This window comes from Tsukamurella strandjordii, from assembly GCF_039525985.1.
Taxonomy (GTDB): Bacteria; Actinomycetota; Actinomycetes; order Mycobacteriales; family Mycobacteriaceae; genus Tsukamurella; species Tsukamurella strandjordii.
Genome location: NZ_BAAAII010000003.1, coordinates 56,774 through 97,962, shown reverse-complemented (window position 1 = coordinate 97,962; position 41,189 = coordinate 56,774). Strand labels below are relative to the sequence as shown.

Annotated in this window: 39 protein-coding genes and 3 pseudogenes; 26 read left to right on the top strand and 16 right to left on the bottom strand. The window is 69.6% G+C overall.

What is annotated here, in order from left to right; genetic code table 11:
- Nucleotides 1-155 precede the first annotated feature (155 nt).
- Nucleotides 156-614, bottom strand: coding sequence for a hypothetical protein (locus ABD108_RS05925; RefSeq protein ID WP_343929772.1), 459 nt, complete (start codon nucleotides 612-614; stop codon nucleotides 156-158).
- 445 nt (nucleotides 615-1,059) lie between these two features.
- Complete coding sequence (locus ABD108_RS05920; protein WP_343929771.1) at nucleotides 1,060-1,338, bottom strand: hypothetical protein; 279 nt, start codon at nucleotides 1,336-1,338, stop codon at nucleotides 1,060-1,062.
- A gap of 881 nt (nucleotides 1,339-2,219) precedes the next feature.
- On the opposite strand from ABD108_RS05920, the gene ABD108_RS05915 reads away from it, so the two are divergent.
- The 4 genes from ABD108_RS05915 (at nucleotide 2,220) to ABD108_RS05900 (ending at nucleotide 5,944) form a co-directional block, all read left to right on the top strand.
- Complete coding sequence (locus ABD108_RS05915; RefSeq protein ID WP_343929774.1) at nucleotides 2,220-3,017, top strand: ParA family protein; 798 nt, start codon at nucleotides 2,220-2,222, stop codon at nucleotides 3,015-3,017.
- Between the two features lie 11 nt (nucleotides 3,018-3,028).
- Complete coding sequence (locus ABD108_RS05910) at nucleotides 3,029-3,376, top strand: hypothetical protein (protein ID WP_343929770.1); 348 nt, start codon at nucleotides 3,029-3,031, stop codon at nucleotides 3,374-3,376.
- An 879-nt stretch (nucleotides 3,377-4,255) separates the two neighbouring features.
- Nucleotides 4,256-5,557 carry a DUF1173 family protein gene (locus ABD108_RS05905; RefSeq protein WP_343929769.1) on the top strand — a complete coding sequence of 434 codons (1,302 nt, stop codon included), beginning with the start codon at nucleotides 4,256-4,258 and terminating at the stop codon, nucleotides 5,555-5,557.
- The gene (locus ABD108_RS05900; RefSeq protein ID WP_343929768.1) at nucleotides 5,558-5,944 is read left to right on the top strand and encodes a hypothetical protein; all 387 of its coding nucleotides are present in this window, start codon (nucleotides 5,558-5,560) and stop codon (nucleotides 5,942-5,944) included.
- A 299-nt stretch (nucleotides 5,945-6,243) separates the two neighbouring features.
- Here ABD108_RS05900 and ABD108_RS05895 read toward each other — a convergent pair whose 3' ends face one another.
- Nucleotides 6,244-6,648, bottom strand: a complete 405-nt coding sequence (locus ABD108_RS05895; protein WP_343929767.1) for a hypothetical protein — start codon at nucleotides 6,646-6,648, stop codon at nucleotides 6,244-6,246.
- Nucleotides 6,649-6,767: 119 nt separating this feature from the next.
- Here ABD108_RS05895 and ABD108_RS05890 point away from each other — a divergent pair, with 119 nt between their 5' ends.
- The 6 genes from ABD108_RS05890 to ABD108_RS05865 all read left to right on the top strand — a co-directional run bounded on the left by ABD108_RS05890 (nucleotide 6,768) and on the right by ABD108_RS05865 (nucleotide 11,801).
- Complete coding sequence (locus tag ABD108_RS05890) at nucleotides 6,768-7,628, top strand: hypothetical protein (protein WP_343929766.1); 861 nt, start codon at nucleotides 6,768-6,770, stop codon at nucleotides 7,626-7,628.
- Nucleotides 7,629-7,728: 100 nt separating this feature from the next.
- Complete coding sequence (locus ABD108_RS05885) at nucleotides 7,729-8,544, top strand: hypothetical protein (RefSeq protein WP_343929765.1); 816 nt, start codon at nucleotides 7,729-7,731, stop codon at nucleotides 8,542-8,544.
- 348 nt (nucleotides 8,545-8,892) lie between these two features.
- On the top strand, nucleotides 8,893-9,090 hold the full coding sequence (locus ABD108_RS05880) for a hypothetical protein (RefSeq protein WP_114514613.1): 198 nt from the start codon (nucleotides 8,893-8,895) through the stop codon (nucleotides 9,088-9,090).
- Nucleotides 9,087-10,262 carry a tyrosine-type recombinase/integrase gene (locus ABD108_RS05875; protein ID WP_231706774.1) on the top strand — a complete coding sequence of 392 codons (1,176 nt, stop codon included), beginning with the start codon at nucleotides 9,087-9,089 and terminating at the stop codon, nucleotides 10,260-10,262. Before ABD108_RS05880 ends, ABD108_RS05875 begins: the two co-directional genes overlap by 4 nt.
- A complete protein-coding gene (locus tag ABD108_RS05870; RefSeq protein ID WP_114514612.1) occupies nucleotides 10,259-11,275 on the top strand; it encodes a recombinase in 1,017 nt (338 codons plus the stop codon). The genes ABD108_RS05875 and ABD108_RS05870 overlap by 4 nt, the downstream gene beginning before the upstream one ends.
- A gap of 340 nt (nucleotides 11,276-11,615) precedes the next feature.
- Nucleotides 11,616-11,801: a hypothetical protein gene (locus tag ABD108_RS05865; protein WP_146489357.1), complete on the top strand. Its 186-nt coding sequence runs from the start codon at nucleotides 11,616-11,618 to the stop codon at nucleotides 11,799-11,801.
- Between the two features lie 15 nt (nucleotides 11,802-11,816).
- On the opposite strand, the pseudogene istB (ABD108_RS05860) reads toward ABD108_RS05865, so the two are convergent.
- Nucleotides 11,817-12,302: pseudogene (gene istB, locus ABD108_RS05860) on the bottom strand (IS21-like element helper ATPase IstB); the annotation flags it as partial.
- 134 nt (nucleotides 12,303-12,436) lie between these two features.
- On the opposite strand from istB (ABD108_RS05860), the gene istA reads away from it, so the two are divergent.
- The 3 genes and pseudogenes from istA to ABD108_RS05845 form a co-directional block, all read left to right on the top strand.
- Nucleotides 12,437-13,978 (top strand): IS21 family transposase, encoded by a 1,542-nt coding sequence (istA, locus tag ABD108_RS05855; RefSeq protein WP_343929773.1) that lies wholly within the window; start codon nucleotides 12,437-12,439, stop codon nucleotides 13,976-13,978.
- Nucleotides 13,978-14,769 (top strand): IS21-like element IS1415 family helper ATPase IstB, encoded by a 792-nt coding sequence (istB, locus tag ABD108_RS05850; protein WP_343929764.1) that lies wholly within the window; start codon nucleotides 13,978-13,980, stop codon nucleotides 14,767-14,769. Before istA ends, istB (ABD108_RS05850) begins: the two co-directional genes overlap by 1 nt.
- A 267-nt stretch (nucleotides 14,770-15,036) precedes the next feature.
- Nucleotides 15,037-15,759, top strand: a pseudogene (locus ABD108_RS05845) (IS3 family transposase); the annotation flags it as partial.
- 322 nt (nucleotides 15,760-16,081) lie between these two features.
- Here the strand turns inward: ABD108_RS05845 and ABD108_RS05840 are convergent.
- The 3 genes from ABD108_RS05840 to ABD108_RS05830 all read right to left on the bottom strand — a co-directional run bounded on the left by ABD108_RS05840 (nucleotide 16,082) and on the right by ABD108_RS05830 (nucleotide 19,384).
- Complete coding sequence (locus ABD108_RS05840) at nucleotides 16,082-17,149, bottom strand: GGDEF domain-containing protein (protein WP_343929762.1); 1,068 nt, start codon at nucleotides 17,147-17,149, stop codon at nucleotides 16,082-16,084.
- A gap of 208 nt (nucleotides 17,150-17,357) precedes the next feature.
- On the bottom strand, nucleotides 17,358-18,101 hold the full coding sequence (locus ABD108_RS05835) for a hypothetical protein (protein WP_114515100.1): 744 nt from the start codon (nucleotides 18,099-18,101) through the stop codon (nucleotides 17,358-17,360).
- Between the two features lie 239 nt (nucleotides 18,102-18,340).
- Entirely contained in the window at nucleotides 18,341-19,384 is a 1,044-nt protein-coding gene (locus tag ABD108_RS05830; RefSeq protein ID WP_146489216.1) for a ThiF family adenylyltransferase, read from the bottom strand.
- Nucleotides 19,385-19,512: 128 nt separating this feature from the next.
- Here ABD108_RS05830 and ABD108_RS05825 point away from each other — a divergent pair, with 128 nt between their 5' ends.
- Both ABD108_RS05825 and ABD108_RS05820 read left to right on the top strand, forming a co-directional pair.
- On the top strand, nucleotides 19,513-19,902 hold the full coding sequence (locus ABD108_RS05825) for a hypothetical protein (protein WP_331456366.1): 390 nt from the start codon (nucleotides 19,513-19,515) through the stop codon (nucleotides 19,900-19,902).
- Nucleotides 19,899-20,027, top strand: a complete 129-nt coding sequence (locus tag ABD108_RS05820; RefSeq protein ID WP_331456365.1) for a hypothetical protein — start codon at nucleotides 19,899-19,901, stop codon at nucleotides 20,025-20,027. The genes ABD108_RS05825 and ABD108_RS05820 overlap by 4 nt, the downstream gene beginning before the upstream one ends.
- A 91-nt stretch (nucleotides 20,028-20,118) precedes the next feature.
- On the opposite strand, the gene ABD108_RS05815 is transcribed toward ABD108_RS05820, so the two are convergent.
- Nucleotides 20,119-20,313, bottom strand: a complete 195-nt coding sequence (locus ABD108_RS05815; protein WP_146489215.1) for a hypothetical protein — start codon at nucleotides 20,311-20,313, stop codon at nucleotides 20,119-20,121.
- 28 nt (nucleotides 20,314-20,341) lie between these two features.
- On the bottom strand, nucleotides 20,342-21,805 hold the full coding sequence (locus ABD108_RS05810; RefSeq protein ID WP_343929761.1) for a sugar transferase: 1,464 nt from the start codon (nucleotides 21,803-21,805) through the stop codon (nucleotides 20,342-20,344).
- Nucleotides 21,806-22,043: 238 nt separating this feature from the next.
- Between ABD108_RS05810 and ABD108_RS05805 the strand changes: the two genes are divergently transcribed.
- From ABD108_RS05805 to ABD108_RS05790, 4 genes are read left to right on the top strand one after another with little or no spacing between them, the layout of a single operon-like run.
- Nucleotides 22,044-23,300, top strand: a complete 1,257-nt coding sequence (locus ABD108_RS05805; protein ID WP_114515097.1) for a class I SAM-dependent methyltransferase — start codon at nucleotides 22,044-22,046, stop codon at nucleotides 23,298-23,300.
- Entirely contained in the window at nucleotides 23,297-24,076 is a 780-nt protein-coding gene (locus tag ABD108_RS05800) for a glycosyltransferase family protein (RefSeq protein ID WP_114515096.1), read from the top strand. Before ABD108_RS05805 ends, ABD108_RS05800 begins: the two co-directional genes overlap by 4 nt.
- Nucleotides 24,073-24,729 (top strand): PIG-L deacetylase family protein, encoded by a 657-nt coding sequence (locus ABD108_RS05795; protein WP_114515095.1) that lies wholly within the window; start codon nucleotides 24,073-24,075, stop codon nucleotides 24,727-24,729. The genes ABD108_RS05800 and ABD108_RS05795 overlap by 4 nt, the downstream gene beginning before the upstream one ends.
- Nucleotides 24,726-25,742, top strand: coding sequence for an NAD-dependent epimerase/dehydratase family protein (locus ABD108_RS05790; RefSeq protein ID WP_114515094.1), 1,017 nt, complete (start codon nucleotides 24,726-24,728; stop codon nucleotides 25,740-25,742). The genes ABD108_RS05795 and ABD108_RS05790 overlap by 4 nt, the downstream gene beginning before the upstream one ends.
- 29 nt (nucleotides 25,743-25,771) lie before the next feature.
- Here ABD108_RS05790 and ABD108_RS05785 read toward each other — a convergent pair.
- Nucleotides 25,772-26,323: pseudogene (locus ABD108_RS05785) on the bottom strand (dTDP-4-dehydrorhamnose 3,5-epimerase family protein).
- 14 nt (nucleotides 26,324-26,337) lie between these two features.
- Between ABD108_RS05785 and ABD108_RS05780 the strand changes: the two are divergent.
- Genes ABD108_RS05780 through ABD108_RS05760 form a run of 5 tightly spaced genes read left to right on the top strand, consistent with a single transcriptional unit; the run spans nucleotide 26,338 to nucleotide 31,246 of the window.
- Complete coding sequence (locus ABD108_RS05780; protein ID WP_114515093.1) at nucleotides 26,338-27,441, top strand: transferase; 1,104 nt, start codon at nucleotides 26,338-26,340, stop codon at nucleotides 27,439-27,441.
- Nucleotides 27,438-28,787: a glutamate-1-semialdehyde 2,1-aminomutase gene (locus ABD108_RS05775; RefSeq protein ID WP_114515092.1), complete on the top strand. Its 1,350-nt coding sequence runs from the start codon at nucleotides 27,438-27,440 to the stop codon at nucleotides 28,785-28,787. Before ABD108_RS05780 ends, ABD108_RS05775 begins: the two co-directional genes overlap by 4 nt.
- Nucleotides 28,784-29,782, top strand: coding sequence for a glycosyltransferase (locus tag ABD108_RS05770; protein WP_114515091.1), 999 nt, complete (start codon nucleotides 28,784-28,786; stop codon nucleotides 29,780-29,782). Before ABD108_RS05775 ends, ABD108_RS05770 begins: the two co-directional genes overlap by 4 nt.
- A gap of 4 nt (nucleotides 29,783-29,786) precedes the next feature.
- Entirely contained in the window at nucleotides 29,787-30,662 is an 876-nt protein-coding gene (rfbA, locus tag ABD108_RS05765) for a glucose-1-phosphate thymidylyltransferase RfbA (RefSeq protein WP_114515090.1), read from the top strand.
- Between the two features lie 2 nt (nucleotides 30,663-30,664).
- Nucleotides 30,665-31,246: a dTDP-4-dehydrorhamnose 3,5-epimerase family protein gene (locus ABD108_RS05760; protein ID WP_114515089.1), complete on the top strand. Its 582-nt coding sequence runs from the start codon at nucleotides 30,665-30,667 to the stop codon at nucleotides 31,244-31,246.
- A 43-nt stretch (nucleotides 31,247-31,289) separates the two neighbouring features.
- Here ABD108_RS05760 and rfbB read toward each other — a convergent pair whose 3' ends face one another.
- Nucleotides 31,290-32,306 carry a dTDP-glucose 4,6-dehydratase gene (gene rfbB, locus ABD108_RS05755; protein ID WP_114515088.1) on the bottom strand — a complete coding sequence of 339 codons (1,017 nt, stop codon included), beginning with the start codon at nucleotides 32,304-32,306 and terminating at the stop codon, nucleotides 31,290-31,292.
- 4 nt (nucleotides 32,307-32,310) lie between these two features.
- Nucleotides 32,311-32,937, bottom strand: a complete 627-nt coding sequence (locus ABD108_RS05750; RefSeq protein ID WP_146489214.1) for a hypothetical protein — start codon at nucleotides 32,935-32,937, stop codon at nucleotides 32,311-32,313.
- A gap of 38 nt (nucleotides 32,938-32,975) precedes the next feature.
- On the opposite strand from ABD108_RS05750, the gene ABD108_RS05745 reads away from it, so the two are divergent.
- Nucleotides 32,976-34,061 carry a glycosyltransferase family 4 protein gene (locus ABD108_RS05745; protein WP_231706761.1) on the top strand — a complete coding sequence of 362 codons (1,086 nt, stop codon included), beginning with the start codon at nucleotides 32,976-32,978 and terminating at the stop codon, nucleotides 34,059-34,061.
- On the opposite strand, the gene ABD108_RS05740 is transcribed toward ABD108_RS05745, so the two are convergent.
- From ABD108_RS05740 to ABD108_RS05730, 3 genes are read right to left on the bottom strand one after another with little or no spacing between them, the layout of a single operon-like run.
- Nucleotides 34,027-35,076: a glycosyltransferase gene (locus ABD108_RS05740; protein ID WP_193560357.1), complete on the bottom strand. Its 1,050-nt coding sequence runs from the start codon at nucleotides 35,074-35,076 to the stop codon at nucleotides 34,027-34,029. The two genes, ABD108_RS05745 and ABD108_RS05740, sit on opposite strands and share 35 nt — an antisense overlap.
- On the bottom strand, nucleotides 35,073-37,055 hold the full coding sequence (locus tag ABD108_RS05735; RefSeq protein ID WP_114515418.1) for a glycosyltransferase: 1,983 nt from the start codon (nucleotides 37,053-37,055) through the stop codon (nucleotides 35,073-35,075). The genes ABD108_RS05740 and ABD108_RS05735 overlap by 4 nt, the downstream gene beginning before the upstream one ends.
- On the bottom strand, nucleotides 37,052-38,464 hold the full coding sequence (locus ABD108_RS05730; RefSeq protein WP_114515417.1) for a flippase: 1,413 nt from the start codon (nucleotides 38,462-38,464) through the stop codon (nucleotides 37,052-37,054). The genes ABD108_RS05735 and ABD108_RS05730 overlap by 4 nt, the downstream gene beginning before the upstream one ends.
- A 260-nt stretch (nucleotides 38,465-38,724) precedes the next feature.
- On the opposite strand from ABD108_RS05730, the gene ABD108_RS05725 reads away from it, so the two are divergent.
- On the top strand, nucleotides 38,725-39,666 hold the full coding sequence (locus tag ABD108_RS05725; protein WP_231706760.1) for a glycosyltransferase family 4 protein: 942 nt from the start codon (nucleotides 38,725-38,727) through the stop codon (nucleotides 39,664-39,666).
- On the opposite strand, the gene ABD108_RS05720 is transcribed toward ABD108_RS05725, so the two are convergent.
- Nucleotides 39,626-41,056, bottom strand: coding sequence for a WecB/TagA/CpsF family glycosyltransferase (locus ABD108_RS05720; protein WP_114515415.1), 1,431 nt, complete (start codon nucleotides 41,054-41,056; stop codon nucleotides 39,626-39,628). The two genes, ABD108_RS05725 and ABD108_RS05720, sit on opposite strands and share 41 nt — an antisense overlap.
- Nucleotides 41,057-41,189 lie beyond the last annotated feature (133 nt).

Below are 41,189 nucleotides of genomic sequence, written 5' to 3'. Positions count from 1 at the left end.
GGTGCGGGAGCGCAGCGACCCAGACATGGAGTGCGGCCCGCACGGGGCCGCCCCATGCACTCCCCAAGGCGTTGTTCGCGTGCGATCGGGCTCGGGGTCGGTGTTCGGGGTAGGCACGCCGACGGGGCCACCGTGGTGGGTGGCCCCGTGTCGGGTCAGGAGGCGATGAGCCATTCGGCCTCGTCGTATCCAGGCAGGTCGTTGATGAGCCTGGCGGTGAGGACGTCGAGGTAGTTCTTGGCCTCGGAGGTCTCCCAGTCGTCAGCCTCGCAGCATTGGTAGATCAGGCCGCGGATGGCCTTGAGCAGCTCCACCGCGTTCCGTGATCGGCGGGTCGGCCGGGCGTGGTCGTAGATGTAGAGCTCGTCCTCGTTGTATCGGTCGTTGACGCCGCGGGCGTTGGCGTCGACGAGCATCTGCCCGACGGCGCCGGCGCTTGCGTCGGTGAGCTGGCGGTAGATGAGGCCGTGCCATCCCGGGTGGATCCCGTTCTCGGGGCTGCCGGGGATGTTCTCGCTGTGCTGATCGGCCGGCCAGGCGAGGACGCCCATCTGGTCGAGGCCGGCCTGAACGAGGACGCGGATGTGTTCGATGTCAACGATGCAGCAGCTCATGGTGTTTCCCTTCGGTGGACCTGCCGGGGTGGCGGGTGACGCACACAGAGGGACCGGCGGGGTGGGCGCTGCAGGGCCGGAGAGTGAACCGCGGGCGCGGCGAGTTTTTCCGGGGCCCGGCAGGAAGGCGTAGCCGCCGGGCGTTGGAGGGCTCGTCGCGCTCGCGGTGAGCGTGCCTTGCGGCGGTCGGGGTCCTGTCGGTCACGCTGGGTGAGTCGCGCGCTCCCCTTCGCGACGCGCGCTCGAGGACCCGGCCGCGGTCACCAGCCGCCTTGCGGGCCCGGCCACGGTCGCCGCGCAGCCCCCTTCAGGGGGTTGGGGGTGCGGGAGCGCAGCGACCCAGACATGGAGTGCGGCCCGCACGGGGCCGCCCCATGCACGCGCCGGGCGGTCGTCGGCACCGGCGGCCCGGGTGGGCTCGTGCCGGTGCCGGGCGGCCGTGGTGCTAGCTCGGGTCGGTGAGGCTCCACCACTGCTGCATGCCCCAGGCGGTGAAGCCGGCGGTGTAGACGGTGGTGTTGTGGCCGACGAGGTCGGCGAGGGCGGGGCTGGTCTCGGCGGCTTCGAAGAGGAAGGCCGGGAACCGGGCGGCGCCGCCGGCGGGGTCGTCGGTGTGCATCTGGGTGGCGTGGGCGATGCCGTCGAGGCAGCCCTGCTTGGCTGCGCGGATAACGGGGCTGTCGTGGTCGGTGATGGTGAACTGGGCGAGGTCGATGGCGGTCATGGTGGGCCTTTCGGTAGGGCGCCCCGTCGGGGTGGGGCGCTGACGCGGCTCGGTCGACCGGCGTGAGGGTGGGCCGTCAAGCGGGAGGCGCCCGCCGGGAGGCCGATTTCAGCGAGCGCAGCGAGTGCGGGTTGAAATCGGTCGGAGACGCACGGCCAGCGGGAGCGCAGCGACCAGAGGACGGGCGGGGCGGATCAGCGCCGGAGCTTGATGGCTCGGGCCCCCACGACGGTAGGCTGAGAAGCGTTGCGCTCCCCCAACGCAATTCGCGCTCGATCACCCAGCCACGGTCACCAGCCACCCTGCGGGCCCGGCCACGGTCGCCGCGCAGCCCCCTTCAGGGGGTTGGGGGTGCGGGAGCGCAGCGACCCAGACATGGAGTGCGGCCCGCACGGGGCCGCCCCATGCACGCGCCGGGCGGTCGTCGGCACCGGGGGGCCTGAGAGGTGAAGCGTCGTTCTAGTGCATTGCACTGCAATACACTGCATTACACTGCGGTAGCGGCAGTTCACTCTATTCATGCCGCTGGAATGCGCTACTACGCATTGACGTGCATGAACACACGACGCAACGCTATCGACTACACCGCAGTGTGCTGCAGCGCACCGCCACGCATCGCTCCGCTTCGCAGTGCATTGCACCGCATCGCACTGCAATACACTGAGAAGTGTTGCACCCGACTCTATTGTGTCGTACCGTAGTGATACGGGCTGCACGGAGTGGCACTGCATTCCACTCCACCGCACTGCACCGAGTTGTTATGCGATGCGTCGTATCGCGCCGCATCGGAACGCAATGCGACACGTAGCAACACGCTGAAGTTCACTTCATCCGACTCCACTGCAATCGGATACGATGCAACTAACCTGAAAGGTAAGCATATGACCAGCTCACCTCCTGTTTACGCTGTCGCGAACCAGAAGGGTGGCGTCGGAAAGTCTGCGACCGTCCTCGGTCTGGCTGCTGCGATCTCACATGCCGGCGGGCGCGCGCTGCTCATCGACCTCGATCCACAGGCAAATATCACGACGGGACTCGGTGTCGAGGTGGGTGAAGACACGCCGACGATGGGCGATCTCCTGGCGGAATACGTCGAGGGGTCCGCTCTGGACATCAAGGTATCGACGCCGTGGCCGGGCATCGACCTGCTGCCGGCCGACCTGGGCTTGGCAAATCGCGACACCGATGGCGCACAGGACGTCCCATTCCGCCTTCGCGCCGCATTCGAGAACGTAGACCTCAGCGAGTACGACGCCGTCTTGATCGACTGCCCGCCGAGCCTTGGGCGCCTGCTGCTCAACGGTCTGTACTACGCGGACGGAATGATCCTCGCTACAGAGGCGATGATCGACAGCGTCCGAGGGATCGAGAACATCGTGAAGACGTCCCACTTCATTCAGAAGCAGGTCAATAGCAAGCTGGCGATCAAGGCCATCGTCATCACCCGGCGCGAGAAGAACGGCGAGCAGGACTTCCGCGAGAGCGAGCTCCGCGAATCGTACGGGAGCCTTCCTGACGGTGGCCTGGTTGCACGAACGGTCACACCGAAGCGCGCCGCCTGGGGCGATGCCCACGGTACCGGCCAGTCCGTCTTCAACTTCCGTGGCGACGGTGCACTCGCTCTCCAGATTGCGTTCACCGATCTGGCCAATGAACTCGACCTGATCCGCACGAAGTAGAAGGAGTTCCCGTGGCGATCGAACGCAAGAAGGTCACCAAGCACTACGACCCGCACCCCGCTGAGGCCCTGAGCAGTCCAGAACCTGCAGAGTCCTCGAGCGCCTTTGCGCCGCCGGACTTGCCGACGCCGCCTCGAGTCTCCGCTTCGGGACTCGTCAGCTCGGTGGGCCAGGCGTCGGCGTCGGACGAGCCGGCGCCCGAGCCGAAGGTTCCGTCCTCGTTCCGGCTCCCGCGAACTCTCCTGGATCGTCTCGACGCAGGCGCAATCGCGATTCCCGCGGCTCTTGGTCGGAGAGTGTCGAAGAACCAGCTCGTCGAGAACGCTATCGACGAGTACCTAACTCGGTACGGACTCTAGATTGCTGCAACGCACTGCGATGCAGTGCATTGCAGTGCTATACATCTGAATAGCGCGCGCCGCTCGTGCTCGGCGCAACAAGTGTGGCGGCAGCGACAGTGGTCGTCTGATACTTCGACCAAGTGCCGAGTTCGCTCGGCAAGGGTCGCAGCCACACCGAGGAGCACGAGCATGAAAGTCGCACGCCGATTCGTATTACCTGCACTTTTGGCGGTTCAGATGACGGTCGGCGTCACGTGGTCGCCGGCGTCGGCCGTCATGCTCGCGCCTGCGGATGGGAACGTCGAGGTGCTCTCACGATGCGTCGTGTATCCGACGAATGAGCCCTGTTCCCGGGGCATGGAACGTGAGCCCGGAGCGATCACACTTCCGCCAGTGTTCGTGCCACCTGTCGCGCCGCCGGGACCTTCCGGGTCCGGACCGAATGGAACTGTGCGCTACCCGGGCGGCCCTGGAGCTGCTGGTGACCGCTGAGCTGGGGACCGGTGTCACAGACGATCTCACTGCAAGGGATCGTCTGGCTACGTTGTTGCCGTGGGCTGTCTACGAGCGGGTCCGAACGTTGCCAGGGATCGGCAAGGACGCGTCGCCGTGGCTCGGTGTCGTCGGGCAGTCCGACGAGGGAGTGACGTTCTGGACTGATCAAGATGTCGTGGGTTGGATGCAGGATCCGATGCTCGTCCCGGGACTTGCAGCCGAAGAGTGGGATCGTTTCGAGGCGGCTTGGATTCTGCTGTCGGATCAGCCGAGTCGACGAGTTCAGGTGACGGTGCTCGGGGAGTTCGATAGCGCTCGGACGATGGTCATTGTCGGTGCGGTGGGCGCGAGGAAATGCGACCGCCGAGTCGGGCGAAGCGTATCGCTGACTCTGGGGCAGGGGTGGTTGCGCTGCTGCTCGGCGGATGGCGCCACGGATACGTGGAGGCGATCGCCATGAGCGCGATCACGCGGAGACGAGGTGTGCTCGTCGGTGGAGTCTGGCTCGACGAGGGCACAAGCGACGATGAACTGCAAGCTCGTCTGGGCGCAGCGTATTCGTTCCACGAGCGCCCGCGCTGCGGGTGCTCGAGGCAGCGCCCGGAGCTGTACATCGCTCGGGTGGGATCACGGTTCATCCTCAAGCGGATGCCTGGATCAGGGGACGGGCATGATCCGAGTTGCCAGTCCTGGTCTGCGCCGGAGGCTCTCACTGGTATCGGCCGAGTCCTCGATGCAATTCGTGTGCTCGAGGATGGAACCGTCAACGTCAAGCTGGACTTCTCGCTGTCGAGGCGACCAGGACGGGGCCGGCCGCCGGCACCGTCGACGAAGGAATCGAAAGTCGTGCACGCCGATGGTGCGAAGCTGAGCCTGCGCTCGTTGCTGTGCTGGCTGTGGGACGAGGCCGAGTTCACGTCGTGGTCGCCCGGGATGGCCGGCAAGCGCAGTTGGCGCGCGATCAGTTGGCACGTCCGCGGAGCCGCGATGGATAAGCAGACACGCAGCGGGTCGCTGGGGGACAGGGTTTGGCTTCCCGAGCCGTGGGACAGCGAGCACAAGCAGCAGATCGCGGCCCGCCGCCAGGACGCTTGGCGGTTCGCACGCGAGCAGAAGGGAAAGACGACCCAGCTGATCGTGTTGATCGGCGAGGTCAAGAAGCTCGAGATGGGCAAGTTCGGCCAGACCTTGTTGACGCTCAAGCATCTGCCGGGCGTCCCGGTCGTTCTCGACGAAGACCTGCAGCGGCGAATGGAGAGCAAGTTCGCCGACGAGCTCGAGCTGCGCGCCGCCGACGACACCGTTCACCTGGTCGCGGCGGCGACGGTCTCGATCGGCCGCACTGGTCTACCGCACGCACAGGAGTTGACCTTGTTGACGATGACGGGGGAGTGGCTGCCGTTCGAGAGCTTGCAGCAACGTGAGGTGATCGAGACCGCGGTGTCGGAAGGGCGGCGGTTCGTCGTCGGGCAGCGGTATGACCTTCCTGCGGCGGCGGATGTGCCGGCGATCGTGCTCACCGACACTGCCGGGCCGTCGCCGACCCCGGTGTACATCGGCGATCCAGACCCTGCCGCCGACGACGACCTGATCGAGACGACGGAGGCTGTCTTCCGGTGGAACGGCGATTCGCCGCTCGCGCTCCCTGCAGCAGCTTCCGGTCACGGGCCGGCCGTGCGGGCGTTCGCTACGGAGGCGGTCTAGATGGGAGAGCCGACCGCTGTTCTCGACATCGCCGAAGCGGACGAGCTCGAGGAGGCGCCTGCCGGCGCGACGGGCAGCATGGGCGATTCGCGGGCTTTCCTCCGTGCCCTCGTGGTGATTCTGCTCGCTGCCCTGGCACCACTCGGCGTCGAGGTCGCGGTGATCGCGAGTCGGTCCGCGCCAGCGCTCGTCGCTTCTGCTGCGGTGCAGCGGCCGGCGTGGCTGGCGACGTCTGTCGCTGGCCTGGCGGGCGTCGCGATGGTCGTGATGTGCATGGCTGTTCTGAGCGTGCACACCGGAAGCGTCCGGTGGGCTTCTCGTGCCGTTGATCTGCTGCGTGTCGAGTCGATCGCGGTGCTGGCTGTCCTGGCCCTCGCGCTGATCTGAGTGCGCTGCTGCAGGCAGATGCACGCATAGGTCAGCGCCGACAACCTCGCACGGAAAGCCAGCGCGGGCCGGGCTTCTCCGCACTCTCGCCCCGATGCGAACGCCAGTGCACGCGGCCGCGCACGCGGACCTGGATCCAGATCGAGAATGTGTCCGGATCGATCATCACCGCTGGCCCGATCGCCATAGCCGGAAATGTTACAGTGCGAAACAGGCGGTCAGACGTGGTGAATGCACCGTGTCCGGATCCGATCTGGCAGGGGGCACCGGCACCGCAGCCCTACCGGCGCCCCCGGGCGTCACCAGCCGAACGTGGCCGTACTGTCCAGCGGTGTGACCTTGTAGCAGGTCGGCGTGCTCTCGGCGAGCTTCAGGCGCCGCTCGCCGTACGCGGGGAGCGGATTCGCCGGGTTGGCGGCGTGGTCACGCTCCTTTGCGTCGAATGCGCCGTTCCTGTCCGCGATGTCGTCTCTGGCACGCTGGCGCCCAGCCAGCGCGTCAGCGACGCTGCCGAAGCAATGCTCACCGACGGAGGTGAGAGCGGAGAGCGGAGCGTCGACGGGGTGCAGGGTGGCACCCGCCGGCACCGAGGGTGCGGCGGAGCTCGGTGCCGCGTCGCCGGTGTTGGGGCCGTCGCATCCGGCGATCAAAGCGCCGACGAGGACAGCAGTCAGAGTGGGCAGGGTGTATTTGCGATTGGTCATGAGGGGGACCTTGGCACATTCCGCCGGTTAAGGTGGCCCGCGGCGCGTTCACTGCATCGTGGTCAAGTTTGGATGCGCGGACCCGGCGATCTCGCATCACTGAGCCGTACGATCAGGCCATGGCAGCAGAGACACCGGGGACTATCGCCGCCGTCCAGGCGCTAGGGGATGCTCGGTTCATCGAGGACGCATGGACAGCAGCGCGGCGAGATGCGGAGGCGCTGGCGATCGTGGAGTGCCGGCGGCGTTTCACCATGCCGGACGAACAGATCTCGAGCTTCCTACAGCTCGACCTCGAGCGTGTACAGGCCGTCCGTGGGATCGACATCGACGCTTGGTACGCCAACGGACCGGACCAGTTGCAGGTGCGCTTCCGCAACGAACTGCTAACCAGGTACGGGCTCGACCGGTTCATCGTCGCGGAGACGAAGCCACCTGCCGGTTCCACCATCAACCGGCTGCACGCATACGTGCACGACCACCCCGGCGTCCCATTGGCAACTGTCCTCGCACTGTTCGAAGAGGATCGCCAATTCGGCTGGGACGTAGCGGCGATGATCACTCACTCACCGGCGCTGGACGATTCAACCGGACAGCTCTACCCCGCCCTGTCGGTAGAGAAGATCCGTGAGGCGTGTCGAGATCACGAGATCTGGGTGGCCGCGCATAACGGCTGGGCACTGGTGATGGACGCGCCCCGCCTGGACTTCGCCGCGCGTCTTCAGCTGGAGGCCAAGCGCGCGAAGGTGCGACGCGATGCGGAGGAAGCACTGAAGGAGATCGAGCGGCAGATCCGGTGTATCGGCCCCGACGGGCGAACTTTCGTGCGGCCAGGGTCCGCTCCGAACGAAATGGTGACCGTATGGCTGGGCGGCAAGTCGCGCCGGTTCATCAGCAGCGACGACGGCAGCCCAGCGCGTCCGGTGCCCCCCGGGTGGGTGCGGGATGCGAATCACGGCGAACCCATCCCCGCAAGATAGCCCGCGGAGTCCGTCACGATCGCACAGCGGCATCGCGGGCGGCTTTCGCCTGCAGCGACAAGTGTGGCAGCGGCGCGGGGTGCAGTGCTGAACTTGCGAGGTGCCCACATACATCGCGCCCATCGCTGACGACGACGCATCACAGGCCGCCGGCCGCTCGTTCATGACCAAGATCCCCATCAGCCTCGCCGCTGCGGCGGCTGTCGTGATCACGCTCGCGAGCAGCGCGCACGCCGTCGCGACCCCCACCCCAGCCCCGGAGCCGAACCCTGCGGTACCTACGCTCAAGGTTCAGGAGCCCAGCGGCACAACGATCACCGACCCCGGAGTGATCAGGGTCGCTGACCTGCCGCTCGCGAAGACCGCGCAGTTCAAGCGGATCTTCGGACATGCCTACACCGCGAAGGTTCTGCACGGGATCTCGGCATGCTCTCCCAACGGTGTACCGGACGCCGGCCGGCTCGATCCGCGCGTGACCGCCGGCAGCAAGGCCTACATCGCGCCCCTGACCGCCAGCGGTGACACACGCGGCTGGGCCGCGTTCCTGTCCGTATCGACCTACCCGTCGACCGCGGCCGCCTCCTCCGCCCTGCAGGCCTACCGCGCCTACCTCGAGAACTGCCCCGCGGCCGACCCCAAGGAGCTCAGTCGCAGCGGCGGCGCCGGCGCGTCCTCGCACGATCCGACCACCACGCACACGAGCATCGCGACCAAGGACCACTGGATCGAGGCCTTCGCCGTCTCCACCAGCCGTGGCGTCGTCGAGGTCGTCTACACCAAGCCCAAGGGCACGCCGGCCGCGTTCGGCGCCGATCCCCGATCGACCTTCGCCGCGCTCAAGGCCGTGGACATCGCCACCTTCCTCGAGAACATCACCACGGACCCGCTGCCGTCGGGCATCACGTCCGAGAAGTAGCAGCACCGCGCCGCCGGGCGGATGTTTGACTGCCTGACCTGGGCCGTTCAGTAGCTTCGCACCCTCGGCGCCATACCAGGCCGCCCTGCGGATGGCGGTCCCTTCTTCGCACACGCGTCGATCGCGGCGCGCACGACTCTGACCTGCGCGCCTGCGGTATTGAGCACGGACAGGCCCGCGCCCGCAATGCCAGTTCAGTGCGACCGGGCCAGCAGCTGGAATCCAGGTTCCGTGCGTCCGCTCTCCTGGTTACCCAGTATTTTGATGCGATAGCACGCGGGAATTTCTATTCCCGCAGACAAAATAGACACTATGCAGGTCACAACCTATTTGGTAGCGTCTGTAGGCATGAACGCGCAGGTGGGCACTCGCGACGCAGCCACGGTGTGCCCGTGGTGCTCCGCCAGCGTGGCCACGACGGTGTGGCCCGGGGAGGATGAGCCGGTGTTCGTCGACCACCCGCTGCCGGCGCCGCGCGGGCGCCTGCGGTGCCCGGCGTCCGGGCTCACCCGCTCCGAGGTGGAACCCGGCGGCGGTTCTCGGTGACCGAACCGTCGAGCGACCTCGCGTCACGTGACACCCTGATCGACCACGACGGCCTGGTCGCGCTGCCGCCGGAGATCCTCGCCCGCATGGCCGAGGTCGTCGAGCACGCGCAGGCGTCGGGCACCAGCCGGGCGTACCACGCCGCGTGGACCCGGTTCGAGGACTGGTGCATGGACAGCGGCTACCGCGCGCTCCCCGCGGCGCCGGAGACGATCGCCGCATACCTCGTCGTCGCCCGGGACACCCTCACCGAGGCGGGGGAGCGGGCGTACGCGCCGTCGACGCTGAGCAAGTGGGTCAGCGCGATCGCCGATCGGCACCGCCGCGCCGGCATCACCGACCTTCCGACCCGGCACACGCTGGTACGCGCGACCCTCTCTGGGATCAAGCGCGAGTACGCCAGCGCGGGGGAACGACCGCGCGTGCCGCGCGCGCCATTGCTCACCGACGACATCATGGACCTGGTCACCACGGCGCGCGAGCAGGTCTACGGGTGGGCCGACGCGGTCGTCGAGCGCCGTGACAGTGCCCTGCTGCTCGTCGGCCTGGCGACCAGCATCCGTCGCTCCGAGCTGGTCGCGCTCACCGGAGCGGACGTGCAGCTGCACCGCGCCGACGGCCTGCACGTGACCGTGACGCGGTCGAAGACCGACCAGGAAGGCGAAGGGCGCCTGCATCCCGCGCCGCGCGCCGAAGACCCGCTCCGGTGCCCGGTGTGCGCCGCGGTGCGCTGGGCCGAGGTCGTCGCCGCCAGCGACCGCTACGGCCGCCGCGGCGTCATCCGCGTGCTCACCGCCGCACCGTCGCTGGAGGCGACTGGGCACGTGTGCAGCGACCCCGAGGCGGTCGTCGGCTGCTGGGTCGCGGCCCGCCGCCCGTTCTTCCGGTCGATCCGCCGCAACGGCCTGGTGGGCGACCAGGCCCTGGCCGCCTCGTCCGTGCACGCCATCGTGCGGCGCCGCGCGCAGCGCGCCGACGTCGACCCCGCGGTCGTCGCCCGGCTCGGCGCACACAGCCTCCGCTCTGGGCACGTCTCGCAGGCCCTGCGGAACGGCGCCACCTTCGAGGAAGTGATGGCGCAGACCGGCCACACCAACGTCGCCACCGTGATCCGCTACCGCCGCGAAAATGCGCCCCTGGTAGGCAATTCCGTCACGAAACTCGGCCTATGACTACGCCTGCGGTGGACGGATTCGGTGTGCGCGATCGAGCCACCTGGACGCTCTGGGCCGACTGGTGCGCCGCCGTCGACGAGCACTCGATTCCCGCGTCCCCCGACGTGCTCGCCCGGTTCATCGCCGCCAACCCCGCAGCACCCCGCACGCAACGGCGCCGGGTCGCCGTGATCAACGGCGCGCACCGCCGCGCCGGCCACCGTCCACCCGGCCTCGCCGAGACGGTGCGCGAGCACATCGACTCCTCCCGCGCGGCCCGCCGCCGCCAGCTCACCGCGATCGCGGCCGACATCATCACCGCGGCCGACGCCCGCGCCATCGAGGGATGGCCGGCCAACCTGTTCGTCCGCCGCGACGCCCTGCTCCTGATCCTCGCCACTAGCGGCATCCGGCCGACCGCGATCGCTCGCACCGCCGCGGGCCAGGTCCACGTCGACGACACCACCGACCAGCTGCACGTCACCACGGACGGCGAGACCTTCGCGACCGATCCCGCGCTCCGCGGCCTCGGCGTATCCCCGACCACGGTCCTCGAGGAGTGGCTGGCGCTCCGTGCGCTCCAGCACCACGTCCCCAGCCCGAGCATCGCCGCCGTGGCGCTCCGCGGCGACCCGACACCCATGGTGCCGGCCCTGCCCGACACCGCGCCCCTGTTCACGCCGCTCGACAGCTGGGGCGCGCCTCCGCTCGACACCAGCCTCCACCTCAGTGCTCCCGTCGTCTCCCACCTGCTCCGCGCCCACCTCACCGACGGGGCCGCGCCCCACCGCCGGATCGCGCAACGTCAGCACGCCCACACGGAACCGATCCCAGCGACACCGATCGTCGGACCTCCAGCACCGCTCGACCCGACCAGCTGGGAACGCGGGCTCGCTGCCCGCCGCGGCGCTCAGCTAGCCCTCGCTCACGTCGATGACGTCCTCGACGACCTCGACACCCGAGCAGGAGCACTCCTCGAGGACCTACTGCGCATCCTCGACGACGCAACCGAGAACGGAACCGATCCCTGAGCTGGTGCGTCCAATTCGTATGAACGAAGCATAACTCCGGGCCCGCGCCCTCGATGCACTCCTCGCCGCCGAAGCCGGCCGGTTCGACCCAACGGTGCGCACCAGCCCAGAGCTCGACACCCGCATCACCAACGCGATACGCCACGTACACCCGATCCCGGTGCCAACGCGACAGCGGGCATAATTCACCGAGGGCATCCCCCCATGCCCTTCAGGCGTCCCGCAGCGCCGTCGCAACCTCCCCCCGCGACCGGCGCGCGGGGCACCACCACCCTCTTTCGCTGCACCAACCTGACTGCGCCACCCGGACTTGTCGGAGTGCTGGTGTATCACCTGAGCCATGAACGCGACCGCCGATCAGGCTGCAACCAGCATGGCTCGCTATATCGCCAATTCTGGTCGCTCGCGGCTTCAAATCGAAGTCGCAGACCACCTACAGGCCACCTACGGCTCCGCGGCGGTCTACACCGACCCGATGTGTCAACGCCGGGCGAATCCTGAGCAGCAAACGACGACTGAAAACTGAGCAGCTGTCTGGTAGTTAGTCGCGATCCTTGCCGAGGAGCTCGCGGCGGGATCGAGTGCGGTAGCTGTCGCCGGAGAGGGTGAGAACCTCGGCGTGGTGCACCAGCCGGTCGATCATCGCTGCTGCGACGACGTCGTCGGAGAAGGTCTCGCCCCAGCGGCCGAACGGCAGGTTGCTCGTGACCATGATCGAGCCCTGCTCGTAACGCGTGGAGACGAGCTGGAAGAACAGGTTCGCCGCGTCCGGGTCGAAAGGGATGTAGCCCAACTCGTCGACGATGATCAGCTTGTAGCGGCGGATCTTCTTCAGGTCGGCCTCGAGGCGGCCGGCCTGATGCGCGGCGGTCAGCCGTGCGATCCAGTTCGTCGCCGTATCGAAGAGCACCGAGTAGCCGTTCTGCGCGGCCTTCACCCCGAGTCCGATGGCGAGGTGGGTCTTCCCGATTCCGGGCGGGCCGAGCAGGATCACGTTCTCGGACTTGGCGACGAAGGTGCCGGTCGCTGTCGGCGGTCATCGTAAGCTCCCCACTGGCGGCCATTTACGGCGCATTTTGTGGCCATGATTTCTCCCCGGGGACGGCCAGATAGTTCCCCACCCCTGTGATGTGAGTGCTGCCCGGCGACGACGCTGGGTGGGTGAAATCGAGCAGGGAGATCATGGAAATTTTGGAGGCGTACGACCTCACGGGTAGTTATCGGGCGGCGGCGGAGCTCGCTGGGTGTGATCACCACACGGTGGCCCGGTATGTGAAGATGCGCGCTGCTGGGCAGCCGCCGGACCGCCGTCGGCATCGGGCGCGGGCGATCGAGGACTTTCTGCCGAAGATCGAGGAGTTGGTGGTCCGCTCACAGGGCAAGGTCCGCGCCGATGTGGTTCACGAGCGGATTACCGCGCTCGGGTTCACCGGCGGTGAACGCACGACGCGCCGGACGGTGGCGGAGGCGAAAGCGCAGTTTCGGGCTGGTCGGCGGCGGGTGTATCGGCCGTGGGTGACCGAGCCGGGGTTGTGGTTGCAGTACGACTTCGGTGACGGGCCAACAATTTCCGGGCGGAAGACGACGCTGTTCTGCGCATGGTTGGCGTGGTCGCGGTTTCGGGTGGTGATCCCGATCTGGGACAAGACACTGCCCACGGTCGCGGCGTGTTTGGATGCGACGTTCCGCCGCCTGGGCGGGGTCCCGGTTTACGTGCTCACCGACAACGAGAAGAGCGTGACGATCGATCACGTCGCCTCCATCGCGGTCCGCAACCCGGAGATCGTGGAGGTGGCACGTCATTACGGGACGACGCTGCGCACGTGCTTGCCGGCTGATCCGGAGTCGAAAGGCGGGTCGGAGGCGACGGTGCGGATCGCGAAAGCTGATCTGCTGCCGAAGGAGGTGAATCTGCGCGAGCAGTATCACTCCTTCGGTGAGCTCGAGGCGGCATGCCGGCAGTTCTGCACCGATGTCAACGACCGCGTTCACAGCGCTACCCGGCGGCGGCCGGTTGAACGGCTCGCGGAGGAGGCGCACCGGTTGCACCCGCTGCCCAAGACACCGTTCACCGCGGTGTTCGGCACCACCCGACGGGTGAACTGGGACTCGACGATCTCGGTGGAGGGGGCGCGGTATTCGGTGCCCCACAAGCTGATTGACACCCGCGTTTGGGCACGTTTCCACGGTGATGAGTTGATCGTGACCGCCGCCGACAACGATGACGGCGCGGTCGAAGTGGCCCGGCACCATCGGGGCCAGCCCGGGTCTCCGGTCCTCGACGATGACCACTATCCACCTCGCCCCGACCGCGACGCCGCTGATCGGACGCCGAAGCCCCGCACTGCCGCCGAGCTGGCGTTTCTGAGTCTGGGGCCGGGCGCAAATTCCTGGCTGGTCGAAGCGGGAGCTGCGGGAGTGCGCCGGATCAGGGCGAAGATGGCCGAGGCAGTGGACCTGGCCAAGCTGCACTCGCCGGCCGCGGTGGACCGGGCGCTGGGAACGGCGGCGATGACCGGCCGCTTCTCGGACCGCGATCTGATCTCGATCCTTGACTACCAAGCCGCTCACGAGCACGCAGAACCGGTGCGGCGCAGTGAGAACCACACCCTGCAACCGGGCACCGCCGCCTGGTCCACCTTCGGCCAGACACCGACTCCAGCGATCTCTGCTGCTACTGACGATGAAAGTGATAACGCCTGATGAGCACACCCCTGCGCACCGTGACCGGCACTAACGGCGACCCTCTCGCCGAAGCGATCGACCTGACCAAACGCCTCAAGCTGCCGCATATCCGCCGCTCGTTGACCGACATCATCCCGACCGCGAAAGCCCAGCGCTGGGACCCCGCCGAAGTCGTCCGGGTCTTGCTCGCTGAGGAGGCCGCCGGACGGGACCGGGCGAACCTGCACACCCGACGCAAACGCGCTGGTTTCCCCACCGGCAAAACCTTCGGCGACTGGGACGAAACGAAGTCCTCGATCCCCCGCGCTACCCAAGATGCGCTGCGCACCCTGGAGTGGGTCGGCAGGCGTGAATGTTTCTGCGTCTGCGGTCCTTCCGGCACCGGCAAGTCCCACTTCACCGAAGCTCTCGGGCAGACGGCAGTCGAAGCCGGGCTCGCCGTCTCGTGGTTCACCATCGAAGACCTCGGCGCCCTGGTCCGCCGGCACCGCGCCGACGACTCCATCGCCCGAGCGCTCACCCGGATCATCCGCTCCGACCTGATCATCGTCGACGACATCGGCCTGCTCCCGGTCTCCGAAGACGCCGCCGAAGGGTTCTACCGCCTCGTCGACGCCGCCTACGAACGCCGCGCGATCGCCGTCTCCAGCAACCTGCACCCCTCCGGCTTCGACGAAATCATGCCCAAAACGCTCGCCACAGCCACCGTTGACCGACTGCTGCACCACGCCCACGTCGTCGTCACCGACGGCGACTCCTTCCGCCTCACCGAAGCCACCACCGGCAAGGGGGTGCGCCCCTTCAGCTAACCCAGACCAGAGAAACGGGTGGGGAAAACCACTGGCCGCCACCGGGGAGAACCCGTGGCCACCAGCGGGGAGATCTACTGGCCGACTACGGGGAGAACTTCATGGCCATTGACAGTCGCCAAGTGCGCCAACACGTCACGCCGCAGACTCGGTAGGTGTCAAACGCGCATCGGCGTATTTCGCGCGGGAGAATGTCCTCCCAAAATAGGGTTCTCGCTGGTCCATGAGCTCGCCGCGGACGGATATCCCGTCGCGGTGGCCTGCGAGATGCTGAACGTGTCCACGTCGGGGTATTACGAGTGGCGTGATCGTCCCGCCTCGGTGCGGGATGAATCGGATGCTCACTTGGCGAACGTGATCCGCGATATCCATACCGGGTCGCGGGGCTGCTACGGATCGCCGCGGGTGCATGCGGAACTGCGCCTGGGCAGCGGTGAGCGAGCCGGCCGTAAGCGGGTCGCCCGGCTGATGCGGCTGCTCGGCATCGCCGGTATCGGAGCTCGCCGCAAGAAACGCGGCAGGCCGGCCCCGGCGGTGCACGATGACCTGCTGCAACGGCGGTTCGTCGCGGAGCGGCCGGATCAGATCTGGTGCACAGACATCACCGAACACCCCGCCCGCACGGGCGGCAAGGTCTACTGCTGCGCCGTCCTCGACACGTATTCGAGGCGGATCGTCGGCTGGTCCATCGCCGATCACATGCGCACCGATCTGGTTGTCGACGCCCTGCAGATGGCGCTCTGGCGACGCAACCCCGACGCCGGGACGATCATGCATTCAGATCGTGGAAGTCAGTATACCTCTTGGGTTTTCGGTCATCGTCTGCGCTCAGCGGGGCTGCTCGGATCGATGGGTCGCGTCGCCTCGTCGGTGGACAACACGATGATGGAATCGTTCTGGTCGACAATGCAACGCGAGCTGCTCGACACCCGCACCTGGGACACCACCGAGCAGCTCGCTTCCGCGATCTTCGAATGGATCGAAGCCTGGTACAACCCGCACCGCCGACACTCGAGCACTACATCCTGCGATCACTACTGCACTCCGGTCAGCTCGCCGACCGGGTCAACGCACTCTGAATGGGAAGAGCCCGTAAAGGAGGTCACCGGTAGCAGGGGCGGTGGTCAGGGCGAGATCTGTATTCGCCATACGTCAAGAATACCCCAGGCACCTCACTAATGCGCGTCCAACTTGGATTAGTAGTATGGGGGATGATCTAACGACCTAATCGAACCGATTATCCGGTCTGGGAATCCAACCACCCGCCAATAGGTATGCAACGTGGGCGCCAGTGAGAATTATTAGAATCCTTTCACGCCTGATCGATCGCATATTCCACGACGACACGGTTGCGGCCTGCTTGTTTGGCTGCGTACATCTGTCGGTCCGCTGATTTGATGAGGTCGTCAAAGAGTGCCACTGGTTTGTTTGCGCCAACGTCAGCACTACAGGTAAGGGTCTCCGGGCCAAGAACCGGTGTTGGGTGCATGACAGCACCGATGCTGACAGTGACCTCGCCGTCGCAAGCTATCGCGATACGGATCTGCTCGGCTAATTGCTCGATCGACTCGAGCTGATCGACCGGCGTCACGATCAAGAACTCTTCGCCACCGAGTCGAGCCGTTACCGCATCCGGCCCGGCGAGGCTTACGAGGCGGCTGGCGGTCCGGACTAGAACCTCGTCGCCGTGTGCGTGACCGTTGACGTCGTTGATGGATTTGAAGTTGTCGATATCGATCGCCAGGAGACCAACTTTCTGGTTGGAAGCGAGCAATCGAGCTGCGTGATCGCTTAGCCCGCGGCGATTGAACACACCAGTGAGGGGATCGATCCGACCGAGCTCTATCTGAACCCGGAGGAGGTGCTCCAGCGATCGGCGGAATCCGAGAACGATAAGCGTCGGGAATAAGGTGGCCAGAGTAGCGACACCGAACCGGACGAGGGCGACTGCGGGCTCATCCCGCTCCGAAGCAGCGTGCGCGACGATGAAGAACAGCGCGCCGACCTGGAACGCCACTACCACTACCGCCCGTGACTGCATTGCCGCGAGTGCGGGTATAGCTGCGTTCAGGCAGAGTATCACGCTCGCCGCAGGGGCGTCTGCCACCAGGAATGAGGCCAGCCCGATGCCGAACATTCCGCCCGAACTGAGCGCGATGAACGTGCAATCGCTGACCGCCGGTCGCGCCCGGACCACGACGATGAACGACAACACGCTATAGAACCAGATCCCGGACAACCAAGGTAGAGCGCCCGGGACCACCAGGCCAGGATCGACTAGTGCCAGTAGCGGCAGGGGAACCGCGCCGCCAACACTGAAGAGGAGGCCGAGCGAGCGGAGATCGAAGCCGAAGTAGATTCCGCCCGTGAAATCGGACATCGGTAGTCTACCGGATACATCAGGTGACTGCTTCATCTTCGGTCCACCTTCTGCCGTGCGCAGCGCGGCCTCATACACAGCCTCGCACTGGAGTCCTCCGTACCAAAGCACACACTGTATTGCATCCCTCATGCAGCCGGTTCAATGGGTGCGATTAGGCAGTCATTGAAACGCCGGTTGTCGACGTGGCCGCGGGTGCATGTGCTGTTTAGCCTGCAGACTGCAGGTTAGATCCAAATGCCTCGTGGAACTCGGTCAGCATCAGCGGCCACAGGCCGGGCTCGGCGTCGGCGCGCAACCGGTCCCGATCCCAGAACATCACCTGGGTGCGGTACTGCGGGCCCGGGTACGGCGTAGCGGGGATCGACCGGTCGATCCGGCCGCCGCCCTGGGACCACCGCTTGAGCACGTGCTCCGCCGCCGTCGCCATCATGTACCGCGCGTCGGTGAGCGCCATGACGATCAGGCCCACGCGGGACAGGAGGTTGGCAACGCCACCCGCGCGCTCGTCGGTGAGCCCGACGTAGGCGGACTTCACCTCGATGAGCCCTCCGTCGAGCCGCGAGTCGATGGCGTCGACGAGGAGGTGCAGGCTCGGCTGTCCCGCCCACTCGATGAGTGCGTGCGATTCGGCCGCGCTCGAGTACGTCCCCTGCATCCGGTGCCCCGCGACGACCCGGCCGGTCTGGTCGTCCACGATCGCGCAGAACAGCGTCGTCGACGAACCGGTCTCGACCTCGTGCCGATCGAAGGCTTCTTCGACGCCCCAGGACCGGTACGCGCGCTCGACGCCGTCGAGGTACTGGCGCCAGAGGTCCGGGCGGCGCGCGGGGGTGTCCAAGATGCAGGTCACGCCGGTGCGGCGATCGACGAACTCCACGCCGTGCTCGGGAAGAGGCGTTGCGGCGGGTGGACCGGTGACCGCGCGGACGAGGGCAGAATCGATGGTCATGTGTGTTCCTTTCAATTGTGACGACGCCATGTCGTATTCTTGACCGAGAGCGGTATTCGATATCGGATCGAATGCTCAAAGGGTAAACGCGCAGGATTGGATGAGAAGTTCTGTCGCGAACTTTCCAATGACGAAAACCGCATCACGCGGTGGTGTCGTGAACTGTGCGATCGCAGACCGACAAGACGTACTGCGTTCAGCTGGGGTGCAAGCGCTCGGGCGATTACCCGATTCGCACGTCAGTTGTGTGTAGTAGTGAATTCGGAACGCAGCAGATAGCGCCCCGTGGCGAGCTCGTGGCCCGTGCAGATCAGCCTGGCGGCGTGGGCGGCCACAGCACCGGAGTGCATGGCGGTGCTGCCGAGCTGCGGCCACGAGCTCAGGCTCCGCCCGACCTCGCCGGCGACCTCCAGCATCCGGGGGGTGACGACGTCGGCGAGGAGGGCGCCGGCGAGCGCGACCGCCGTACTCGGCTCCCGGTCGCGCAGTTGATCGTCACTGAACGACGCCAGACGGTCGCCCAGGATCGGGGTGTGCTCGTCGATGTCGAACCGTTCGACGTCGAGTACCACGTCGTCACCGAGATCCGTCGCCATCACCACCGGAATGCGGAGCTCGCGTGCGCGCCGGCGGAGGGCCACCTTCATGTGGATGCCGTCGATCTCCTCGATCAGCACCGAAAGCTGTTCGTCCCCCGAATCCCCACAGAGAAAAGAATCGATGTCGGATTCGGATATTCCTTGCGGAAAAGTGTCGACCGACGCGTACGGATCGCATTCGAGTAGCCGGCGACGCAGTGACTCGGTCTTGGCCGTGCCCACGTTGAAAGCGGAGTCGACGATGCGATTGAGATTGGTGATCCCGAGTTCGTCGCCGTCGCCGATGCGGAAGCGACGGACCCCCGTGAGCTGGCACGCGGTCGCGGCCGACGAGCCGACACTGAGCCCCACGACCCCGACCAGCGACGCCGACCACGAGGCCTGGTCGGCGTCGGAGATGAGGTGGCGATTTCGGGCGGTCCGGAGCAGGTGGTAGACGTCGGACCGGGGCAGGCGGGCGATCGTCCGCCGCCACTTGCACACCACGTAGCGGCTCAGTTCCTCCACGCGCTCTTCGTCGCCCGGGTCCCAGGCTTCGGGGCATCCGGCCGGCGGCTGCGGCAGGGCGGCGAGCGCGGTGAGTTCCGGGCCTCCGGCGGACCAGCCGTCCACGAGGTCGAACCCTGCGGCGCGCAGCTCGGTCACGCGGGCGTCGGCCTCCGGACCCGGAACGAGGATCTCCATGGATGTCACTCCTGAAAGCGGTGCGCGGCTCGTGGTGATGAGCACCCTACGCGGATCATTGGGCCGCCGCGTCGTCACGCCCGAACAGGGAGGGGCCGGTCGTCGGGGCCGGCGGTACTCTCGATCCGGTGGGCGTGAGGCGGGGAGCGAGGCTCCGGCGGTCGGTCTGGGGGCTCGCCGCCGTGATGACGGTCGTGGTCGCGACGGTGCTCTCGGCGGGGTGGCTGGTGTACGGGCGCTCGTCCGAAGATCCGCTGACCCGGGTCGACGCGATCGTCGTGCTCGCCCCCGAGCACGACGGCCGCGAGGAGTACGGATTGGACCTCGCGCGGGCGGGCTACGCGGGAACGGTGGTCCTGTCCGATCCGTACGGCAGCGGCGCCCCGCTGATGGACCGGCTGTGCGCCGGGGACGCCGGCGGCATCCGCGTCCTGTGCGAGACGCTCGAGCCAACACGACCCGCGGCGAGGCGATCTTCGCCCAGCGGCTTGCCGAGCGGTACGGATGGTGCTCCGTGATCGTGGTCAGCTGGGGGTACCACCTGGTCCGCGCGAGGTACGTCTTCGGGCACTGCTTCGACGGCGGCACCGTGATGCGCGCGGTGCCGCGGCAGTACCGGTTCAACCTCGCGGACTGGCGCTGACGTACAGCTACCAGGCGGTGGGCATGCTCAAAGCCTTCGTCCGGGGCGACTGCCGGGCCTGATCCGCTCCATACCGCGATTGCCGCGGAACCTATCGTCCTCCGGCCATCCGCTCCGGCAGGCCGCCGACGGCCCCGGAGAGCACCCCGAGCAGGGCGCAGCCGACGACGGTCACGACGAGCTCCCGCGCGGCGAAACCCGCATCGCCCAGGGGCCGTCCCGATGAGTGCCCAGCGCGCGGTTCGGGTCGCGATGGCGGCGCGGTGCGGCTCCGGTCGTCGGTCACGGCCACCACGGTAGCGTCCCGGTCCGTGTCAATACGCGCCGTCGCTGGCCAGGACCGCGCGGACGGTGCGGACCACGATCATGAGGTCCCGGGCGAGCGACCAGTTCTCGACGTAGCCGACGTCCATCCGGATCGACTCGTTCCAGCTCAGGTCGGAGCGGCCGCTCACCTGCCACGCCCCGGTGATGCCGGGTTTCACCAGCAGCCGCCGGCGCATCACGGGCGAGTATTCGTCGACCTCGCGACCCAGCGCCGGGCGGGGGCCCACCACGGACATCTCGCCACGGAGCACGTTGAAGAACTGGGGGAGTTCGTCGATGCTGTAGCGCCGGAGGAACCGTCCCACCCGGGTGACGCGCGGATCGTCGTGCATCTTGAACAGCGCGCCGCTGCCCTGGTTCGCCGCGCGCAGGTCCTCGAGGCGTTGGTCGGCGTCCTCGAACATGCTCCGAAACTTGATCATCTCGAAGGGCGCGTCGTCTTCGCCGATCCTGGTGGACCGGTAGAAGACCGGCCCGCTGCTGTCGACCTTGATCGCGACGGCGGCCGCGATCATGACGGGGGCGGACGCGAGGATCGCGGCGGCCGAGAAGACGATGTCGAACAGCCGCTTCGCGAGTGAATCCGCGCGCGCGTGCTGGGGCATCGCGATGTGCAGCATCGGCATGTCGCCCACGCTCGCGTACGCGATCCGGTGCCCGGCGATGTCGACGACGCCCGGGGTGACGATCAGCTCCACCGACAGCTCCTGCAGCTCCCAGATCAGGGTCCGCAGATCGCCGGGGCCGAGCGAATCCGTCGCGGTCAGCGCGACCACAGTGGCGCCCGTGGTGGTGACCGCGGCGATGACCTCCCGGTCGGTGCCCACGATCGGCACGACCTGCTCGCCGAGGTCGATCGTCCGGTGCGCTCGGCCGACCTCTTCGGGCACGCAGGCCCCCACGATGCGCGCCCCGGTCGCCCGCGCACGCCCGAGCGCGAGGCAGGTGGCGCGCACCGAGTAGTAGCCGCCGACGACGAGGGTCGGGGTGTCGTTGCGCGCGCGCCCGTCGGAGGCGCGCAGCCAGCTTTCGCGCACGAGTCGGCAGACCACGATCGCGATCAGGGCGATCGGCAGCGAGACCTTGGCCAGGCCGTCCAGGATCGGGGCTCGGACGAATTCGTTCAGGATGGCGGCTCCACCGAAGACGACGAAGGTCGTCACCACCACGTGCCGCAGTTCCGGCGTCCCGGAACGCAGGAGCGGAACCGCGAGGGCCTTCGACCACTGCAACAGGACGAACCAGAGGAAGGCTGCGGTTGCCGCCGTGAACGCGCTGGTCAGGACGCCGCCGCCGTGTTCGGTCGACCAGACCGCACCGGCCGCTGTGGCGATCACCGCGATCACCGCGTCGACGACGCCCCACGCCGCGGTGGACGGGGCGGACCTGTGGAGGCGCAGCGATGCCGGCTCCGAGCCGAACGCGGCCCCCTCCGCTGGGTGATCCGTCACCGCTGTACCTCTCGACGTCGCTGCCTGTCCCTGCCGTCGCGGTCTTCCCACTGTCATGAAGTAGCGCGAAGAAATCAGGTGTGATCGAGGACGATGTCAAGGGTCTTGAACATCGGCTTCCGTGTTGTGATATTACTCATGATGCCGAGCGGCTCTCGCCCGGAGTAGCCATGACGGGCCGATTATTGGTCATGTTAAAGTGTGTATCCACGGTGAGTGAGGAATGTCTCAGGTGTCGATGAATTGCCGCTTGTGCGGAGCGGACCGCTTGCACAGCGTGTTGGACCTCGGCGCCACCCCGCCGTGCGAGAAGTTCCTCACCGCCGACGAGCTGGACTTGCCGGAGCCCACGTACCCCCTCCACCTGCGGGTATGCGAGGAGTGTCTGCTCCTGCAGATACCCGCGCTGATCCTGCCGGAGGAGACGTTCACCGAGTACGCGTACTACTCGTCGTACTCGGACAGCTGGGTGGCGCACGCGAAACGGTTCGTCGACGCCGCCCGCGACCGGCTGGGGCTGGACCTGGGATCCGACAGTCTCGTCGTCGAGGTGGCCAGCAACGACGGATACCTGCTTCAGCACGTCGTGGCCGCCGGGATCCCCTGCGTCGGGATCGAGCCCTCGCAGAACGTGGGCGCCGCGGCCCGCGAGCGCGGTGTGCCCACCCACACCGCCTTCCTCGACGAGGGGACCGCGCAGGCCGTTCGCGCCGAGCACGGCCCAGCCGACCTGGTAGTCGCCAACAACGTCTACGCCCACATCCCCGACCTGCTCGGGTTCACCCGGTCGCTGCGTGCCCTCCTCGCGGACGACGGCTGGCTGAGCATCGAGGTGCACCACGCGCTGAACCTGGTCGAGCTGGGGCAGTTCGACACCATCTACCACGAGCACTTCCAGTACTACACCGTGCTCTCGGCGCAGCGCGCGCTGGCCACGGCCGGGCTCGCGGTCGTGGACGTCGAGCTGATCCCCACCCACGGCGGCTCTATCCGGCTCTGGGCCCGGCCAGAGGCCGCCGCGGGCGAGCCCGATCCTCGGGTCGCCGACGTGCTCGACCTCGAGGAGCGGGCCGGGCTGCACGCACTCGACGGCTACCTCGCGCTGCGCCCGCGGACCGAACGGGTCAAGCACGACCTGCTGCGGTACCTCTTGGACCGCAAGTCCGAGGGGAAGCGCATCGTCGGCTACGGCGCGCCGGGCAAGGGCAACACCCTGCTGACCTTCTGCGGGATCCGGGCCGACCTGCTCGAGTACACCGTGGACCGCAACCCGTACAAGCACGGCAGGTTCACCCCGGGGACGCGGATCCCGATCCACGCTCCGGAGCGGATCGACGAGGACCGTCCGGACGTGGTCGTCGTACTGCCGTGGAACCTGGCGGACGAGATCTCCGCGCAGCTGGCGCACATCGCGGACTGGGGCGCGGAGCTGGTGATCCCGCTGCCGGAACTGCACGTCTCCGATGCCGTACCGACGAAAGCGAGTCAATCATGAAGGTCGTTCTCTTCTGCGGCGGCTACGGGATGCGGATGCGCAACAGCCCGGACGACATGGTGCCGAAGCCGATGCAGATGGTGGGTCCGCGTCCGCTGATCTGGCACGTGATGCGGTACTACGCCCACTTCGGGCACAAGGACTTCATCCTGTGCCTGGGCTACGGGGCGAGCCACATCAAGGACTACTTCCTCAACTACCGCGAGACCGCGTCGAACGACTTCGTGATCCGCGGTGGCGACGTGGAGCTGCTCCAGTCCGACATGAGCGACTGGACGATCACCTTCGTCGACACCGGCCTCGAATCGGCCATCGGTGAGCGGCTGCGGCGCGTGCGTGCGCACCTGGGCGGCGACGAGTACTTCCTCGCCAACTACGCCGACGTGCTGAGCGACGCGCCGATGGACCGCATCGTCGAGCGCGTGCGCGAGAGCGGCGCCGCGGCGTCGATGCTGCTGGTCCCGCCGCAGTCGTCATTCCATTGCGTGGACGTGGACGAGTCCGCGCTCGTCACCGGGATCACGCCCGTCTCCAAGTTCCCGATCTGGGAGAACGGCGGCTACTTCGTGTTGACCCAGGAGGTCTTCGACGTGCTGCCCGAAGGGGGCGACCTGGTGGAGGACGCGTGCGGCGCCCTCGCCCGGGAGCGCCGCCTGATCGGCTACAAGCACAACGGCTTCTGGAAGCCCGCCGACACCTTCAAGGAGCGCGCCGAGTTGGACGCCGGCTACGGGCGCGGCGACCGTCCCTGGATGCTCTGGGATCACGCGCGGTGATCGCACTCGCCGCGCAACCGATCCGGGTGATCGCGGTACTCGGCGCGCACTGCGACGACATCGCCATCGGTATGGGCGGCACGCTGCTCACGCTGGCGCGGTCCCGGCCGGGCCTGCGGGTCCGTGCCTTCGTCGGCAGCGGCGCGGGCACCGCACGCGAGGCCGAGGAGCGCGCCGCCCTCGCGGCCTTCGCGCCCGGCGCGGACGTCGCCGTGACGGTGCTCGACCTGCCCGACGGCCGCGCTCCCGCCCACTGGGACCGGCTCAAGGACGCGCTCGCGGCCTTCCGTCGCGACAGCGCACCCGACTTGGTCTTCGCACCGCACCGGGCCGACGCGCACCAGGACCACCGGCTGCTCGCCGAGTTGGCGCCCACCGAGTTCCGGGACCACCTGATCCTGGGGTACGAGATCCTCAAGTGGGAGACCGACACCCCCCGGCCCACGCTGTTCCACCCGATCACGGACGAGGTCGCTGCGGAGAAGGTCCGCCTGCTGCACCGGCACTACCCGTCCCAGGTCGAACACGACTGGTTCGACGAGCAGTCCTTCGCGGGACTCTCGCGCCTGCGCGGCGTCCAGTGCCGCTCCACCCACGCCGAGGCCTTCCTCATCGAGAAGGCGGCGATCGACTTCGGAGGTTCCCCGTCATGAGAGTTCTCGTCACCGGCCACCAGGGGTACCTGGGCACCGTCTTGGTCCCGATCCTGCGGGCGGAGGGGCACGACGTGGTCGGCCTCGACACCGGCTACTTCGCGGACTGCGTTCTCGGCGGACTCGCCGACGACACCCCCACGATCGCCGTCGACCTGCGCGACCTGACCGTGGCGCAGTTGGCGGGCTTCGACGCGGTGATCCACCTGGCCGCGCTGTCGAACGACCCGCTGGGCGCCCTCGCGCCGGAGATCACCTACGACATCAACCACCACGCCTCCACCCGGCTGGCGCGCCTGGCCAAGGAGGCGGGCGTGTCCCGGTTCCTGTACGCCTCCACGTGCTCGGTGTACGGCGCCGCCGGCGACGGACTCGTCGACGAGGACGCCCCGCTGCGCCCCCTGACGCCCTACGCGGAGAGCAAGGTCCGGGTCGAGGACGACGCCGCGGCGCTCGCCGATTCCGGCTTCGCGCCGGTCTTCCTGCGCAACGCCACCGCCTTCGGCTTCTCCCCGCGGTTGCGCGCCGACATCGTGCTGAACAACCTGGTGGGCTACGCGGTGCTGACCGGGGAGGTCAAGGTGCTCTCGGACGGGACGCCATGGCGGCCCCTGGTGCACGCCCAGGACATCGCGCGCGCGTTCGCGGTGTGCCTGACCGCGCCCGTCGAGAACATCTCCTGCCGGGCCTACAACATCGGCACCGAGCGCAACAACCTCACCGTCGCGGAGATCGCCGAGTCGGTCGTGGCGGCCGTCCCCGGCTCGACGCTCAACATCACCGGCGAGGCGGGGGCGGACCCGCGCTCCTACCGGGTCGACTTCAGCCGCGCGCGTGAGGGGCTCGGGTTCGAGGCGGAATGGTCGATCCCCGACGGTGCCGCCGAGCTGTACCGCGAGTACACCGCGCGCGGCCTCACGTCGGAGGCCTTCTTCGAGCGGTTCACCCGCCTCGCGCACCTCGAGCACCTGCGCGCCGACGGCGCGCTCGACCCGTCGATGCGCTGGACCTGACGATGTCCGCTCCCCGATCCGCCCGCCGCTCAGGTCAGGCGGGCCAGCAGGTCCGCCCAGCCGGGTGCGGCGGCGTCCCGCGCCGAGACCGCGGTCACCGGCTCCGGCCAGGCGATGCCGAGCTCGGGGTCGTCGTAGGCCACCGCCAGGTCCTCCGACGGATCGTGCGGCCGGTCGATCCGGTAGCAGACGTCGGCGGTCTCCGTCAGCGCCTAGAAGCCGTGCAGGAACCCCGGGGGCACGTAGAGATGGTGGAAGTCCGCACCGTCGAGCAGGAAGGCCTGCCGGCGCCCGAACGTCGCGGACTCCGGGCGGATGTCCACCAGCACGTCGTGGATCGCGCCCTGCGCGCAGCGCACGAGCTTCGCCTCGCCGCGCCCGGCCCGGCCGTGCATCCCGCGGACCACGCCGCGGCGCGAGCGGGACTGCGAGTCCTGCACGAACGCCGCGGCCGCGGGCCGGCCGAGGTGCCGGTCGAAGACGTCGGCGTCGAAGGTCCGGGTGAAGAGCCCGCGGTCGTCGTGGTGCGGCTGCGGGACGAACAGGACGACGTCGTCCAGGTCTGTGTACTCGATGCGCACGGGGTGATCGTGCCATGAGCGGGTGCCGGGGTTGCGGCGAACACGGCGGCCACCGCGTCCTCGACGTCGGTGCGGTGCCGGCCGCGGATCACTTCCCGCCGGTGGACGAGCCGATCTCGGCGGCGGAGTCGGCGCACCCCCTGGCGATGGACCTGTGTCCGTCGTGCGGGCTCGCGCAGCTCGCCGACGACGACACGGTCACCGAGGAGCCGCGCGGCGTGGAGCCGGCGGCATTGCGCGAGCAGGCCGCGGACGCCGTCGCCCGGGTCGCGGCCGCGGGCTACCTCTCGGGGACGACGGTGCGGGAGTTCGGCAGTCCCCACGGCGGCACGTGGCTGCCGCTGCTCGGCGAGCGCGGCTTCGCCGAGTCCACCCTTCCGGCCGATGTGGTCCTGGACTGCTTCGGCATCATGCACGAGCCCGATCAGCGGGCGGCGTTCGCCCGGCGGGCCGCCGCCACCGCGCCCGACGGAGTGCTCCTCCTGCAGTTCCACTCCTTGACCGCGATCGTGGCCGGACGGCAATGGAACGCGCTGCGGCACGGCCACTTCGCGTACTACTCGTTGACATCGGTCCGGCGGCTGCTGGCCGGCACGGGTATGCGCCTGCGCACCGCGTGGGAGTTCGATCTGTACGGCGGCACGGTGCTGGTGGCGGCCGAGCACGGGGACGGGACGCAGCCGGTCACGGACCCCGCGCTGCGGCTCATCCTGGCCGCCGAGGCGGCCTCGGGGATCACCACGCCGGACGCGGTGTCCGGGCTCGGCCGCGCGTGCGCCGAACAGGTGCGCGACCTGCGCGCGTGGGCGCGCGAGCACGCCGCGGCCGGACGCCGGGCGTACGCCTACGGCGCCGCCTCCCGCGCGGTCGCGCTGTTCGCCCTCGCCGGCGTGGACCGCTCGACGGTGGCCGGCGTCGCGGACGCCTCACCCGCCAAACAGGGCCGGCGCATGCCCGGGACCGACATCCCGATCATCTCGCCCGACGAGCTGATCGCCGCCCGGCCGGATACCGTCTTCCTCACGGTGCCGGACCTGCGGGCCGAGGTCGCGGGGCGGTATCCCGAACTGGCGCACCGGCTGACCTGTGACCCGCGACCCGAGAGGACGTCCGCGTGAGCGATCGTCGCGACCTGAGCCGCTCGGCGCGCCTGCAGGCGCGGCTGCACGAGACGGTGCCCGGCGGGGCACACACCTACGCCCGGGGATCCGACCAGTACCCGGAGCATCTGACACCCGTCCTGGCGCGCGGTGCGGGCGCCAGGGTGTGGGACGTCGACGGGAACGAGTACATCGAGTACGGCATGGGCCTGCGGTCCGTGACCCTCGGCCACGGCTACCGCCCCGTGGTCGACGCGGTCGCGGAGGCCATCCGGGACGGGGTCAACTTCACCCGGCCCACCGAGCTGGAGCTCGCGGCCGTCGAGGACTTCCTGGAGCTCGTCCCGACGGCGGACATGGTCAAGTTCGCCAAGAACGGCTCCGACGCGACCACGGCGGCCGTGCGCCTGGCCCGCGCCGCGACCGGGCGCGACCTGGTCGCGGTCTGCGACCAGCCGTTCTTCTCCGTGGACGACTGGTTCATCGGCACCACCGAGATGTCCGCGGGCATCCCGGACGGGATCCGTGCGGCGACTGTGCGTTTCCGCTACAACGACCCGGAGTCGTTGGCCGAGGTGTTCGCCGCCCATCCGGGCCGCATCGCCGCCGTCTTCCTCGAGGCCGCCACCGCGATGGCCGAACCGGAGCCGGGATTCCTGCAGTCCGTGCGCGCACTGTGCGACGAGCACGGCGCGCTCCTCGTCTTCGACGAGATGATCACGGGATTCCGGTGGTCCGAGCGTGGCGCGCAGTCCGTGTACGGCGTGACCCCGGACCTGTCGTGCTGGGGAAAGGCGATGGCGAACGGCTTCCCGCTGGCAGCGCTGGCGGGGCGGCGCGAGTACATGGAACTCGGCGGCCTCAACACCGACCGGGACCGCGCCTTCCTGCTGTCCACGACCCACGGTCCGGAGACGGCGTCCCTGAGCGCGTTCCGGGCGGTGGTGCGTGCCTACCGCGAGGGCGACCCCGTCGGCCGGATGGAGGCCGCCGGGCGCGACCTGTCCGACGGCGTGAACGCCGCCGCGCGGGCCGCGGGCGTCGCCGACCACGTGCTGGTGGCCGGCAGGCCCTCGTGCGAGGTGTTCGTGACGCGCGGACCCGACGGTGCTCCCTCCCAGGCCTACCGCACCCTGCTGCTGCAGGAGTTGCTCGAGCGGGGAGTCCTCGGGCAGTCGTTCGTGATCTCGGCGGCGCACACGGACACCGACGTGGCCGAGACGGTCGCCGCGACGGCCGAGGCGCTCGAGGTGTACGCACGGGCGATCGCGGCGGGTACCGTCGACGGGCTGCTGCACGGGCGCCCCGTGGCGCCCGCCCTGCGGCGGCGGGCCGAACCGCGGCGGCTCGGGGGCGGAGCGTGAGCCGGCCCCGCACGATCGTCGCCGACTCGTGGTACGCGCCGTCCATCTCCGGCGCCACCCGGCTCGACGGCGCGCTACCGCCCCGGATCCGGTGGCTGGCCGCGCGCAACGGCACCGTTCGCGGGCTCGCGCTCGCGGCGGTCGGGCTGCGCGCCGACGCGGTGGTGACCACGAACCCGAGTCCCGGCGCGACGGTCTGCCTGATCCTCTACGGACTGATCGGCCGGCGCCGGCTCGTGCTGCTCGAGTACATCGTGCACCCGCCGGAGGGGCCGGGCCGCCTCGCCCGCGTGCGATTCCATCTGTTGCGGCGGGTACTCCTCCGCCGCGCGCTGCTGCGCGCGCAGGTACTCACCGCCGCCGAGGTGGAGCGGTTCGCCGCGGTCCAGCGGGTGCCGGCCGACCGGTTCCGCGTGGTGCAGTGGCCCGGTCGCTTCGACGACACGCCGCTCGCCGCGCGGAACGACGGCCGGATCGTGGTCGCCACGGGCCGGCGGACGGACTGGGAGACCTTCTTCGCCGCGGCGGACGGTGCAGATTGGGACGTCCGGGTGGTGTGCACCGGCGAGGACCTGTCGCTGGTCCGCCGGCTCGCCGCCGCGGGCGTCGTGGTGCGGCACGACGTTCCCGCCGACGAACACCAGGCGATCGTGGACGCCGCGACCGTGTACGTGATCCCCGTGCCGGAGACCGGCGCCAGCATCGGCCAGATCCGGGTGATGAACGCGACCCAGGCGGGGGTGCCGATCGTGGCGAGCGATGTCTCGGGGCTGCACGGATACCTCGATGCCTCGTGCGCCGAACTGGTGCCGCCCGGCGATGCGGCGGCACTGCGAGCTGCGATAGATCGTCTCCTGGCGGACCCGCCGCGGCGCGATGCGCTGCGGACCGCGGCCCGTGCGCGCGGCGGCACGATGGACGAGTACCTGGCCCGCATAGATGACCTGGTCGCGGACGACGTGCGCGGCGGTCGCGGGCGGACCGAGGAAGGATAGGCGAGTGCGCGGAATAATCCTGGCGGGCGGCACCGGATCCCGTCTGCATCCGATCACCCTGGGCGTGAGCAAGCAGCTGGTCCCGGTCTACGACAAGCCGATGATCTACTACCCGCTCTCGACGCTGATCCTCGCGGGGATCTCGGACGTGCTGGTGATCACGACACCCCACGACAGCGAGGCCTTCACCCGCCTGCTGGGCGACGGCTCCCAGTTCGGAGTGTCGATCAGCTACGCGGTGCAACCCGAACCCGACGGTCTGGCCAGCGCCTTCATCATCGGCCGCGAGCACGTGGGCGACGACTCGGCGGCACTGGTGTTGGGCGACAACATCTTCTACGGCCCCGGTCTCGGGACGCAGCTGGCGCGGTTCGGCGACCTCGACGGCGGCGCCGTCTTCGCCTACCGGGTCAGCGACCCCGAGCGGTACGGCGTCATCGAGTTCGACGAGGCCGGCACGGCGCTGTCCCTGGTGGAGAAGCCCGAGCGTCCGCGGTCGAACTACGCGGTCCCCGGCCTGTACTTCTACGACAACGACGTGCTGGACATCGCCGCCGGACTGCGCCCGTCGGCGCGCGGCGAACTGGAGATCACCGACATCAACCGCACCTACCTCGAACAGGGGCGCCTGCAGGTGCACGTGCTCCCGCGGGGAACGGCGTGGCTCGACACCGGCACCGTCGACTCCCTGCTGGACGCCGGGACCTACGTCCGCACGATCGAGCAACGCCAGGGACTGCGCATCGGCGTCCCGGAGGAGGTCGCGTGGCGCCGCGGTTTCCTCACCGACGACGAATTGCGTGCGCGCGCCGAGCCGCTCGTGAAATCGGGATACGGTGCGTACCTGTTGAGCCTTCTGGAGAGCGAGCGGAACCGATGACGATGAAGGCACGGCAGTTGTCCGTCCCGGGGGCGTGGGAGTTCACGCCGCAGCAGTTCGGCGACGACCGGGGGCGCTTCCTGGAGTGGTTCAAGGCGTCGGAGTTCGAGGCCGTGGTCGGCGCGCCGCTGACGCTCCTGCAGGCGAACTGCTCGGTGTCGGCCGCCGGGGTGCTGCGCGGCATCCACTACACCGATGACCCGCCCGGCCAGGCGAAGTACGTGACGTGCGTGCGCGGCGCGTTCCTCGACGTGGTGGTGGACCTGCGGCCCGGCTCGCCCACGTTCGGGCATTGGGATCACGTCCTGCTCGACGATGTGGACCGGCGCGTCGTGCACCTGCCGGCGGGGCTGGGGCACGCCATCCTGTCGCTGGAGGACCAGTCGACGGTGATGTACCTGTGTTCGCTCGAGTACAGCCCGGAGCTCGATCACGACCTCGACGCCCTCGACCCGGAGCTCGGCATCGCCTGGCCATCCACCGGGCGCGACGGTGCGCCGCTCGAGTACGTGCGCTCCGGGAAGGACGCCGCGGCGCCCACGCTGCGGGCGGCGTTCGGGACCGGGCCGGCCCCGGCGCACTGACCTCCCGTTCCCGGACGGCCCGGAGCGGCAGCGGGTTCCGGCGTCAGCCCTGCGGCGTCCGGACGGCCTCGCCGCTCGCGCGGTAGCCCGTTTCGGTCGCTCCCTTGAACGGCCGCCACCACGCCTCGTTGGCCCGGTACCAGGCGACGGTCTCGGCGAGCCCCTCGCCGAAGTCGCGGTAGCGCGGCTCCCAGCCCAGCTCCTCGCGGAGGCGCGTGGAGTCGATCGCGTACCGCAGGTCGTGGCCGGGGCGGTCGGTGACGAAATCGAAATCGTCGGGGGTGCGCCCGAACTCGCGCAGGATCGTCTCGACGACGGTGCGGTTGTCCACCTCGCCGTCGGCCCCGATCAGGTAGGTCTCGCCGATCGTGCCCCGGTCCACGACCGCCCAGACGGCGCGGTTGTGGTCGTCGACGTGGATCCAGTCCCGCACGTTGCGGCCGGCCCCGTAGAGGCGCGGGCGCACGCCGTCGATGAGGTTCGTGATCTGCCGGGGGATGAACTTCTCGACGTGCTGGTAGGGACCGTAGTTGTTGGAGCAGTTCGAGATCGTGGCGGCGACGCCGAACGACCGCACCCAGGCCCGGACCAGCAGGTCGCTCGACGCCTTGGTGGACGAGTAGGGGCTCGAGGGGTTGTACGGCGTGGACTCGGTGAACCGTTCCGGATCGTCGAGCTCGAGGTCGCCGTAGACCTCGTCGGTGGACACGTGGTGGTACCGCACGCCGTGCTTGCGCACGGCCTCCAGCAGGGTGAACGTGCCCACGACGTTGGTCTGCACGAACGGCCGGGGCTGCTCCAGCGAGTTGTCGTTGTGCGATTCGGCGGCGAAGTGCACGACCAGATCGCACGCGGCGACGAGGCGGTCGACCAGCTCCTCGTCGCAGATGTCGCCGTGCACGAAATCGATCCGGTCCGCGACGCTCGCGAGCGATGACCGGTTGCCCGCGTAGGTGAGCGCATCGAGCACGGTGATCCGGACGCCGGGGCACTCGGCCAGGGACTGGTGGACGAAGTTCGCGCCGATGAAGCCGGCGCCGCCGGTGACCAGTACTCGCACGATCTCAACGATAGCGAATCGGAGGCGTATCCGGGTGGACGTCGGCGGGCTCCGGGGCGAACAGCGTGAACATGTGCCAACCGGGATCGGCAGCGTCGTCGCGCCGAACCGGCGGGCGCGCCCGCGGCCCGCCGACGGGAGGGGGCGTCCACCCCTCGTCGACGAAGCCCCCGGCCAGGAGCTCGGCGCAGGCGGGCGCGGAGGCGTGAAGGGGCAGGGACACCCGTCGCAGGTCCTCGTGCGCGGCCAGGAGACCTGCCGCGAGCGCGGTGACGGCGGAACCGTTCCGGACCGACGGCGCGGCCGTCACCGTCAGCTCCGCGGTCGCCGTGCCGGTGTCGATCCTGCAGAGCAGGACGTCCTGCGCGTGCGCCGGCCCGGGAAGGGCGTAGGCGCTGAGCGTCCCGTCGAGCAGCGACCTCCGGGTCGTGAACCGGCCGAACCCGGCGGCTTGCGCCGCGGTGCGCACCTCGGCGGAGGGGAGCGCGACGGCGCCCGCGACGGACGGCACGGTGGGGGACCGGCGGAACGCGCGGAGTTCGCGCGCCGTCCGCCGTGCGCGCCGGACCGCGATGCGCCCCCGGGCCCCGGTGAGGACGGCCCAGTCGGCGCGGGGCCGGTTCGCAATCATGTGACGGAAGTGTAATCGATATTGGTTACTCTGTACCGGTGACCGCACCGCATCGTGTCCTCGTGATCGGCCCCGCGCCCCCCGGTTCCCGCAGTCGTGGTGGCATGGCCACCGTGATCGGACACATGCGTGACCACCCGGATACGCGGCTGCGGATCCGGGTCGTGCCCACGTACGTCGACGCCGGCACCGTTGAGCGTCTTCGGGTGGGTTTGACGGGCATGGCGACCGCGGTGTGGCTGGTGCTCGCGGGTCGGGTCGACGTGCTGCACGTGCATCTGTCGCACGGCGGCAGCGTGATCCGGAAGTCTCCCGCGTTGTGGGCCGCGCGACTGCGCGGGGTGCCGGCGGTGATCCACGGCCACAGCTTCGACTTCGGGGGCTGGATGGGGCGGCTGCCCGCGCCCGTCCGCCGGCTGGTCCGGGTGGCGCTGCCCGCGGATCGTTGGCTCGTGCTCGGTGCCGGTCTCGCCGCCGAGTACCGCGCCGCGCTCGGGTTGCCGGAGGGCGTCGTCGAGGTGCTGTACAACCCCGTCGTCCTCCCGGACGCCGTGTCCGGCGCGGACGACCGCCCAGGGGACGTGGTCGAGGTGGTGGCGCTGGGCCGCCTGGGACACCGCAAGGGGAGTTACGACCTGGTCCGGGCCGTCGCCGGGTTGCCGGCCGATGTGGCCGGCCGGGTGCACCTGACGCTGGCGGGCGACGGCGAGGTGGACGAGGTCCGGGCGGCGGTGCGCACCGCGGGGCTGGACGGTGCGGTGACGGTGCGCGACTGGGTGGACGCCGCCGAGCGCGATCGGTTGTTGGCCCGTGCCGATGTCTTCACGCTGCCCAGCTACGACGAGGGGCTGCCGATGGCCCTGCTCGAGGCGATGGGGGCGGGGCTGGTGCCGATCAGCACGCCGATCGGCGGCATCCCGGAGGCGATCACCGACGGGGTCGACGGCCTGCTCGTCGAGCCGGGGGACGCGCCGGCCATCGCGGCCGCGCTCACGGGGCTGGTCCACGACCGGGCCCGCGCGGCGGAGCTGGCCGAGGCGGCGCGCCGCCGGTCCGAGGACTTCGCCGTCTCCCGCTGGTACGACCGGCTCAGCGAGCTGTGGATCGGCCTCGCGCGTCGATGACGCCGCGCAGCAGCGCGTCCAGCCGGCCCGCAGACACGTCGACGGCGTAGTTCGCGAGGTAGTGCTCGCGCGCGGCCGCGCCGCGCCGCGCCGCGGCCGCGGGGTCGGCGAGGTCGTCGAGCGCCCGCGCGAGCCCGGCCACGTCGTCGGCGGGGATGCCGGGCTCGCCCATCGGCTGGAACTCGGGTAGCGCACCCTCGAGCGAGACGATCGGCGTGACGCCCAGCTGCATCGCGAGCACCTGGACGCCGCTCTGCGTGGCACGCCGGTAGTGGGCGATCGACCCCTTGGCGGCGGACATCGGGCCGAGCACGTCGGCGTAGGAGTACGGGCCCCGCTCCCAGCGCACGTGCGGCGCGAGGTCCGCGGGCCCGTCCCCGTCGCCGATCAGGACCAGCTCGTCACCGCGCCAGCCCGGCCCCGAGACGTGCCGGTCCCACGCCGCCAGCGTCACATCGAGGTTCTTGTAGGTGTTGAGCCGCCCGACGGCCACGAAGTCCCGCCTGTCCTCCGCGGGCACGAGCGCGGGGACGCGGGCCGGGTCGAGGTCGCTGGTGAGCGGTACGTGCGCGTCCGCGCCGATCGCGTCGGCGACGTACTCGCTGAACGCGAGTGTCGCCGCGGCCGATCGGCCCCACCGGCCGAACAGTGCGCGTTCCCAGCCGGGCAGGTGCTCGTCGGCGCCGTGCGGGCGGTCGTCGTGCACGAGCCGCACCCGCGGGGCGCGCCCGGCGAGGGCGATCCAGCGGGGATCGCGGACGAGCTCGGTGACCACGACATCGGCCGCGAACCCCCGGGCCCGGCGCAGGGCGGTCGCGTACTGCGGCCAGGTCGACGGGGTCTTCGGCCGCGGGTCCAGCACCCATTCGTACGGGCGGGGGCGGGCCCCGTCCGACTCGGGATGCTGATCGGAGGTCACCAGAACGACCTCCCAGCCCCGCTCCCGCAGGCCCTCGCAGTACACCCGCGCCAACGGCCGCATCCACGGCGACAACCACAGGAGCCGGCCGGTCATTCGGCGATCCCGTCGAAGGCGCGCTCGTACGCGTCGGCCATCGCCTCGATCGTGTACCGCTCCCGCATCCGCGCGAAGCCGTGTTCGCCCATCTCCCGCCAGGTCTCCGGGCGGGGGAGGAGGTCGTCGAGCGCGGCCGTCCACCCCGCGACGGAGATGTCGTCCACCAGGGCGCCGGCCCGCCCACCGTCGAGCATGTCGGGAACCGCGCACACCGACGACGCCACCACGGGCACCCTGCGGGCCATCGCCTCGAGGATCACCAGGGGGAACGCCTCGGACCGGCTGGGCACGCACAACAGGTCGCAATCGGCGAGCGCGTGATCCGGTCCCGGCGACCAGCCGCGCCAGTGCACGCGGTCCCGGAGGTCGTCGGGGGTGAGTGCCTCCAGGCGCTCCCGGTCGGGGCCGTCGCCGTAGATCGACAGGTCCCAATCCCGGTGCCGGAGCCCGTGGAGTGCCTCGACCAGCAGGTGCGGGTTCTTGTGTTCGACGATGCGGGACAGCATCACGAGGCGGGGTCGCGGCGCGACCGCCGGGCGGTCCGGGACGTCGTCCAGCGTGGCCGCACCGGCGACGCCGTTCGGGGCGGTGAACACCCGCCGGCCGAGATCCTGGAACGCCGTCGCCTCGGCCCAGTGCCGCGGGGACAGCGCGATGAATCCGTCCGCGCGGCGGATCGCCGCGGCGAGGCCCGCGGAGTACGTCGGCCCGTCGGGCTCGGGCGGGATGTGCGCGGCGACCAGCCAGCGCCGGTCCCTGCCCGCCGCCCGCCACAATGAGGCGTAGCCGGTCTCGGTGTTGGTGTCGCCGCTGATCAGCACGGCCGGCCCGGGTGGGAGGTCGGGGGCGGGCGCCCACCAGGGCTGGCGCACGACGCGGATCGAGTGCGGGATCTCGCCGATCAACGGGCCGAACCGTTGCATGCAGACGATGGTGACCGGGTAGCCGCGGCGCTGCAGCTCGGTGGCGAGCAAGACGTGCTGACGCTCGGCTCCGCCGAAGACCAGGCGGTTGGTGGTGATCACGACGGCCGGACGGCCGGGAGTGCCGGCCGCGACGGTGCGGGCGGCCCGCTTGGAACGCTGGACGCGGTCGAGTGCGGCCAGCCCGGCGAGGAACGCGCCGGCGGCGCGAGGCCCCGACGCGTGCTCGATGTTCAGGGCTACGTTCGCCCGCAGCAGATCGGCGGAGCGCCGGCTCGCCACGGAATCGCCCCGGACGGTGCCGTGCCCCGAGTGGTCGACGCCCCGGTCGGCGGTGAGCGCCACGCACCAGCCGGCTGCCCGGGCCCGCTCCTGCCAATCCGATTCCTCCCCGTACAGGAAGAACTCCTCGTCGAAGGGGCCGACGGCGGTCCAGGCGTCGCGGGAGACCGCGAGGCAGGCGCCCGTCAGATAGCCGTCGATGTGATCCGGGCTGGACCCGTACAGGTCGGAGAACGGGGTGCCGCGGAGCCGTTCCGCGTAACCCGCGTGCGAGACCAGCGCGCGGATGACGCCGCGCCGACGGTGCGCAACGTCCCACGGACGGCGCCGCCCACCGGCGTCGTGCGGATCGTGGACCCCGGGCGCGGCCGCGGCGATGCCCGGGCGACGCAGTGCCTCCCGGGTGCGCGACAGGTCGTCCAGCAGCACGGCGTCGGGGTTGAGCAGCAGGATGTCGTGCTCCGGCACTTCGGTGGCCAGCCGGTTCACGCCGGCGGCGAAGCCCAGGTTGGCGCCGTTCGACAGCCAGCGCACCTCGTCGAACTCGCTCGCCACGTCGGCGATGCCGGGGTAGTCCGGTCCGGAGTTGTCCCACACCAGCACCGGATGGTCGGGGAGGTGGCGGCGCACCGAGTCCAGGCAGGACCGCAGGTCGTCCGCATTCCGGTAGGCCACCACGAGGACCGCCAGCTCGCGGGCGGTCGGTACCGCCGGCGGCGGGGACGCGACGGGCCCGCCCGGTAGGTACGCGCGGTCCAGTTCTGCGCTCACGATGCGTTCCCTTCTGTGCCCGGCTCGCCTGCGGGAGCGGGGTCGCGTTGTGTCAACATGGCTTTCACGGACTTCAGGTGGACCGGTCCGACGATCAGGTTGGCCGCGAGGTACACGGTGGCCGCGGCCGCTCCGGTGACGAGCACGGGGAGGTCGGACAGCACGAGGCAGGTCGCCGAGGACGCCGCGAGGGGGACGCAGAGGTGCAGGCCGAACCGCCACGGCGTGCGGTACGGGCTGCGGCGGGTCAGCCGCCAGCCGGCCACGACGAGGCCGATCAGCTCGCTCACCGCGAGCGAGATCCCGGCGCCCGCGGCACCGTAGTGCGGAATCAGCACCAGGTTGAGCACGATGTTGCCGAGAAGGTTCAGGACGTTCAGGCGCAGCAGGAACACCTGATCGTGTGCGGCGAACAGCGCCTGGCTGAGGGCCGCGGTGAGGAAGGTGACGGCGACCGCGACGAACAGCAGGCCGAGGGTGAGCCCGCCGGCCGCCACGAACTCCGCCGAGCCGAGTAGGCGGATGAGGCCGGGGGAGAGGATCATTCCCACGACCGCGAGGGGTGCGCCGATGAACAGCAGCGCCTCGACGCTGCGCTCCGCGAACCGCGCGAAAGCCTGCTTGTCGGTGGCGAACAGGTTCGTCATGGTCGACAGGGCGGACGTGAGGTACACCGCGGAGATCACGGTGGCGTTGAAGGCGATCGTGTACGCCAGGCCGTAGGCACCCACCTGGTCGGCCGTGCTCAGCAGGCTGAGCAGGAAACCGTCCGCGCGCCAGTACAACGCGGCCACGATGAGGACTCCGGTCTGCGGCAGGCTCTCGCGAACGAGGTGCCAGCTCTCCTTCGCCGAGAAGATCGGTCGCACCCCGACCAACCGGTGCGCGACGATCCCCTGCACCAGCAGCGCCACCGCGGGCGGGATCAGTTGCACCGCGGCGAACCACACGAGGTCGGCACGAATCGCGATCAGGACGACGGTGCCCACCAGCGACAGCACGCGCCCGAGCACGTCCGAGGCCGCGATCGCACCGAACCGCACGTCGGTGAGGAAGACCGGCTGGAAGCACGAGCTCAGCGTGGTGAGCAGCAGTGTGCCACCCACGATGGCGATCATCCACACGACCTGCGGGTCGTCGCCGTACACGGCCCAGCCGGTGAGGCAGGTCAGAAGAGTCAGCGGCACGCAGTACACGAGCGAGAGCCCCGCGTTCACCCGGACGAGGTGAGTCAAGTCCCCCACGCCGGAGGTCACCCGCCGCACGATCACCGCACCGATGCCCAGCTCGGTGAGGCTGGTCCAGAGCCCGACGAAGACGATCGCGGTCGTCAGATGGCCGTACGACACCGGGCCGAGATGGCGGGTGGTGACCGCGACCGTGACGATCGACGCGAGCAGGCCCACCATCCGTGCGCCGACCTGGAGCCCGAACGCGCGAGCGATCCGACCCGACGATGCGCGACCACGAAGTGTCGCGTTCGACGGACCGTTACCATCGTTAACGGGCGCCGTGAGGTCGATCACGGCCGGTTCGAGAGGATGCACGAGTGCTGGTGACGGTGCCGTTGGCGGGTGGTCTGTCGGCGTCGGACTGGGCACGGCGGCATGCCGCCGGGGAGGTTCCGGATCGGTCACCGTACGGCCTCCACCGGCTGACGGATCGCGGAGTGGACGTGCGGTTCGCGTCCGCCGGCTTCGGTCCGGGCCGGTCCGGCCGCGCCGCCGCGCGTCTCGCGCGCGCCGTGCGGCACCGGACCGACGGCTACGAGATCGTCGAGGCCGCGGCCGATCACTTCCGTGGTCGCGGCGCCGACGCGGTGCTGGCGTACGACGAGCGGACCGGTGTTCCCGCGCTGCTGGACGGTGGTGCGCCGGTCGCGGCCGGTATCGGCTGGCTCACGACGCGGGCCGCAGCCGGCCGGGTGCACGGCGCTCTCGCGGCCCGGACGCTGCCCCGCGCGGCCGCGGTCTGGGCCCAGTGCTCGGCCGTTCTCCCGCTCATGGACTCCGACTGGGGCGTGGCCCGATCGCGGCTGCATTTCATACCTCTCGGAATCGACACGGACTTCTACACGGAGCAGCCGCTCCCCGCCGAACCCGGCCTGGTGATGAGCGCGGGCGAGGACCGGTTCCGCGACCACGGGCTGCTGATCCGAGCCGTGAGCGCCGTCCGGGACCGGCGTCCGGAGGTACGTCTCGAACTCGCGTCCGGCCTGCCCTTCCAGGCGCCCGAGGGCCTGGTCACGCTGCACACGGAGCGTTTGAACGGACGCATCCGGGACGTGTACCGCCGGGCATCGGTCGCCGCGGTGGCGCTGCACCCGACGGTCACCGGGTCGGGCCTGACTGTCGTGCTCGAGGCGATGGCCAGCGGCAGGCCGGTCGTGGTGACCGCGAACCCCGGCGTAGCGGATTACGTGGACCACGGGGAAACCGGCCTCCTGGTGCTGGCAGGCGACGTCGACGCGTTCGCCGGGGCCACCGAGGAACTGCTCGCCGACGACGACCGCCGGATCGAGATGGGGCGGCTGGCGGCAGCGCGAGTCCGGGAGCGGTTCACGACGGAGGTCATGGCCGATCACCTGGCTCGAATGCTGCGGGCGATGTGATCTCCCCGATCGTGGCGGCGCGGAGCCGCGCCAGCGCCGGAGGGCCCTGGATCAGGTAACGGCGGGCCAGGCGCCGAGGCTCCTGCTGCAGCCGGTAGAGCCATTCGAGGCCACTCCGCTGCCACCGCTCGGGGGCACGCTCGACGGTCCCGGCCACGAAGTCGGCGGCCGCGCCGAAGGGCAGGAGGACTGCCGCGCTGGAGCGTGTCCCCCAATCGTCGATCCACTGCTCCTGACGGGGTTTGCCGAGGCCGACCACGAGCACCGTCGGCGCTGCCGACCGGATCTCGTCCGCGATGCGCGCCCCGGAGACCGGGTCGTCGAGCTCGGCACGCTCTGGGGACCAGTACCCCGCGACCGAGAGGCCCGGATGGTCCCGGTGCAGGGCGTCGCGCAGCAGTCCGTGCGCGTGGGCGGTGCCGCCGAGGAAGCCGATCGGCCACCCGCGGGCCTCGCACAATGCGATCACATCGGGCAGCAGGTCGGCACCGGTGACCCGCGGCCAATCGGTGCCGGCGAGGTGGGCCCCCCGCCGGGCGATGGGGGCACCGTCGGCGACGACCACCCAGTCGACGTCGCGGCCCAGGCGGTGCCGGCCCGGCCGGAAGTGATGCAGATGGTCGAGGTTCGCGGAGCACAGCGCGAGCGGGGCGCCGCTCGGTTCGGCGGCGCGGCGCTCCACCAGGTCGATGACCTCGGTATGGGTCATCCTCACGACGACTGTGTCGTCGATCCGCATGACGGGCGTGGTCTTCATCTTTGCGAGCCTCCGGATTCGGGCACGGTTGTCGGGGGTGTTGTCCATGACCCAGAGGTCGTGATCGGTCGGCTCGCCGGCGTACATGCGGAACCGTCGCCGAGTCGCACGGTGTTCGAACCGCAGGACTTCGAGCGCTCGGTGCACCGATCTGTTGCCGCGCGCCGTCGGGGCGACGATCCGGTCCAATGCGAACGGCGGGTCGAAGGTCCGGGAGATCACCTGCGCCACCGCCCACGGAACGACCTCGGGGGCGGTGCGGACCGCCCACGCGTACAGTTCGCCGGTTCCGGTGCGCGGGTCGACGGCGCCCACGCCGATCTCGCCCACCAAGCGGGGACCGTCGGCGCCGTGCTCGAGGAGCACGAACGGCAGTGCCTCGCGCCGCCGCGCCGCGCTCCGGACGGACGTGACCCACTCCACCCACGCGGACGGTGAGTGGAGGTCGGGCCAGTCCGCGTCCGGGGACCCGAAGGCGGCTGCAAGCCGTGCCTTTTCGTCGATCCGCGTCCTCCGCCAGTGCGGGTAGTCCCGGATCCGGGGACGCCGCACGGAGTACTCGGTGGAACCAGCGCGCAGGGTCGCCTCGCGGGCGCCTCTGAAGGCCGCGGGGCGGCCTCGGATCCAGGACATTGCATCATAGTAAAGTGCGTGTCGGCTGCGTCACTGTGCGACCCGAACCGGGTCGCGTCTCCGGGCGCGACGGTCCCGGACGAGCGCCGGCCGGACCCGTGCGGGGTGTCGATCCCGGCCCGCTCCGACCGAG

What these genes read in the sequence shown, in the direction of transcription:
- ABD108_RS05925 (WP_343929772.1), bottom strand. Translation starts at nt 614, where the DNA reads ATGAGCTGCTGCATCGTTGACATCGAACACATCCGCGTCCTCGTTCAG.
- ABD108_RS05920 (WP_343929771.1), bottom strand. Translation starts at nt 1,338, where the DNA reads ATGACCGCCATCGACCTCGCCCAGTTCACCATCACCGACCACGACAGC.
- ABD108_RS05915 (WP_343929774.1), top strand. Translation starts at nt 2,220, where the DNA reads ATGACCAGCTCACCTCCTGTTTACGCTGTCGCGAACCAGAAGGGTGGC.
- ABD108_RS05900 (WP_343929768.1), top strand. Translation starts at nt 5,558, where the DNA reads ATGGGAGAGCCGACCGCTGTTCTCGACATCGCCGAAGCGGACGAGCTC.
- ABD108_RS05895 (WP_343929767.1), bottom strand. Translation starts at nt 6,648, where the DNA reads ATGACCAATCGCAAATACACCCTGCCCACTCTGACTGCTGTCCTCGTC.
- ABD108_RS05890 (WP_343929766.1), top strand. Translation starts at nt 6,768, where the DNA reads ATGGCAGCAGAGACACCGGGGACTATCGCCGCCGTCCAGGCGCTAGGG.
- ABD108_RS05880 (WP_114514613.1), top strand. Translation starts at nt 8,893, where the DNA reads ATGAACGCGCAGGTGGGCACTCGCGACGCAGCCACGGTGTGCCCGTGG.
- ABD108_RS05870 (WP_114514612.1), top strand. Translation starts at nt 10,259, where the DNA reads ATGACTACGCCTGCGGTGGACGGATTCGGTGTGCGCGATCGAGCCACC.
- ABD108_RS05865 (WP_146489357.1), top strand. Translation starts at nt 11,616, where the DNA reads ATGAACGCGACCGCCGATCAGGCTGCAACCAGCATGGCTCGCTATATC.
- istB (WP_343929764.1), top strand. Translation starts at nt 13,978, where the DNA reads ATGAGCACACCCCTGCGCACCGTGACCGGCACTAACGGCGACCCTCTC.
- ABD108_RS05840 (WP_343929762.1), bottom strand. Translation starts at nt 17,149, where the DNA reads ATGTCCGATTTCACGGGCGGAATCTACTTCGGCTTCGATCTCCGCTCG.
- ABD108_RS05835 (WP_114515100.1), bottom strand. Translation starts at nt 18,101, where the DNA reads ATGACCATCGATTCTGCCCTCGTCCGCGCGGTCACCGGTCCACCCGCC.
- ABD108_RS05830 (WP_146489216.1), bottom strand. Translation starts at nt 19,384, where the DNA reads ATGGAGATCCTCGTTCCGGGTCCGGAGGCCGACGCCCGCGTGACCGAG.
- ABD108_RS05805 (WP_114515097.1), top strand. Translation starts at nt 22,044, where the DNA reads ATGAATTGCCGCTTGTGCGGAGCGGACCGCTTGCACAGCGTGTTGGAC.
- ABD108_RS05800 (WP_114515096.1), top strand. Translation starts at nt 23,297, where the DNA reads ATGAAGGTCGTTCTCTTCTGCGGCGGCTACGGGATGCGGATGCGCAAC.
- ABD108_RS05790 (WP_114515094.1), top strand. Translation starts at nt 24,726, where the DNA reads ATGAGAGTTCTCGTCACCGGCCACCAGGGGTACCTGGGCACCGTCTTG.
- ABD108_RS05780 (WP_114515093.1), top strand. Translation starts at nt 26,338, where the DNA reads ATGAGCGGGTGCCGGGGTTGCGGCGAACACGGCGGCCACCGCGTCCTC.
- ABD108_RS05760 (WP_114515089.1), top strand. Translation starts at nt 30,665, where the DNA reads ATGAAGGCACGGCAGTTGTCCGTCCCGGGGGCGTGGGAGTTCACGCCG.
- ABD108_RS05750 (WP_146489214.1), bottom strand. Translation starts at nt 32,937, where the DNA reads ATGATTGCGAACCGGCCCCGCGCCGACTGGGCCGTCCTCACCGGGGCC.
- ABD108_RS05740 (WP_193560357.1), bottom strand. Translation starts at nt 35,076, where the DNA reads ATGACCGGCCGGCTCCTGTGGTTGTCGCCGTGGATGCGGCCGTTGGCG.
- ABD108_RS05730 (WP_114515417.1), bottom strand. Translation starts at nt 38,464, where the DNA reads ATGGTGGGCCTGCTCGCGTCGATCGTCACGGTCGCGGTCACCACCCGC.
- ABD108_RS05720 (WP_114515415.1), bottom strand. Translation starts at nt 41,056, where the DNA reads ATGTCCTGGATCCGAGGCCGCCCCGCGGCCTTCAGAGGCGCCCGCGAG.